The sequence below is a fragment of the Actinomycetota bacterium genome, from assembly GCA_030682655.1.
GTDB lineage: Bacteria > Actinomycetota > Coriobacteriia > Anaerosomatales > JAUXNU01 > JAUXNU01.
On the sequence record JAUXNU010000100.1, the window covers coordinates 1 to 47,955 of the forward strand.

41 protein-coding genes, 6 tRNA genes, 1 pseudogene and 1 riboswitch are annotated in these 47,955 nt (G+C 65.0%); of the genes and pseudogenes, 29 read left to right on the top strand and 19 right to left on the bottom strand.

Annotated features, from left to right (window positions below; all coding sequences use genetic code 11):
* Positions 1 to 116: hypothetical protein (locus tag Q8K99_05740; protein ID MDP2182058.1), on the top strand; the 116-nt coding region annotated here is incomplete at its 5' end.
* Positions 117 to 623: 507 nt separating this feature from the next.
* A complete protein-coding gene (locus Q8K99_05745) occupies positions 624 to 2,525 on the top strand; it encodes a hypothetical protein (protein ID MDP2182059.1) in 1,902 nt (633 codons plus the stop codon).
* Positions 2,526 to 2,618: 93 nt separating this feature from the next.
* Here the strand turns inward: Q8K99_05745 and Q8K99_05750 are convergent, their stop codons facing one another.
* Together Q8K99_05750 and Q8K99_05755 are read right to left on the bottom strand one after the other, a co-directional pair.
* Positions 2,619 to 4,214 carry a S8 family serine peptidase gene (locus tag Q8K99_05750; protein MDP2182060.1) on the bottom strand — a complete coding sequence of 532 codons (1,596 nt, stop codon included), beginning with the start codon at positions 4,212 to 4,214 and terminating at the stop codon, positions 2,619 to 2,621.
* Between the two features lie 113 nt (positions 4,215 to 4,327).
* Positions 4,328 to 4,402, bottom strand: a riboswitch (cyclic di-GMP riboswitch).
* 238 nt (positions 4,403 to 4,640) lie between these two features.
* Positions 4,641 to 4,733: transfer RNA gene (locus Q8K99_05755), tRNA-Ser, on the bottom strand.
* A 461-nt stretch (positions 4,734 to 5,194) separates the two neighbouring features.
* Here Q8K99_05755 and Q8K99_05760 point away from each other — a divergent pair.
* Together Q8K99_05760 and Q8K99_05765 are read left to right on the top strand one after the other, a co-directional pair.
* Positions 5,195 to 5,503, top strand: a complete 309-nt coding sequence (locus Q8K99_05760) for a hypothetical protein (GenBank protein MDP2182061.1) — start codon at positions 5,195 to 5,197, stop codon at positions 5,501 to 5,503.
* A gap of 78 nt (positions 5,504 to 5,581) precedes the next feature.
* Positions 5,582 to 6,145, top strand: a pseudogene (locus tag Q8K99_05765) (DNA polymerase ligase N-terminal domain-containing protein).
* Between the two features lie 74 nt (positions 6,146 to 6,219).
* Here the strand turns inward: Q8K99_05765 and Q8K99_05770 are convergent.
* The 4 genes from Q8K99_05770 to tadA all read right to left on the bottom strand — a co-directional run bounded on the left by Q8K99_05770 (position 6,220) and on the right by tadA (position 9,427).
* Positions 6,220 to 6,450 carry a hypothetical protein gene (locus Q8K99_05770; GenBank protein ID MDP2182062.1) on the bottom strand — a complete coding sequence of 77 codons (231 nt, stop codon included), beginning with the start codon at positions 6,448 to 6,450 and terminating at the stop codon, positions 6,220 to 6,222.
* The gene (locus Q8K99_05775; GenBank protein ID MDP2182063.1) at positions 6,443 to 6,904 is read right to left on the bottom strand and encodes a hypothetical protein; all 462 of its coding nucleotides are present in this window, start codon (positions 6,902 to 6,904) and stop codon (positions 6,443 to 6,445) included. Before Q8K99_05775 ends, Q8K99_05770 begins: the two co-directional genes overlap by 8 nt.
* Before the next feature lie 128 nt (positions 6,905 to 7,032).
* Entirely contained in the window at positions 7,033 to 8,934 is a 1,902-nt protein-coding gene (locus tag Q8K99_05780; GenBank protein MDP2182064.1) for a DUF2207 domain-containing protein, read from the bottom strand.
* Between the two features lie 4 nt (positions 8,935 to 8,938).
* The gene (gene tadA, locus Q8K99_05785) at positions 8,939 to 9,427 is read right to left on the bottom strand and encodes a tRNA adenosine(34) deaminase TadA (GenBank protein MDP2182065.1); all 489 of its coding nucleotides are present in this window, start codon (positions 9,425 to 9,427) and stop codon (positions 8,939 to 8,941) included.
* A 124-nt stretch (positions 9,428 to 9,551) separates the two neighbouring features.
* On the opposite strand from tadA, the gene Q8K99_05790 reads away from it, so the two are divergent.
* From Q8K99_05790 to Q8K99_05820, 7 genes are all read left to right on the top strand, one after another.
* Positions 9,552 to 9,641: transfer RNA gene (locus Q8K99_05790), tRNA-Ser, on the top strand.
* A 76-nt stretch (positions 9,642 to 9,717) separates the two neighbouring features.
* Positions 9,718 to 9,811: transfer RNA gene (locus tag Q8K99_05795), tRNA-Ser, on the top strand.
* A 54-nt stretch (positions 9,812 to 9,865) separates the two neighbouring features.
* A tRNA-Arg gene (locus Q8K99_05800) sits at positions 9,866 to 9,942 on the top strand.
* Between the two features lie 138 nt (positions 9,943 to 10,080).
* Positions 10,081 to 10,806: an SIMPL domain-containing protein gene (locus Q8K99_05805; protein ID MDP2182066.1), complete on the top strand. Its 726-nt coding sequence runs from the start codon at positions 10,081 to 10,083 to the stop codon at positions 10,804 to 10,806.
* 55 nt (positions 10,807 to 10,861) lie between these two features.
* The gene (locus Q8K99_05810; protein ID MDP2182067.1) at positions 10,862 to 11,356 is read left to right on the top strand and encodes a TIGR00725 family protein; all 495 of its coding nucleotides are present in this window, start codon (positions 10,862 to 10,864) and stop codon (positions 11,354 to 11,356) included.
* Positions 11,353 to 12,171 (top strand): SDR family oxidoreductase, encoded by an 819-nt coding sequence (locus Q8K99_05815; GenBank protein MDP2182068.1) that lies wholly within the window; start codon positions 11,353 to 11,355, stop codon positions 12,169 to 12,171. Before Q8K99_05810 ends, Q8K99_05815 begins: the two co-directional genes overlap by 4 nt.
* Before the next feature lie 4 nt (positions 12,172 to 12,175).
* Entirely contained in the window at positions 12,176 to 13,843 is a 1,668-nt protein-coding gene (locus tag Q8K99_05820; GenBank protein MDP2182069.1) for a YncE family protein, read from the top strand.
* A 28-nt stretch (positions 13,844 to 13,871) separates the two neighbouring features.
* On the opposite strand, the gene Q8K99_05825 is transcribed toward Q8K99_05820, so the two are convergent.
* Entirely contained in the window at positions 13,872 to 14,375 is a 504-nt protein-coding gene (locus Q8K99_05825) for a hypothetical protein (GenBank protein ID MDP2182070.1), read from the bottom strand.
* 71 nt (positions 14,376 to 14,446) lie between these two features.
* Here Q8K99_05825 and Q8K99_05830 point away from each other — a divergent pair, with 71 nt between their 5' ends.
* A complete protein-coding gene (locus tag Q8K99_05830; GenBank protein MDP2182071.1) occupies positions 14,447 to 14,815 on the top strand; it encodes a PAS domain S-box protein in 369 nt (122 codons plus the stop codon).
* Positions 14,816 to 14,830: 15 nt separating this feature from the next.
* On the opposite strand, the gene serS is transcribed toward Q8K99_05830, so the two are convergent.
* Both serS and Q8K99_05840 read right to left on the bottom strand, forming a co-directional pair.
* Positions 14,831 to 16,114, bottom strand: coding sequence for a serine--tRNA ligase (gene serS, locus Q8K99_05835; protein ID MDP2182072.1), 1,284 nt, complete (start codon positions 16,112 to 16,114; stop codon positions 14,831 to 14,833).
* Between the two features lie 84 nt (positions 16,115 to 16,198).
* Positions 16,199 to 17,902 carry a glycosyltransferase family 39 protein gene (locus Q8K99_05840; protein ID MDP2182073.1) on the bottom strand — a complete coding sequence of 568 codons (1,704 nt, stop codon included), beginning with the start codon at positions 17,900 to 17,902 and terminating at the stop codon, positions 16,199 to 16,201.
* Positions 17,903 to 18,059: 157 nt separating this feature from the next.
* Between Q8K99_05840 and Q8K99_05845 the strand changes: the two genes are divergently transcribed.
* Positions 18,060 to 18,836 (top strand): PAS domain S-box protein, encoded by a 777-nt coding sequence (locus Q8K99_05845; protein MDP2182074.1) that lies wholly within the window; start codon positions 18,060 to 18,062, stop codon positions 18,834 to 18,836.
* Positions 18,837 to 19,053: 217 nt separating this feature from the next.
* Positions 19,054 to 19,644, top strand: coding sequence for a macro domain-containing protein (locus Q8K99_05850; GenBank protein ID MDP2182075.1), 591 nt, complete (start codon positions 19,054 to 19,056; stop codon positions 19,642 to 19,644).
* A 33-nt stretch (positions 19,645 to 19,677) separates the two neighbouring features.
* Here the strand turns inward: Q8K99_05850 and Q8K99_05855 are convergent, their stop codons facing one another.
* Positions 19,678 to 20,427 carry an acyl-CoA dehydratase activase gene (locus Q8K99_05855; protein MDP2182076.1) on the bottom strand — a complete coding sequence of 250 codons (750 nt, stop codon included), beginning with the start codon at positions 20,425 to 20,427 and terminating at the stop codon, positions 19,678 to 19,680.
* 28 nt (positions 20,428 to 20,455) lie between these two features.
* A complete protein-coding gene (locus tag Q8K99_05860) occupies positions 20,456 to 21,736 on the bottom strand; it encodes a double-cubane-cluster-containing anaerobic reductase (protein MDP2182077.1) in 1,281 nt (426 codons plus the stop codon).
* 172 nt (positions 21,737 to 21,908) lie between these two features.
* Between Q8K99_05860 and Q8K99_05865 the strand changes: the two genes are divergently transcribed.
* Positions 21,909 to 22,334 (top strand): hypothetical protein, encoded by a 426-nt coding sequence (locus Q8K99_05865; GenBank protein ID MDP2182078.1) that lies wholly within the window; start codon positions 21,909 to 21,911, stop codon positions 22,332 to 22,334.
* A gap of 3 nt (positions 22,335 to 22,337) precedes the next feature.
* Here Q8K99_05865 and pheA read toward each other — a convergent pair whose 3' ends face one another.
* Together pheA and Q8K99_05875 are read right to left on the bottom strand one after the other, a co-directional pair.
* Positions 22,338 to 23,156: a prephenate dehydratase gene (gene pheA, locus Q8K99_05870; protein ID MDP2182079.1), complete on the bottom strand. Its 819-nt coding sequence runs from the start codon at positions 23,154 to 23,156 to the stop codon at positions 22,338 to 22,340.
* Complete coding sequence (locus Q8K99_05875; protein MDP2182080.1) at positions 23,153 to 24,739, bottom strand: GGDEF domain-containing protein; 1,587 nt, start codon at positions 24,737 to 24,739, stop codon at positions 23,153 to 23,155. The genes pheA and Q8K99_05875 overlap by 4 nt, the downstream gene beginning before the upstream one ends.
* A gap of 112 nt (positions 24,740 to 24,851) precedes the next feature.
* Here Q8K99_05875 and larB point away from each other — a divergent pair, with 112 nt between their 5' ends.
* Positions 24,852 to 25,643: a nickel pincer cofactor biosynthesis protein LarB gene (larB, locus tag Q8K99_05880; GenBank protein ID MDP2182081.1), complete on the top strand. Its 792-nt coding sequence runs from the start codon at positions 24,852 to 24,854 to the stop codon at positions 25,641 to 25,643.
* A complete protein-coding gene (gene larC, locus Q8K99_05885) occupies positions 25,640 to 26,803 on the top strand; it encodes a nickel pincer cofactor biosynthesis protein LarC (protein MDP2182082.1) in 1,164 nt (387 codons plus the stop codon). Before larB ends, larC begins: the two co-directional genes overlap by 4 nt.
* Before the next feature lie 250 nt (positions 26,804 to 27,053).
* Here larC and Q8K99_05890 read toward each other — a convergent pair whose 3' ends face one another.
* From Q8K99_05890 to Q8K99_05905, 4 genes are all read right to left on the bottom strand, one after another.
* Positions 27,054 to 28,280 carry a DEAD/DEAH box helicase gene (locus tag Q8K99_05890; GenBank protein MDP2182083.1) on the bottom strand — a complete coding sequence of 409 codons (1,227 nt, stop codon included), beginning with the start codon at positions 28,278 to 28,280 and terminating at the stop codon, positions 27,054 to 27,056.
* A gap of 193 nt (positions 28,281 to 28,473) precedes the next feature.
* Positions 28,474 to 28,689 carry a hypothetical protein gene (locus Q8K99_05895; GenBank protein ID MDP2182084.1) on the bottom strand — a complete coding sequence of 72 codons (216 nt, stop codon included), beginning with the start codon at positions 28,687 to 28,689 and terminating at the stop codon, positions 28,474 to 28,476.
* 210 nt (positions 28,690 to 28,899) lie between these two features.
* Positions 28,900 to 28,985 (bottom strand) — tRNA-Leu (locus tag Q8K99_05900).
* 76 nt (positions 28,986 to 29,061) lie between these two features.
* Positions 29,062 to 29,904 carry a hypothetical protein gene (locus Q8K99_05905; GenBank protein MDP2182085.1) on the bottom strand — a complete coding sequence of 281 codons (843 nt, stop codon included), beginning with the start codon at positions 29,902 to 29,904 and terminating at the stop codon, positions 29,062 to 29,064.
* 123 nt (positions 29,905 to 30,027) lie between these two features.
* Between Q8K99_05905 and Q8K99_05910 the strand changes: the two genes are divergently transcribed.
* The 9 genes from Q8K99_05910 to Q8K99_05950 all read left to right on the top strand — a co-directional run bounded on the left by Q8K99_05910 (position 30,028) and on the right by Q8K99_05950 (position 42,771).
* On the top strand, positions 30,028 to 31,755 hold the full coding sequence (locus Q8K99_05910; protein ID MDP2182086.1) for a serine/threonine-protein kinase: 1,728 nt from the start codon (positions 30,028 to 30,030) through the stop codon (positions 31,753 to 31,755).
* Between the two features lie 37 nt (positions 31,756 to 31,792).
* Entirely contained in the window at positions 31,793 to 32,545 is a 753-nt protein-coding gene (locus tag Q8K99_05915) for a DUF3662 and FHA domain-containing protein (protein MDP2182087.1), read from the top strand.
* A 2-nt stretch (positions 32,546 to 32,547) separates the two neighbouring features.
* Positions 32,548 to 32,967 (top strand): FHA domain-containing protein, encoded by a 420-nt coding sequence (locus Q8K99_05920; GenBank protein MDP2182088.1) that lies wholly within the window; start codon positions 32,548 to 32,550, stop codon positions 32,965 to 32,967.
* Entirely contained in the window at positions 32,964 to 34,043 is a 1,080-nt protein-coding gene (locus Q8K99_05925) for a Stp1/IreP family PP2C-type Ser/Thr phosphatase (GenBank protein ID MDP2182089.1), read from the top strand. Before Q8K99_05920 ends, Q8K99_05925 begins: the two co-directional genes overlap by 4 nt.
* An 8-nt stretch (positions 34,044 to 34,051) precedes the next feature.
* Positions 34,052 to 36,784 carry an FtsW/RodA/SpoVE family cell cycle protein gene (locus Q8K99_05930; protein MDP2182090.1) on the top strand — a complete coding sequence of 911 codons (2,733 nt, stop codon included), beginning with the start codon at positions 34,052 to 34,054 and terminating at the stop codon, positions 36,782 to 36,784.
* Positions 36,785 to 36,893: 109 nt separating this feature from the next.
* A complete protein-coding gene (gene pknB, locus Q8K99_05935) occupies positions 36,894 to 38,711 on the top strand; it encodes a Stk1 family PASTA domain-containing Ser/Thr kinase (GenBank protein ID MDP2182091.1) in 1,818 nt (605 codons plus the stop codon).
* Between the two features lie 46 nt (positions 38,712 to 38,757).
* Positions 38,758 to 39,546: a hypothetical protein gene (locus tag Q8K99_05940; protein ID MDP2182092.1), complete on the top strand. Its 789-nt coding sequence runs from the start codon at positions 38,758 to 38,760 to the stop codon at positions 39,544 to 39,546.
* Positions 39,546 to 40,274, top strand: coding sequence for a hypothetical protein (locus tag Q8K99_05945; protein ID MDP2182093.1), 729 nt, complete (start codon positions 39,546 to 39,548; stop codon positions 40,272 to 40,274). The genes Q8K99_05940 and Q8K99_05945 overlap by 1 nt, the downstream gene beginning before the upstream one ends.
* A gap of 121 nt (positions 40,275 to 40,395) precedes the next feature.
* On the top strand, positions 40,396 to 42,771 hold the full coding sequence (locus Q8K99_05950; GenBank protein MDP2182094.1) for an ATP-binding protein: 2,376 nt from the start codon (positions 40,396 to 40,398) through the stop codon (positions 42,769 to 42,771).
* 38 nt (positions 42,772 to 42,809) lie between these two features.
* Here Q8K99_05950 and Q8K99_05955 read toward each other — a convergent pair whose 3' ends face one another.
* Positions 42,810 to 43,967 (bottom strand): Fic family protein, encoded by a 1,158-nt coding sequence (locus Q8K99_05955; protein MDP2182095.1) that lies wholly within the window; start codon positions 43,965 to 43,967, stop codon positions 42,810 to 42,812.
* Between the two features lie 339 nt (positions 43,968 to 44,306).
* Between Q8K99_05955 and Q8K99_05960 the strand changes: the two genes are divergently transcribed.
* The 3 genes from Q8K99_05960 to Q8K99_05970 all read left to right on the top strand — a co-directional run bounded on the left by Q8K99_05960 (position 44,307) and on the right by Q8K99_05970 (position 46,064).
* Positions 44,307 to 44,585, top strand: a complete 279-nt coding sequence (locus Q8K99_05960) for a hypothetical protein (GenBank protein MDP2182096.1) — start codon at positions 44,307 to 44,309, stop codon at positions 44,583 to 44,585.
* Positions 44,586 to 44,639: 54 nt separating this feature from the next.
* Positions 44,640 to 45,881: a hypothetical protein gene (locus Q8K99_05965; protein ID MDP2182097.1), complete on the top strand. Its 1,242-nt coding sequence runs from the start codon at positions 44,640 to 44,642 to the stop codon at positions 45,879 to 45,881.
* A 107-nt stretch (positions 45,882 to 45,988) separates the two neighbouring features.
* Positions 45,989 to 46,064: transfer RNA gene (locus tag Q8K99_05970), tRNA-Arg, on the top strand.
* A gap of 349 nt (positions 46,065 to 46,413) precedes the next feature.
* On the opposite strand, the gene Q8K99_05975 is transcribed toward Q8K99_05970, so the two are convergent.
* Positions 46,414 to 47,769 (bottom strand): Fic family protein, encoded by a 1,356-nt coding sequence (locus tag Q8K99_05975; GenBank protein MDP2182098.1) that lies wholly within the window; start codon positions 47,767 to 47,769, stop codon positions 46,414 to 46,416.
* Between the last annotated feature and the right edge of the window lie 186 nt (positions 47,770 to 47,955).

Here is a 47,955-nt window from a genome sequence, read left to right on the forward strand (position 1 = left end):
TCCGGCTCATACAGCAACGAGCCTACGGCTTCCACGACCCCTTCGCACTGATAGCGCTCGCCCAGCTCACGCTCTCCGGACTCTGCCCCCCGCTACCCGGAAGAGGTCGGGCGTGACCCACACATGTGTCACAAGATCCGATTGAAACGTCTCCATGGTTCCCCCGAACCACGCGACGGACATCCGCCTCGCATCGTATCCCCCGCCACGCGCGACACACAAACGCAAGCGTGAATCGCTCGCCGAATGCGCGAGGGACGGGACCGCCTCTGCAGCCAGAAGACCCCCCTGGTCGAGGACAAAGCCGTCGACCACAGACCGTTCGTCGATGCCGTTCGTCGCGCCTCCTCGACCCTTCTGCGCAATCATACCGCCGTTCATCTGAATCACTCTTCCGGCGAATACCGAGGCGACCGCTTCCCGGGGTATACGGAGCGGGGAGGAGTATCCGCACCGTCAAAACCGCGGGGTTCGGCGTGTGAATTCGTCAACTCTCGTGGTCATTTCGATTCTCACGAAGACGATCGACTCAACCAGCAGAGAGAGGGGGGGCACTCTACCGTTTCGCATCTTGGTGCGTCGCCTCTGTGCGACGCTCGATACGCCAAAGGGGTGATGTATCTATGAAACGATTCCTCGTCTATCCATTGATACTCGCAATGCTTGCTAGCTCGATCGTGTTCGCGACCGGGACAGCGTTCGCCGGTACACCGATGTCGGGCGCCATCTGGACCACCGATTCGGATGGCTCCGTGAACATCAACCTCTACGATGCCAAGGACAAGGTCTGGCTGAACGGCGGTCCCATCGGCGGGCAGCAGAAGGGTCTGCCCGACGGGGAGTACTACGTGAAGGTGACCGAACCCGCCGGCGCGATGCTGGGCAAGAGCACCGGCACTGTAACCGTCGTTGACGGCCGATTCGCGACAGCGGTTCGGCTCGTGGACTTCGTCAAGACGACAAGCAGCGGCTACACTGCCTTCGGCTACGACGACACGACCAACAATGGTGGGGAGTACAAAGTCTGGCTGAGCAAGAATCCAGCGTTCCCCAACGATGAGTCCAAGACCGACAACTTCAAGGTCAAGGACGACGTCAAGCTCGTCACGAAGGTGTGGCGCGCCAGCGTCCCCGGCGTGCTGTTGAATCTGGTACCGGACGTCGAGTTCTGGGTCTTCTACTCGAGCACCGATCCGGCGACTCCTGACGTCGACATCGACTGGGTGCACGTCCAGCTCGCACGCGAGGACAACACGCTGGTCTTCTCGGCAACAACCGTGCACGAGCTCGGCGAGACGATCTGGTTCTGGTGGTTGGGAACCGGCACCGGATACGAACACAAGTCGGACGTCTCCTCAGAGGTGCTGATTCCGGCGACACCCGGCGCACCAATTGAGAACGCCTACACGTACGGGGTTGCCTTCAAGGACTGGGCTCTGTACGCTCCTCAGCTCGAGGGCGTCAACTACTACGCAGCCTACAGCATAGACCAGGAGACGTGGACTCCTGAAGAGGAACTCCGCTATAACCCAGACGGCTACTTCGAAGCAACCAACGTCATCCCAACCGGCTTGACCATCTACTGGAAGTGGATAGCCAAGAAGGGCGGCGAGGTCTGGTGGGAGAGCAACGTGCTGGGCCCCGAGACTCTCACCGGAGACGCCTCGAACTCCTACGAACTCGTCCTCAAGACCTGGATGTTGCACACCGGCGCGATGATGCCACCAGTTGATGCGACTGCCTGGGCCTCGTGGAGCGACGACAACGGCTCGACCTGGAACGACGTGCAGCTCCAGCAGTCCAACGGCACGTGGAGCGCCATGAGCCTGTTCCCGGTCGAGACATCGATCAAGTGGCGCTTCTTCCTCAAGATCGGCGACGCCGAGATGTGGTCATCCGGAGTCAACGGGCCGGAAACGCTCATGGACGACATGACGAACCATGGCTTCTACGGAGGCCCGCGCACCATCGGCTACTGGATGAACTGGCGCAACCACTTCAGCCAGACGTCCATGGACGCCATCGTTGCCCAGGTCAATTCCGATGCCGGCGGCTTCAGTTCCGTCTTCAAGAGCGGCGCCGCAGGCGACACCGGGTGGTACATGCTGCGCTCCGGCACCAACAAGAAGACCTCGGCCGTAGGCGACGTGGCCTACTGGCTCGGGGAGGCGCAGAACGCCAAGTCGATGTACCAGATGCTGCGCGCGCAGCTTCTCGGCCTGGAACTCAACGTAGCCATTGCGCAGGCCGGCCAGATGCCGAACAACGGTGACGTCGTAGGAATCTCGCCTTCGGCCAGCGTCTATCTCACGAAACTGCCGGGATACACGAGCGACCCAACGGTCAACCCATGGGCCACTGAGGTCGTGACGGTCGGACAAGTGATCGGCACCATCGAGGCCGCTTCCGCCAACAACTGGGTTGGCTGGAGCCGCGCGAAGCAGGAGTTCGCGAAGAACGTGTGCGACTCCATCAACAACTTCGGCCACGGCGGTCCGGCTGACGTCAGCATCCTCGAACCCTAGAGCACAGACACAGGAACACTCGCGGAACCACGGAAGGCCCGGTAATCCCGGGCCTTCCTCTTTGCGGGTGACCGCACAGGTTCCGCGGAGCTGCTACTTCTTCTTGACGACGCCGTTCGCAACCGTGACGGTGACCGCCGACGACTCGCCTCTGTTTCCCGCCGCGTCATATGCCCTCGCGACGATGGCGTGCGGGCCGTCGGTGACCGTCCGTGTGTTCCAGGCGACCGAGTACGTGGCACTCGAGTCCGCGCCGACGAGCTTCCCGTCCACATAGACGTCCACCCGCGCAACACCTACGTCGTCGGTCGCCTTGAGCGTCACGGTGACGGTTCGCTTCGCTACAGAACCGGCCGACGGGCTGGAAACGCTCACGATTGGCACGGTGCTGTCGGCCGGCGGCACGACCGGCACCGGCACCGGCTCGGGCACCGGAGCAGGAGCGGGTATCGGATCCGGAGCCGGAACGCCACCGAGAGAGTTCAGCGCGCGCGCCACGTTGATCAGGCCAGCGCCGGTCTGAGTGTCCCAGCCGACGGCGGCGACGTCGGTAGCCGTGGATGTGAGAACGCTCGCAACCTGCGCGGGAGACAGCGACGGGTTCACGCCTCTGACGAGGGCCGCAAGCCCTGAGACGAACGGCGCCGACGCGGACGTCCCGCTGAACAGGCCATAGCCGCCACCGAGCATGGTGGTGTACACGGTCACGCCCGGGGCGGCGACATCTACATGCGAGCCGTAGTTCGAGTAGATCGCCGGCCTGTCCGTGTCCCATGCACTGACAGCAATCGCTTCGGGATAGGCAGCCGGGTACAAGGGGAGCTCCATGCCGTCGTTGCCGGCCGCACCAACAACCACCACACCCTTCGCCACCGCCAGCTTCACTGCGTCGTGCAGTGTCGTGATATCGACACTCACTAGGCTGAGGTTGATGACTGAGGCTCCGTGATCGGCCGCCCAGAGGATTCCTTTCACGACTCCACTGGTCACGCCTGCGGCGTTCGAACCCAGCACCTTGACGGGCATGATCTTGGCACGCCAGTCCATGCCGGCTACGCCGATGCCGTTGTTGCCCGTGGCCGCGATGATCCCGGCGACAGCAGTTCCATGGTCGTGGTCATCCGTCGGGTCACTGTCGTTGTTCACGAAGTCGTAGCCCGCGACGATTCGACCCTGCAAGTCGGGATGGGAAGCGTCGACGCCCGTGTCGATCACGGCAACCACCACTGACTCGCTGCCCGTAGAGACGTCCCAGCCCTGCTCGACCGAGATGCTCCTGGCGTCGCTCTGCTGGCTCCAACACGTATCGTTCGGCGTCATAGTCGCGATCACGTACGCATCGGGCTCTGCATAGAGGACGTTCGGGTTGCGGTACAGCGCCCCGACCATCTGCTTCACCGTACGGCCCTTCGGCACCGTCAACACGCGCACGCCGAGCTTGTCGATGCGATCGATCTCGCGCACGCCGTGCTCAGCTTCGATGCGCGAGATATCCGCGGCCGGGGTGCCGGGCCGAAACTTCACCAGCACCCTGTCGGGCGCATACCCCTGCGAGCCGGTCGCGCCACCGCCTGAGCCGGCAATGGCGACATTGGGTATGACGAGCGCGATTGCAGCTACGATCGCTATCAGCAATCGCATGCCGCGCGACATGCGAAACGCCCCTGGAAATCCGATTCCCCTTGACACGAGCCATCACTCCCTTGATCCGGCCCCCCGGGGAATGGGGCGACGGAGCCGAAGCGCGAGATGCGCTTCGAGCGATGGCGGCGTGGCACTGGTGGCGGGGCAGCGTCTTTGCCGTCGGCAGCCCGGCTATCCTCGTGGGACCCGTGGCTTTGCGTCGCCCCCTCGCGGGGGGTTTGCCTTTTCTTGGCGTTACATAGCACTAAGCTCTTCATCGGTGCTCCGCCCGAGTCGCTTGAGAGCCCGTCGGTGAACGGTAGTCACGACCGCGATGCTCCCCTGTTCCCGCTTCTCGCGATACGAGAAGGGCTCGCCTCGTGGGCGGGCTCCTGGGTAGGTTCTGATGCCGTCGACCGACGCTGCTAGCCGCGTGGCACCTCGCCGAACGCGCGAGGGGCGCCCGCATGGGACGCCCCTCGGATTGTGCTCTGGCGGAGAGCCAGGGATTCGAACCCTGGGTACGGCTATAAACCGCACACACGATTTCCAATCGTGCACCTTCAGCCTCTCGGTCAGCTCTCCGTGCGTCTCCGCGAAGACGGGCAGCCCGGCTCCGCGAAGCGCAGACGCGAGTATACCGAGGAGAGCTGCTGCGGGGCAACGTGCGACCGCGCACGAGCGGGGGCAATCACCGCATGCGCGATCCGATTCCGAAGGAGCCCGGAAGCTGGATTGTGCTCACCTATGCACGCCCGTGTACCTTCTATGCATCCTATGACCGGGCTCAACATCTTCACTGCCCACAGATTCTGACGGAATCCACCCTTATTTGCGTGCGCATTTGCCCTCACTTGAACTCAGATGGATTCAACTTCGATAATTCTTATCTAGCGCTGTTTACTCAGCATGTGAAGCGAGGTACAAGCTAATTGCCTCGCATTACCCTGCCTGATTCAGCCCACGTCGGAATACACGACCCTCCCCATCCCCAGGGTGCGAAGCAAGTGGTCGCCGAAGCAACACGAGGAGAGGAGCGTGACCCGATGTCACTCACGTTCGAGATCGTGACCCCGCGAGGTCTCGTAATGCGCAGGACCGGGCTCGACCAGGTCGTGCTGCGCCGCAAAGAAGTGCAGTTCGACAACGGCGTCGAGGTGACCGTGCTTCCTCGCAGTGCCTCGATGCTTGTCAAGCTTCCCGCCCACGAGATGCGTCTCGTCGAGGGTCCCGAGACAACATACGTCAGGGTCGACGGCGGATTCGCGGAAATCAACAATGACGTCGTGAGCGTGCTGACGACGAGTGCAGCCGAGATCGCCCCGCTGGCTTCCCAGTGCGCCTCACCCTCATAGTCGGAGGAGTCTTCAAACACGCGCGGCGTGCCTGACCACGTGTCGGGCGCGCCGCGCGAGCGTCTGACGGAGGTTCCTATGCCCCTCGACCGCTACCGGGAGAAGCGCGACTTCGACCGCACTCCCGAACCCGAAGGCGGCGCTCCGGCGACCGACTCCCTGACCTTCGTGATCCAGAAGCACGCCGCTCGCCGACTCCACTACGACGTGCGACTCGAGCTGGACGGCGTGCTCATGTCCTGGGCGGTCCCAAAGGGTCCAAGCCTCGACCCGCATGACAAGCGACTCGCCGTGCATGTCGAGGACCACCCGCTCGACTACGCCTCCTTCGAAGGAACCATCCCCGAGGGTGAGTACGGCGGCGGGACTGTGATGGTGTGGGATCGCGGCACGTGGGAGCCTCTCGTCGACCCCGCTGAGGGTCTCGCGAAAGGCGACCTCAAGTTCGAGCTGCGCGGCGAGAAACTCCTTGGCAGGTGGGTTCTTGTTCGGATGAAGCCACGCCCGGGAGATCGCGCCGAGAACTGGCTCCTCATCAAGGAGCGCGACGACCACGTCCGCCCGGCCGAGGAGTACGACATCCTCGAAGCGCGCCCCGAAAGCGCGCTGTCCGGACGCAACCTCGATCAGATATCTGCCAAGGAGAGTGCACCCTAGGACCCTTTGGCGGCTGAGACCGGAGCCCGCGCTCCGGCAGGCAAGCCGGGTATCGCGGACTAGGCGAGTTCGCGGACCTTCTCGGCGGCTGCCTTCGCGAGATCCTGCCCGACCACCAGCCTGAGCGCCTCGACGAGGTTGTCGGCGATGGCCGACAGGTCGGCGCGCTCGAGCTCGTCCACGGTCTTGCCGATGCGCTTGGCCTCGACGTCCACCGACACGGTCGCTAGAACGGTCCCGATCACGGGCCGCAGGACTTCCTCGATGCGATCGGCAAGGAGGCTAGCCATCGTTCCCGCCCTCGCTCGGGACGGATCCGGCCGCCTTGGCCATGTCCTTTGCAGCCTTCAGGTACTGTGTCATCGCCGCACGTATCCGGTAGAAGTACACGCCAAGGAGAGCCAGCGCGGCGGTGACAAGCAGGTCGCCCGCCAAGGAGACCTGCACGGCAAGGTTGACGTCCGTCGTGAACACGCCGACCCACCGGGCGATCATCGAGGCCGCGAAGCACACGACCGCCAACATCATGTAGACGATGTTGTCCGCAACCATAGAGCCGTCGGCGACGCTGCGCAGTGCATAGGCGTTCAGGAGCAGGATGAGCGAAATGCCCAGACCGACCAAGCCAACGATAATCGAAAGCCAGTGAGGCACGATCTCGAAGGCTGGCTCGGCGGCGTAGGCAGGCGCCGGTATCGCCATCAGGATGGCAACGAGTACCGTCGTTGTGCGTGCCCGCTTCATCGAGCTGCATCCTCCTTGCAGGCTGCCCGCCGACGTGGAGTCGACGCAACCTTTCCCTACATGCCTCATGTTTTCGGCAAACACCCCCGGTAAGGATAGTGCATCGGTCACATGACCGCGACAGGCGACTAGCCTGCACCGCCCCCTCCGCCGCCCCCTCCGCCGCCCCCTCCGCCGGAGAAGCCGCCCCCTCCGCCAGAGGACGATGACATCTCGGAAGACGCGATGGACGCTGCGGAGGCGAAGCCGGTCTGCACCGCACTGACCGGCGAGTTGCCATATCCACTGGCCGAATACACCCACCAGTACGTTGTGGCGAACGCGGGATCCGCGACGATCTCGGGTATCTTGACCCGCATCTGCTCGATGACCTCCTGCGCGACGCCGAACACCACCGCGAGTACGAGGAAGTGGTTCCACAACTGCACGTGCATCGGCGGCGCCTCGTCGAGGCGACTGAAGTCGCGCAGGTAGTTGCGCAGGCCCAGGTACTTCGCGTGGAGATCGTTCGCCTCGCGTGACCGGCGGCCCATCTTGGCCGCCACCACGCCGACGGCGATCGCGCACGGGCCCGCAATCAGGCCGACCCACCAGCGCTCGGACGTGATCGACCCGAGGACCGTCGCGATCAGAACCACCACCGCAAGTGCGCCGAGCCCCACCTGGCCGAAGGTCCCGCTCTTCTCGAAGAATCCCCTGCTCTCGGCGTCCTTCTTCACGAGACTCTTCCACTCGGTCATCTTCTTGCTGAAGGACTCCGCGTGGTCCTTGGCGTACTTCTTGAGCTCCTCGATCGTGAAGCTGTCACCATTGCCGACCTTGTCGAACAGTATCTTCACAAGCTCCTTGTCCAGTGCCGACAGCTCGTTGTGCCTAGCCCTCACCAGCGTGAGCTCGTGTGTCGCGACATCCTTCGTGCCGATGCCAAGGAACTTGCCCTTCTGCTGCACGGTGACCGGCTGCATGGTGATCGTCCCTTTGTTCGCCATCGCCATGAGCGAGGCGGCGATGTCGGAGTCCTCCACGGTCCCCCAGCGCCACAGCGCACCCACGACGGCCGGGTGCAGGTCAGCGGGCTCCTCACGGAAGTAGTCTCCTTGGAAGGACGGCTCGTGCTCCTTGCCGTAGCGCAGGAAGAACCAGATTGACGCCGCAAGCGCACCGAGCGCGAACAGGAGCGTCCCCCATGTCGCGCCTTCCACGACGAGCCTGGCCGAGGTGCGTTTGAGATTCGCCTCCTCGGCCCAGCCAGCCTCCTGATCGAGCGCTTCCTGGCGCCGCGCGCCGGGCGTGGCCTGTGCCTGCGGCAGCCACGTGGTCGGGAAGAGCACGCGCGCTTCGACGAAAGTCAGCGACGGGATCTCGGGAACCGTGAGCTCGACGTCGCCGACCACCACGGGCTGCGGGCCAGCGGACGACAACGGGTCGACGATGCGCACGCCGCCGGTCAGCGGTCCGTGCGCCCACGCCCGTAGGTTCTCCCCCCGCTCGACCAGGTCACCGGGGTTCGGCAGCGTGATGCCGATCGCGATATCGCTCGCGCCGAGGTCCCACTGGTCGCCGATGAACTTCCAGTACAGCTCGCCCGTGTCGTCCCAACGCTTCGCGGCGCCGAGGACCTTGTAGCGCAATGTGAAGGGCGCGCTCGTGTCGCTCAGACGGAGGAATGCGCGTACTTCGACGGCGTCACCCATGTCGGTGATCTGATACATCTGGGGTGGGCGCTCATCGCGCGCCGTCGGGGAGTCGGTCCTGGTGTAGGGACCCTCCGGCCCATCCAGCCCAAGGACCTCGATCCCGGCCGAGTCGCCCTTGCCGAGTTGCCAGTACACGAACGTGAAGTCGCCAGAGAAGTTGAAGGTGCGCTCCTCAGTCACAGTCATCGAGCCGTCGGGTGCTACGGCGGCCTCGATGCGCACCGGCCCCATCGTGTAGTCCTTGGCCAGTGCCGGTGTGACTCCAAGGCCGGTGAAAGCGCAGGCCAGTGTGGCTACGATCGCGAGTCGCACCCAGCGATGTCGAGCGACCATAACGCTACCCCTTCCGCAAGCTTTCGAAGAAGCCCTTGAGCAGTGCCGAGGACTCCTCGGCGAGTATCCCTGAGGTCACGGCGAAACGGTGGTTGAGCCGCTCGTCGTTCGAGAGGTCGTAGAGAGTGCCGACGGCGCCGGCCTTCGGGTCGGTGGTCCCGTAGACGAGCCGGTCAATGCGCGCCTGATGCATGAGCCCCGCGCACATCGGACAGGGTTCGAGGGTGACGTAGACGGTGCAGTCCGAGAGACGCCAGCGCCCGAGCTTGGCTGCCGCCTCGCGGATCGCGAGGAACTCGGCGTGACCAGCTGGGTCATGGTCGATCTCGCGGCGGTTGTGGCCACGGGAGACGATTGCGCCCTCGCAGACAACCAGCGCTCCGATCGGGACTTCGCCGAGGTCGCCAGCGTGTCGCGCTTCATCAAGCGCGAGAGCCATGAATGTCTCATCGGCATGCACGCGTCTGACTCCTCCGGCCTCTGCTGCCTCTATGCAGATTCTACCATCGGTGCGTCTGAGGTGTGGCGCGCACGTGGTCGGACGCGCGGTGCGCGCGCGAGCGAGGGGTGCTAGACTACCTGCGCGCGGGCAGGAATCGCGCGTGGTGCCCCGGCGCGGAGGGGTGGCAGAGTCTGGCTTAATGCGGCGGTCTTGAAAACCGCTGACCCGCAAGGGTCCGGGGGTTCGAATCCCTCCCCCTCCGCCATGTGCTGCCCCCGCTTCCTCGGCAGGGGTCACCTTGCTACAATGGTTCGGCGCTGCGCCCCTCCCGGGGGACGTACGGAGAGTTGGCCGAGTCGGTTGAAGGCGCTCGCCTGCTAAGCGAGTAAGGGGCTAATCGCCCCTTCGAGGGTTCGAATCCCTCACTCTCCGCCATTTGACAACCACGCTGCCGATTGGCAGTATTGCTAGGCCCGTACGCGGGCACACGCGCCCTTAGCTCAGCTGGATAGAGCGTCCGGCTACGAACCGGGAGGTCGCAGGTTCGAATCCTGCAGGGCGCGCCACTCGCATCGCCCGGACCCCGTCGCAGCTGCGGCGGGGTCCTTTGCGTCCCGGCCTCGCGCGAACCGCACGCTCCGCCCGCACGTCCAAGCTTGTGACGCGTGCCCACCAACGGGTTCGCGCGCCCGGAGGGAGGACCCATGCGCATCACGCACGCAGGCGTCATCGCCGCGACACTCGCAGCCGCATTGCTGCTCACAGGCTGCCAGACGAAGGTCGTCACAGCCCCCGCCCAGTCGACCGCTCTGGAGACAGTGACCGCCCAGGGCATGGGCAAGACCTTGGCCGCACCAGACGCCGCCGAGATCAGCCTCGGCGTGTCGTTCACGGAGCCCAGCGCCAAGGACGCGCTCGACAAGGCGTCAAAGGCTGCGGACAAGCTCTCCGCGGCGGTTCAGAAGGCCGGAGTCGCCAAGGAGGACGTCCAAACGGCGAACATCAGCGTCTACCCGCAGTACCGTCAGAAGAGCGGCAAGCCCGAGATCACCGGGTACCAGGCGTCGATCGACGTGCGCGTGAAGGTCCGCGACATCGAGCGCGTGGGCGACGTGATAGCTGCGGGTTCGGACGCGGGAGCCACCAACATCGGCGGCCCCAGCTTCGTGCTGGACGATGACGCTGCCGCCAGCGCCGAGGCGATCGAGAACGCGATTGACAAGGCCCGCGCGCGCGGCGAGGCGATGGCCAAAGCCGCCGGCCGCACGCTCGGCGCGATTCGGGCGGTGAGCGACTCGGGTGTGTCCACGCCCGTCTACCACGGCACGTGGTCCGACGGTCTCAGGGGGTACGCGCCGGAAGCCATCGCCGTCGAGCCCGGACAACTCGACATCACCGCGAACGTGACGGTGATCTTCGACCTGGAGTAGACGCGCGCGACTGGTGCCTCCCCGTCGCGCTACACTGCTGCGGTAGGGAGGCACAATGCGCACGATCATCGGAGTCATGGGCGGTGGCGAGGCCGATCCCGCGACCACTGCAGCGGCCGGCCAGCTCGGCGCGCTCATCGCTGCGCAGGGTTGGGTGCTCCTCACCGGCGGCCGCGCATGCGGGGTCATGGACGCTTCCTCACGTGGCGCGCACGAGGCCGGGGGAACCGTCGTCGGCGTACTGCCGGATGACGACACGCGACGCACGTCGGGCCACGTGGACATCCCGATCCTCACGGGCATGGGCGACGCCCGCAACGTGATCAACGTGCTCTCGAGCCGGGTTGTCGTCGCCATGCGGGGCAGCGCCGGCACGATCTCCGAGGTCGCGCACGCCCTCAAGGCAGGTCGGCCCGTGGTCGCCCTTGACTTCCCGCTCGGCGAGCGGTTCATCGAGTACTACACGTCCGGACGCCTCGTCGACGTCTCCAACCCGATTGAGGCAATCGAGGCAGTCCGCACGTTCCTTGGCGAAAGGGACACGCCGTGAGCGTTGCCGGCAAGGTCGTGGTCATCACAGGCTCAACACGCGGCATCGGTCGCTCGATCGCCGAGGCCTGCGCGGGCGCGGGAGCGCATGTCGTGGTGAGCTCGCGCACGCCCGAGGCGGTCGAGGGCGCGGTCGCCGACATCGCGACAGCCGACGGCGGCTCGGTGTGCGGCATCGCCTGCGACGTCTCCGACCCTGCCCGGCTCCAGGCACTGTTCGACTTCGCGATCGCCCGCTACGGCCACATCGATGTCTGGCTCAACAACGCCGGCGTCTCCGAGGGCTACCGCCCCCTCGACGAGCTGTCCGGCGCAGAGATCCGCAGCCTCGTCGACATCAACCTCACGGGCACGATGCTCGCGTGCCGGCTCCTGGTCCCGTACTTCCGCGAGCACGGCGGACTCCTCATGAACGTGACCGGCCGCGGGTATCGCGGCGAGGCCACCCCCTACACGGCCGCCTACGCCGCCACCAAAGTCGCGATCGCGAGCCTCACCCGCTCAATCGCCAAGGAGAACGCCCGCTTCCCGATGTCTATCCACGCACTAGTCCCCGGCATGGTCGCTACCGACTTCTACCGCGACATCAAGGTGAGCCCACGACTGCAGACCACCAAGCACAATTGGCGCTACGCCCTCGACGCGTTCGGCGTGCCGCTCGACCGCGTGGGTGTCGAAACCGTGTCGCTGCTTGGCCAGGAGCCGGGCCGCGTCACCGGCAAGGTCTACTCACTCATCACACCGGCGCGCACCGTGCGCGGCATCCTGAAGATCATGGGCCACCGCGCGAGCGGCATGCTCAAGGCCGAGGACTAGCGCGATGGACCCGGAACGCCGACACGAGCCCATTCTCCGTGCACGGCAGCGCCGGTCCGGGTATGGCTCATCGCGTCGCGCGGCCCGCCCGTCGCGTCGCGACGCGATACTCATCTCCCCGGGCGGCACGCGATCGTCGGTGTCGGCCTACGGGCGGCCGCGCAGACGCGGGGGCGGGCGGGCACTCCTTGGCGTGCTCGCCCTCCTGTTGGTTGCCGGCGCGGTGGGCGTCTTCACGTACACGCGGCCGGTCGGCGCGGCGATAGCGGCCACACCTGCCGACGCAGCGATCGCGTCGTGCGAATGCACGGCCACCGGGTCGCTCGCGCTGGCCGACCTCGAGCCAGGCACATACGCCGTCCGTGTCGAGCGCGCGGGCTTCGAGCCGCTCGACACGAGCGTCGCGCTCAAGCGGTTCTCGGACAACGAGTTCAGCTTCGCGCTCAAACCGCTGCCACAGAAGACCGAGGTCGTGGTGCATCCCGAAGGTGCGACCGTCCGCATCCTGGCGGGCGAGCGCGAGGTCGCCGCCGACACCGGGAAGCTCGCGGCGGAAATCCCCTCCGGGTCCTACACCGTCGAAGCGACCCTCAAGGGCTGCAACGCATACCGGCGCGACCTCGTGATCGACCGGAAGACCTCGCTGGAGCTGTGGCTCGACCCGAAGGGCCAGCTCGTGCACAGCCTTGGCATGGTGACCACGTCCGGCGCACCCAAGGCCGTCGCGATCACGCCTGACGGCCGCGAGGTCTGGGCGACGATACTGAACGGCCCGCCGTCGATCGAGATCTTCGACCCCGTAACGCTTCGCCGCACCGGCACGGTCGACATCGGCGAGCACGGTGCGGTCGAGATCGAGTTCTCGGCCGACGGGACGCGCGCCTACGCGAGCCAGATGGAAACGGCCCGTGTCTTCGAGATCGACACGAAGACGCGCAAGGTCCTGCGCTCGATGGACACCGAGAGCGCGTGGACCAAGGTCGTCGAGCTGTCCCCGAACGGCAAGACCGCTTACGCGGCGAACTGGTCCGGCCACGACGTGTCCGAGATCGACATCTCCTCGGGCAAGCTGCGGCGGCGCATACGCACGGCGAACACCCCGCGCGGACTGTACGCGACCGAGGACGGCGCCGCCCTCTACGTGGCAGGCTTTGGCACCGGCGATCTCGACCGGATCGACCTGGCCTCCGGCGATTCCAAGACGGTTTTCGACGGCGGCGGGGCCCTGCGCCATATCGTCGCGGACGCCGACAAGAGCATCCTCTACATCTCCGACATGTCCAAGGACGTGGTCTGGAAGCACGACATGCTCACCGGCAAGACGACGAAGTTCCTCGAGACCGACGAGAAGCCCAACACGATCGACCTCTCCCCCGACGGGGCCGTGCTGTTCGTCTCCTGCCGAGGAGAGAACAACTCCAAGAGCTACTACATCCCCGGGCCAGAGTGGGGCACGATCCTGCTGTTCGATACCGAGACCGGCAAGCCGCTAGATGCGGTTGTAGGCGGCAACCAGTGCACCGCGCTCGACGTTTCGGGCGACGGCAAGCTGCTGGTGTTCTCCGATTTCCTGGACAACCGGCTGCGGTTCTATCAGGTTCCCGACATCGGAACGTTGCGGGCCGGCGACGGAGGCCGTTTCAAGCAGCACTTCGCCGATCTGCAGAAGTAGGCCCACCCCGCGATTCCCCGCCTCATCCTCAGAGGGCATGCCCCCCGAACTGGTTGCGCAATACCGAGAGCACCTGTCCCGCGTAGCTCGGGTCGCGCTCGGACTCCACACGAAACTGCAGGGCGCCTTCGATGATGCGCGCCGGCACCCCGATCTCCTTGGAAGCGTCGACCGTCCAGGCGCCTTCGCCGGTGTGTCTTACGGCACCGCCTACCCCACCAAGATCCTGGCCGAACTCCTCGAAGGCGGATTCCAGCCACCCGATCAGCCGTGACTCGATGACCGAACCGTTCTGGTAGACGTCGGCCACACGGGCGAGATCGAGACCGTACTCGGACGCGTGCATGATCTCGAACCCCTCGGCGATCGCCTGCATCATGCCGTACTCGATGCCGTTTCCCCGGTCGCCCCGAACACGACGAGCACCGTCGGGGTGTTGAATGCAGCGTCGAGCGCCATCTGCCCTGCCCTCCGCAGTCACGTGCCCGAAGCGTCGGCGTCCGCGACACCGGCCGAGGAGTACATTCCCCATGCGCGGGAGGCCGCGTTGGCACGGAGTTCGCAGCCGCGGAAGACCAGCGGACTCGGCTGGAGAGGTGAAGCATGCTCGCATACAAGGAAACGCTCACGTCGGACATCACGCGGGTGGCGCTGGAGTGGCTGCCGAGCCCGGTGTTCGTGCACGATGTGGACACCCTCTTCTACGCGAATCTCGCCGCACAGGAGCTCTTCGGGGCGTCGGATCGCTCGCACCTGGAGGGACTGGCAATTGAGTCTATCGTGCACCCCCATGATCGCGACGCTGGAGCACAACGAAGGACGCTTGTCCTCCAGCACGACCACGTCTATGAACGCGTGCCCCTCAAGCTGCTCACACTCCAGGGGGAGCCGCTGTATCTCGAGGTATCGGCGCGGCGCATCTTCGTGGGAGGCGTCCCGCTCATCCTCGCCGTCGGCCGCTGGGGCTCGTAACCCCGGCTCGCCGCTCTACCCCACCGGCTCGATGACCTCGACGCCGCCCATGTACGGGCGCAGCGCCTCGGGTACGACAACGCTGCCGTCTGCCTGCTGATAGTTCTCGAGCACGGCGACGAGCGTCCGCCCGACTGCAAGACCCGAGCCGTTCAGCGTGTGCACGAGACGACTTCCCTTGAACGCCGCCGGGTCCCGGTACTTGATCGCCGCGCGTCGCGCCTGGAAATCGGTGCAGTCGCTGCAACTCGAGATCTCCTTGTACGCGCCATAGCTCGGCAGCCAGACCTCGACGTCGTAGGTCTTGGCAGCGGAAAAGCCCATGTCCCCCGTGCACAGCGTGATGGTGCGATACGGCAGGCCAAGGAGCTGCAGGATGTTCTCTGCGTCGACGACCATGGTCTCGAGCTCGTCGAAGCTCGTCTCCGGTGTCGCGAACTTCACCATCTCGACCTTGTCGAACTGGTGCACGCGAATCATCCCGCGCGTGTCGCGACCGGCCGCCCCGGCCTCCTCGCGGAAGCACGGCGTGTACGCGCAGTAGCGCAAAGGCAGCTGGCTCGCATCAAGCACCTCATCGCGGTGCAGGTTCGTGAGCTGCACCTCGGCGGTGGGAATCAGGTAGAGCCCCTCGTCGGTCCGGAACAGGTCCTCCTCGAACTTCGGCAGCTGGCCGGTTCCGGTGAGCGTCTCGGCGTTCGCAAGCGCCGGAAGCGACCACTCCGCATACCCGCGCGATGAGTGCGTGTCGAGCATGAAGTTGATGAGTGCGCGGTTGAGCTTCGCCCCCATGCCGCCCAGGACGATGAAGCGCGACTTCGCGAGCTTCACGCCACGGTCGAAGTCGATCGCACCGAGTGCAGGGCCAAGGTCCCAGTGCGGGACCGGCTCGAAGTCGAACTCGCGAGGCGTGCCCCACCGGCGCACTTCGACGTTGGCAGTCTCGTCCGGACCGACCGGTACGGACGCGTCGGGAATGTTGGGAACCGTCATGAGAAGCTGACGGACGTCGGCCTCCACATGCTCGAGATGGGCGTCGTGTTGTGCGATCTCGTCGTTGACCTCGCGGACCGACTCCTTGGCAACTTCGGCCTCTTCACGCTTGCCGTCCTTCATGAGCGCGCCGATCTGCTTCGAAGCCTCGTTGCGGCGTGCCTGGAGGCCTTCGACGACCTGTATCAGCTCACGGCGCTCCTCGTCGAGCCGCGCAAACGCCTCGATGTCCCAGCTTGACCCGCGTGCGGCGAGCGCCTCGCGAACAGCGTCGAGATTCTCGCGAACGAACTTGGCATCGAGCATGGAGGGGCCTCCCGGATACTCCTGCCGAGGAGATGGCATCAACTCGTTTGCGAGTATACCGTACGGTTGTCGTGAGACGGCCCGTCAGCGCGCCTCGATGATCGAGTACCACGTGCCCGCGACCTCGTAGGTGACGAGCGCGTCCTCGGCGGCCCCTTCCTCGACCAGCCTCAGCCGCAGTTCGTCGAGGCCGGCGTCCGCCGAAGAGCGGAACATACTGCCGTCAGAAGGCTCGAAGCACCCGAGCTTCCAGTAGCTGGCGCTACGCGCAATCAACTTCGGGGTCACGAACTTGTGGCCGAGGACCTCGGGCGCGAACTCCACTCGCACCGGCGAGACTGGTGACGCGAGTTCGTCGGCGACCCACGCAATCTCCTTGCCATGCCGTGCATAGACCTGGTGCAACATGAGCCGGTTGTAGTAGGCCCCGACGCCGAAGAGGTAGAACACGACGAGCCCCGCCGTAAGCATGAGAGTCGCGTGCTTCGGCGCACGCCACAGCACGACACTCATTCCGGTCACCAAGATGAGCGCGACCCACAACAGCGGCCTTCCAAGCAGCCACATGCGGTAGACATCGATAGCCCCGCGATCGGTCATGAGACTCGCGAGGTCAGACTCGACCAAACCCCTCCAGGCACGCAGGACAAGCGCGACAGGGAGCGCCCACCCGACAATGACTGCAGTAGCGCCGAGTGGTTGGAACCACCGGCGCATCCTCGGCAGGGTCATGAACGCAAGAATGATGTAGAACGCCACCATGTAGATGGCGTAGCGGCCCATCACCTTCGACGGATCCGGGTAGTTGTAGTACGCGCGCCACGAATGACGGACCATCGCGACGGCGAACGCGGCGTTCAGCCCGAACACGAGCACGACCGCGCGCTCGTATACGCCCAGAGTGCGAGACCGGAGCGTTTCGGGCACGGACATGAGCACCAGACCGAGCACCGGCGCGGCGGCGAGCACGAAGTAGGCGCCGTACACGCGCACCCATAGGCCGAGACGCGCAAGCGTGAGCTGCGCGGGGTCGGGACGGGCCGCGATGCCGAAACCGAGGATGTCCTTGAGTGACGCCCCCTGCGGCGCCTGCATCGCGATCCAAACGCCGAATGTCACCGTGATCGCGGTGACCAGGACCGCGAACCGCCCGAGCTTCGCGGCCGAAGGCGAGAAGAGCCGTCGACCCTCGTCAGTCGCCGACGGCCGAAGCCACCACACCGCGACGAACACGGGGATGAGCGCGAAAGATATGTAGCGCGTGAGGTACAGCGCACCCAGGAGCACGCCCGTCCCGAGATCCCAAAGCACCGGTCTGCTCTTCGGCTGTCGAAGGACCATCCACGCGGCGAACAGAAACAGCGGGAAGTACAAGTTCTCGCTCAAGACGGAGCGTGGCAGCACGAGGTGGAACGGGATGAGAGCGAGCACGCCCGCGCACGCGAGGCTCTCCCGGCGCTCCAGCGTCAGACGTGCGATCAGGTAGGCCGGAACGACGATGGCCGACGAGTAGAGTACGTTCAGGAGCTTGATGACCTCGTGGAAGTTGTCGCCGCAGAAGAACGCGACCGAGATGGACAGCGGGTAGAGTAGTGGGTAGTGCGTGCCGTCGTAGGATAGCGACCCGGCGAGAGATCGCGCATAGTCGGTGTACTGGGCCTCGTCCATGAAGACGACGGGACCGCATGCGGTCTTCGTGACGAGAAGCAGCTTCACCGCCACGAGCGCCGCGAACAGGAGGATGACTCCCGTATACTCCTCGGCTATACCTCGGACATTCTCGCGCACATCCGTCTCCTCGCACATCAACTACGAGAACGCCGTATGAAGACTGGCTGCGATGCGGGAGAATCATAGCAGAGCGCAGCCCCGGCATCGGGCGGGACTGCGGGCGCGATCGCACGTCGAGGTAAGTGCTGGTCGTAGAAGCCGGGAAGGAACCCCCGTGACTCAGAACGATTCTCCTCGGCATCCCTTGCTGCCAACGCTGGAGCGCCTTCCAACCTCGGTGGTCATCTCGAGCACCGCCACAGGAATCATCCTGTGGACGAACGCATACAACCTCAGTGTCATCGGCACGACCGACCCGAACGACATCATCGGTCGTAACCTGCTCGACTTCCTGCCTCCCGAACAGCACGGCGTCGCCCTGCGCGACATCGAGGCGATGGCCCGGGGAGAGCGCAAAGTAGAGTCCGTGGTGTATCGCCTGCGCCGACTTGACGGCGGCACGTCGTACGTACACATCTCCTCGGTCCCCATCCGGTTCGAAGGTGTCCCGGCGATGCTCAGCCTCGTATTCGATGTCAGCGATCGCGAGAAGGCACTCCGCAGGCTCCAAGAGAGCGAAGAACGCTACCGCTCCCTCGTGGACAACTCACCCGACTGCGTCATGGTTTGCCAGGGGGACATCGTGAAATACGTGAACCCGACCACGGTGCGCGTCTTCAGGGCCGGCTCTGCCGAGGACATCTGTGGCCGATCGCTGTTCGACTTCGTCAAGCCGGACTTCCGCGCCATAGCCCGAACGCGCCAGAAGGCGATGTACCGGACTGGGAGGTCGTCGCCCCCGGTCGTCCTTGGCCTGGTGCGCCTGGACGGCACGTGCTTCCCCGGTGAAGCTCGCTCCTCGGTCATAACATGGGACGACGAACGCGCGACGCAGACGGTCATCCGGGACGTCGACGGCCTGATGGACGTCGACGTCGGCTGCAGCGAGTAGGCGCGGTGTCTACTCCGGCTTCCGGGCCAGCATCACGAGTTGCCGGTGTCGGAAGCGGATGATACCGCGGTCTGCCAACTCGGGCGCCAACCATTCGTGCACCGCATCGAGCGGCTTTCGTTCACGGCGGGCACAACTCTCGCACAGCGGATCTGTTCCGAACGTACTCTCGGAGCCGTCCTTCTGGGTACGATGAAACCGTATCGTCAACTGGGGGGTGGTCACCGTTCGCTACAACGTGACGTCCGACCGGTCCGTCAGCATCCGGCGCGGGGACATCACGCGCGTGGAGGCGGACGCTATCGTCAACGCCGCGAACTCGCATATGGCGCCGGGCGGTGGCGTGAGCGGCGCGATACACAGCGCCGCCGGACCGGAGCTTGCCGAGGAGTGTCTTGCGGTCGTCTCCGCCTGTGGCCCGCTCCAAACCGGCCAGGCCGCGATCACCGGTGCCGGAGCCCTCTGGTGGGCGAAGCACGTCGTGCACGCGCTCGGTCCCGTGTGGCACGGCGGCGGGCGAGGCGAGCCGGAAGCGCTCGCAAGCGCCTACCGCTCCGCGATTCGATGCGCCGATGAGGCCGAGGCGACGACAATCGCGTTTCCGAGCATCTCGACGGGGATCTTCGGCTATCCCGTGAAGGAAGCGGCCCCCGTCGCGCTGCATGCGATCGCGTCAGCGCTGCGCCAGACCCACAGCGTGCAGGTTGCCAAGATGGTGCTCTTCGACGAGACGACCTACAACGCCTACGAACGAGCGCTGAAGCAGCTGGCTGCCGAGGAATCCGCCGAGGACGCCCTCTCGGAGTAGAGCGCTTCCGATAGCTCAGCCGGGTGCCCCGCGCTAGGACGACCCGATGTGCGAGAGCGCAGCCCCGTACGCCCCAACGGTCTGCGCCTCCACCGGAACGACGACATCGTCGCCGAACCCGTCGGAGATCAGCCGGACCATCGCGGGGTTCTTCGCCACACCGCCCGCGAACACGAGCGGGCCGCTCGCGTCGAGGCGCTTGAGCGAGCCGAGAGTCCGCGTCGCGATGGATTCGTGCAGGCCTCTCGCAATACGGCCCCGGTCGACACCACGGTGAACGAGACATGTGACTTCGCTTTCCGCGAACACCGTGCACATCGAGGAGATGGCCACGCCGGTCGCGGCGTCGAGCGCCGCGGTGGCCATTTCCTCTAGGGTGTACCCAAGCGCATGCGCCATGACCTCGAGAAACCTGCCGGTCCCTGCGGCGCACTTGTCGTTCATCGTGAAATCGGCAACATGGCCCTGAGGGCTCAGAATGATGACCTTCGTGTCCTGACCGCCTATGTCGAGCACCGCCCCTGCCTCCGGGAACAGCCTCGATGCCCCCATGGCGTACGCCTTGATCTCCGTAACGGCATCGCAGCCAAGATTCTGCCGTGCGGCGTGTCGGCCATAGCCGGTCGCGACGACCACGTCGTGCTCGCCACGCGACAGAAACTCCGCATAGACAGCGGCGGGCTCGAACCCGGAGTCCGCGATCTCGTACGCGACAACCGCGCCGTCCTCAACCCACACCGCGTCGACGCTGCGTGAACCGATGTCGAGTCCGAGAATCCGCATGTCCGGGTCCGGCCCCTCCCCTGAGCCTTCAGAGCATCTCGAGAAACGCTTCGACGCGCGTCGATAGTTGCCCGATGTCCTCCATCGAGTAGTCGGTGTCGATCTTCAGCACCGGGATACCTGCATCCTTGGCTGCCTTCTCGACCGACGTCGCCTCGATCTGATACGGGCCGCAGAACTGCAGCGCATAGTGAAGGATGCCGTCAGCCTTGTACTCCTTGGCAAGGCGGAGCACGTCTTCGATACGTCCGGAGTTGGGCGTGAAGCACGCGCAGTTGATGTCGAGGTACTTCTCGGCGATGTCATCGAGCATGGAGTCGACGTCGGCGGAGCCTTCGGCGACGAGCTTCTCGTAGTAGCGGCTGCCGGTGCAGAGCTCCTCGGCCACCACGATGCCGCCGGCCTTCTCGATGACGTCGTGGACTTTCCAGTTCGGGATCGCCATGGGCGAGCCGGTCACGAGCACGCGCTTGGAGCCGTTCGACACGGCCACGCCGTCGGCGATGCGCTGCTCGAGCTCGTCAGCGATGGCATTGACCATCTGCGTGAAGCGCGGAACGTCGTCGTAGAAGGCGACCTGGACGGCGAGCAGAGCGTCCTTGCCGGAGATGGGCACGCCCGAGGCCGCGCGAGCGGCGTTGAGGCGCTGCAGGGCGCGGCGCTTGTCGTTGACCTCCTTGATGGCTCGGCTCAAGTTCTCCTCGATCAGCTTATTGCCGGTCAGCTCCTCGAGACGCACCACCAGGCGGTCGATCTCGGCGCGCCACAGCGTCTTGTCCTCGGGGCGCTTCATCTGCGGAAGCTCCATGACGTGGACCGGCGCCATCTCACCGAGGAGCTCGTAGGCCTTCTTCTTGCCGTCGCAGGTAGTCTCGCCGATGACGAGGTCGGCCGACTCAATGTAGGGGCAGACCCGGCCGATCTTGAAGCCCATGAAGGACTTGATGAGCGAGCACGTGTTGCGGGGCAGAATGCGCTCGACCTCGTCGTAAGCCCATTCGGCCCCTGCGCACAGACCGATGGACTGGCCGCCAAGTGCACGGATGATCTCCTCGGGAACGTAGAGGCAGAAGGTCCCAACGATGGTGCCGCCCGCCTCCTTGTGGTCGAGCAGCTCCTTGATACGCAACCCGTGGATCTCAGAAAGCACGAAGTCGAAGTACTTCATGCCTTCGGGACGGTTCTCCTGCGAGAGATAGGCGTCTGCGTAGAGCTTCGGGATAGCCTCCAGCAGTGCGCAGTGTGCTCGTATGTTGATTCCGAGCTGTTCCCACATCTCCGAGTAGTCGACGGTCTCCACGTCAGCCATGCGCACTCCCCTTTCGTCCGGCATAGTACGCCATAAGATAACCGTATCGCAGCCATCTGTCACGCTTATGCCGTTATTGCGTTCACGGACTCTTCTCCAGGGTGCGGGTGCCGCGGTGCACCGATGCCTTATACTCGTCGCGGAGAGAGCTCACGCCCCGACGGGAGGCACGATGACCGCCGCTCACGATCCACAACGCACGGATTCCGCGACTAGCGAGGACCGGCGCTCCTACGCCGCGCTCGGCACGGTTCTCATGGTCATCGTGGTGATCGTGGTGATCCTGCTGCTCTGGCGCTCCTGCGGCAAGCAGGACGTCGCTCCCGACGAAGGTTCCGGTGGCGGAATCATAACGTCGGTTCCCAGTCTCGAGACCGTCCCTGGCGGAGTTGCGCTGTGGTTGAAGCCCGGGGCCAACGTCAGCGAAGTCCTCGCGCGCAACGGTCTGTCGGGCACGTCCGTACTCGACATGGGCGACGGCACGTACGTGATCACCGTCGGCGAGGCTGAGGTATCGGCCACCGTCGAGAAGCTCAAGAAGGATCCCGGACTCCTGGACGCCGGGTTCCTCTATGCCGAAGACGGCACAAACGAGTAGCGGCTACCTCACACGCGGATAGCTGCCAAGGACCTTCACCGTGCGCAGCTTGAGCCGCAGGCAATCCAGCGCCAGCCGCACATTCTCATCGTCCATATGACCGGCGAGATCGATGAAGAACATGTATTCGCCAAGGGCCTTGCGCGTCGGACGCGACTGGATCTTCGTCAGGTTGATCTGTCCGAATGCAAACTCGGACAGGATCATGTGCAGCGTACCCGGGCGGTCGGCCTTCATGAACAACGCAAGCGATGTCTTGTCGTCCCCCGTGCGCTCCCGGATACCCCGACCGACAGTCACAAAGCGCGTCTGGTTCCCCGCGTAGTCCTCGATCGCGTCAACAAGCACCTCGGCACCGTACAACTGGACGGCCAGAAGATTCGTGATGGCAGCCGTCCGAGGCTGCTCGATGATAGTCTTCGCTGCTTCGGCGGTGGACGTCGCCGCATGTATCGGCCTGGCCGGAAGGTTCTCGGCAAGCCACCTGCGGCACTGACCGACCGCCTGGGGATGACTCACGATCGACTCGATATCCGTGAGAGCGGTCCCGGGGGCGGCGCACAGGACATGGTGGATGTCCCGTACGACCTCGCCCTGTATCTCAAGGTCGGTCTCGAACGCCAGGGCATCGAGGGTGGCGTTCACGGATCCCTCGAGTGAATTCTCTATGGGCACCAACCCCATGTCGGCCTTGCCGCGCTCAACCGATGTGAAGACCTCTTCGATGGTCGCGCATGGTAGACCGTCGATGCCCTCTCCGAGCGAGAGCAGGGCATCATGGGAGTGGGTCCCTTCAGGTCCAAGGTACGCATAGCAGATCACGTCGCGGCCTCTCCCTCATTCGGTGCCCCGACGCGCGCGCCGCCGACGGCTGTCCCGGGCCCGATGCGCGGTGAGCGCACCCGGTTCTTCCCGCTGTTCTTGGCGTGGTAGAGCGCATCGTCAGCGAGCCGCAGCAGCGACTCCTTGTCGCGCGCATGGTGCGGATAGGTCGCAAGTCCGAGGGACACGGTGATGTGGCAGGACCGATCTCCGTCCGAATCTGCGAACAAGTGGCTCGCAATGGCCTCGCGAATCTTCTCGGCCACGACGAAGACTCCAGCGCCGTCGGTCTCCGGCAGGATAACGGAGAACTCCTCACCGCCGTAGCGCGCCACCACATCGACCTCGCGCACCGAGTTCCTGAGCACGGTGCCGAGCTCCGCAAGGGCCAGATCGCCCGCGATGTGTCCCTGCGTATCGTTGAAGCGCTTGAACTCATCGACGTCGAGCATGACGAAGGAGACGTCCTTCGAGTAGCGGCGCGCGCGCTCGATCTCCTCGTCGAGACGCTGCTGGAGGTAGCGATAGTTGTTAAGGCCGGTCAGCTCATCTGTTATGGCAAGCCGCTTCGTGAGCTTGTAGAGCTGCGAGTTCTCAACCGCGACAACAAGCTCGCTCGCCACTGCTTGCAGCACGAGCCGGTCCTCCTCGGTCAGGTCGTCCACGGCACCCGACTCGGCGCAGAACACAACCATCATCTGATGGTGATCGAGTATCGACAGACACGTGTAGTGGTCGTCGGTGACCGGCATGCCCCCAGCCAGTTCGCGGAAACGCGGAGGCACAACGGCCCCATCGCCGCTCATGCCGACACTGGCGCTGAACAGCGTGCGTGACTTCTGGCGATCGATCACGAACAGGCAGCATGACGGTACGTCGATGACCTTCGTGACTATGTCGAGGACGAGCGGCCCCACCCGGTCGAAATCGAGGCTTGAGTGGATGATCTCGTTCATCTGGGACACGGCTTGCAGTTCCGCAAGGCGGCGGCGCAGCTGGGTGTTGAGCACGTCCTTCTCTTCCCGGCTAGCTTCGATCTCGCTTTCGCGCTCGCGATAGCGCCCGGCCATCGCCGTAGCGATGGCGGCAACGAATCCGATCGCAGCGGTCTTGACGAGGATGAACCCGAGCGCCGGAAGATCATTCGGCATCTCGGCTATGTTGTGCGCGATGAGATAGGTGAATGCTGCAGCGGCGGCAATGATCATCCCGTCCCGCCGACGCACCACGTAGCTGTAGAACACAGGAATGGAGATCAGCGCGGGGTAGACCGGGTCCTCGTATGCGTGCAAAGCAATCGTGAGCGCACCCAGTCCGACAAGGTCCAGCGGTGCCAGCCAGGTGAGAAGCTGCGTCAACTCGACGTCCTCGCGGCGCCTGAGTGCGAAATACGCCACTGTGACAACCGTGAAGACTCCGGCTGCGACAAGGACGATCGGCATGCGCATGTCGTTCTTGATGTACGTGCCAAGAATGGCGAGCGCCACTACCAGCACATACAGGACGACACGGACGCGCGCGTACGTGCGCTTGGCTTGCAGATCGAACTCTGTATCTGAGGGGTGCGCCACTGCGCTCCGCATCTGTCGTTTCCACATCTTCACACGTGGGCTACGTGTGGCACTATAGTGCCACGCCCCCACAAGCCCGTCGAACCTCAGGGTATGAGTGTCATCGCCAAGAGAGAGGCGCTTCATGGATCCCCAAGACCTTCGTTCCCTTCTTGAGTCAGTTGCAGCGGGAACCGTCGACACCGACGGCGCCTTCGAACAGCTGCGCACTCTCCCGTTCTCCGACATCGACGTGGCCAAGGTGGACCATCACAGAGCGCTGCGATGTGGGTTCCCGGAAGTAATCTTCTGCCAGGGCAAGACGCCCGGGCAGGTCCGAAGCGTCGCGCGCGAACTGCTCGACCACGGAGATGTCGTGTTGGCCACGCGGGCCAGTGCGTCGCAGTACCAGGCGCTCGCCCAGATAGCGCCTGACGCGCGCTACTTCGAGGCGTCGCGGCTCATTGTGGTCGACCGCCGCACCGACCCGCCCCGCACCGGTCACATCGTTGTTGCGTCCGGCGGCACCGCGGATTCTCCGGTAGCGGAGGAGGCCGCCATCTGCGCGGAGGTCATGGGCAACCGGGTGACCCGCGTGTTCGACGTCGGTGTCGCAGGCCTTCACCGCCTGCTCGCGCATCAGGAAACCCTGCACTCAGCCCGCGCAATCATCGCGGTGGCCGGTATGGAGGGCGCCTTGCCCTCGCTCGTCGCGGGCCTTGTGTCGGTCCCGGTCATCGCGGTTCCGACATCTGTCGGCTACGGTGTGAGCTTCGGCGGAGTCGCTCCTCTCCTCACGATGCTCAACTCATGTGCCTCGGGAATCGGGGTCGTCAACATCGACAACGGATTCGGGGGCGCGGCCCTGGCAAGCAGGATAAACCACACGCCCCCGGCCGAGGACTCTCCGGCCGATGCCACCCCTGAGCAGCCGTGATCGCGTATCTCGACTGCACGAGCGGTATCTCCGGCGACAAGTTCCTGGCCGCCCTCATCGATGCCGGCCTTGCCGAGGAGACCCTCGCGGCCGCGCTCGATTCCCTGGGTATCGGCGCGCGCGTAGCGACCGCGCGGGCGGTGCGGGGCGGGTTCGAGGGTCTGTCGCTACGCGTTGACTCCGGCGATGTCCAGCCCTCCCGGAACTGGTGTGACATACGGGCGCTCATCAGCTCCTCGGCCTTGGACGCGCCCGTCATCGAGGGCGCACTTGCCGCATTCGACCTGCTGGCCCGGGCCGAAGCACTGGTACATGGGGTTCCGGTCGACGAGGTCTACTTTCACGAGGTAGGGGCCGTCGACTCGATCGCGGACATCGTCGGGGTTGCCCTTGGGCTGCACGTTTTGGGCATCACCGGGCTGTACTGTTCGCCCGTATCGCTCGGCTGGGGCACCGTCGACACCGAGCACGGAACACTCCCCGTGCCTGCCCCTGCCACCGCCGAGCTGCTCCAGGGCATCCCGGTAGTCGGGGGACCAGCCGAAGGCGAGATGACGACGCCCACTGGCGCGGCTCTCTTGCGAGCGCATGTCGTCGCCTACGGCCCGATGCCCGCCATGCGCGTCGAGCGCATAGGCCGGGGGGCCGGCTCTCGCGAACTGTCCGTACCGAACGTCGCGCGCCTGTTCTTTGGCGAGGCGGAGCATGGCGAGGCTGAAACTGAACCGGTCGTGCTCCTTGAGTCCAACATCGATCACCTCTCGCCCGAGCATGCCGCATTCGCGGCCGAACAGCTGCTCGAAGACGGTGCGCTCGACGTGTGGCAGACCCCGATCGTCATGAAGAAGGGGCGCGCGGCGACCCTGATCAGCGTGCTCGTTCGCGCGGGTGACGAAGCGCGAACGGCTGCTTCGATCATGGAGCTCACGGGCACGCTGGGCGTCCGCATCGCACCAACAGCGAGGTATGCGGCAACGCGAACCATCGTGCATGCCGAAACGATCTGGGGACCGGTTGCCGTCAAGGTCGCCGACTTCTCCGGCGCACCGCGCTACCGGGCCGAATACGAGGATTGCGCCCGCATCGCGCGGGAACAGGGCGTCCCCATCCGCGAAGTATGTGAAGCTGCGGAGAGGGCTGCGCGCGACGACAGCGCGTAGCGACCCGCTACGCGGCAGCCCCGCCAGGCGGGGCTGCCAGGCAGGGCCGACGTCGGTGCTCGCTGATCTTGTCTAGCGCCCGCAAGCCCCGAACTAAGTTGGCGCTGGGACCCTCATGTGGAGATGCCGTTGGCAGGAGTCCCACTTCATGAATCGGCAGAAACAGTCCGCGGGATAACCCTCGCAGCAAAGGTTGCGGGCATGGTTCTCGCGCCTCGCCCGCAAGGTGGGCCACCGAATCGGCAGCCGACTAGAAGCGACGTGTGCTCGTGCGCCCCCCGCGCTTCCCGACGCCGCCCGAGAATACGCGCCGGGGAGCCGCCGACGCCGTTTCGCGGTCCACGTCAGGAATCACGCGATCGCGATACTCGAAACCCTCCACGTCGCGGGTGGGAACCACGGTGTCGATGGCGCTCTCGATCTCACGCCAGGCCGTCATCTCCTCGTATGAGAGGAGTGTGATCGCGATACCCGTCTCCCCCGCGCGGGCGGTGCGTCCGATGCGATGCACGTAGTCATCCGGACGCTCGGGCGCATCGTAGTTGATCACGTGTGTGATGCCATCGACATCGATACCTCGGGCCATTACGTCCGTGGATATGAGAAGCGCGTGCTTGCCATTCCGGAAGCCCTCGAGCGTTTGCGTGCGGGTAGACTGAGGGAGGTCGCTGTGAATGGTCGCCGCCTCGACACCGCTGGAGTTGAGCGCCGCCGCAAGCCGGTCAGCCCGCCGCTTTGTCCGTGTGAACACGATGGCCCGGTATTCGGTCGTCTGCTTGAGCAGGGCGACCATGAGTTCGGTCTTCTGCATCGAGCTCACCGGATACGCGTACTGCGCGACCTCGCTCACTGGGGTGGAGGACGGAGCGACGTCGACGCGAACCGGGTCGTGCAACGTGTCACCGATGACGCGGAGGACCGCGCTTGAGAGGGTCGCCGAGAAGAGCATGTTCTGCCGCTTGGGCATAAGTAGTCTCAGAATCTTGCGCACATCCGGCCAGAACCCCATGTCGAGCATGCGGTCCGCCTCATCAAGCACCAGCAGTTCCACGTGAGACAGGTCGACATCCCCGCGTTGCTGGAGATCGAGAAGCCGTCCCGGTGTGGCCACGAGCATATCCACGCCCGCGTGCAGCCCCTTGATCTGCGACTTATAGCCCACTCCCCCGTAGACGGCGAGCACGCTGTGGTGCGTGTGGTGCGCCACGGCTCGCGCGACCTTCTCGATCTGCACGGCGAGCTCGCGGGTCGGTGTGACGACCAACGCTATGGGTCGCTTGCGATGCGGTATGGACTGCAGCAGGGGAAGCACGAAAGCCGCCGTCTTCCCGGTGCCGGTCTGAGCGCAAGCTAGGACGTCTCGTCCTTCAAGCACATATGGTATCGCCTGCTCCTGAATCGGTGTCGGCTCATCGAAGCCGAGCTCCGCAATAGCCTCGAGCACAGCTCCGTCAAGTCCAAGGTCAGAAAACCCCATGCATCTCCTTTGTGTTCACCGCGTCGAGCGATCTCGCCGCTCATCGTCAGAGCATCGCCCCCAGGGCCATACGTTCCGATGATACCCCGTGTGGCCCGGCTTTACTTGCGTGGGTCGCGTCCGGCACGTTCAGGCAGGTAGGATGGAGGGGCCTGGCCGAAGACCGTGACCCCGGCAGGCGAACCCCAGATCCCTAGAGGTGCCGGATGTAGTAGCGGCAGTGACGATTCCGAGGGCAGTCGGACGGCAGCTCTTTGAGCGGGAACGTCCAGTAGTCGCCCTCGACGAAGCAGCTGCACGCCCAGCGCCTTTCATCCTCATTGATGCGCCTTTGGAACAGGTCGTCCTCGAGCGGGCGCTCCCGCCACCAAGTGCACTTCCCTTTGACGGGCGCGTAGCCCTCGCTCATGCGATCGCTCCCGGTAGCCCTCCTGCGTTACGTCCCATCATCGCACCTGCGTGCCCGGCGGAACTACCTGCCGAGGAACCTGTGGTGATTGTACCCTTCGGGCGGCCTCACTCGTCGGCGGCGGGCGGTCGGGTCGGATAGGTCCGGCTCGAGAAGACGCCCCCGTAGACGCAGAACGACCCCGGAGGCCGGGGCCGTTCGATGTCGCTTTGGTGCGGGTGAAAGGAGTTGAACCTTCACGGGGTTGCCCCCACATGGACCTGAACCATGCGCGTCTGCCATTCCGCCACACCCGCGTAGCGCGAGTAGTGATGGTAGCACTGCTGGTCACAGTGCGCAAAGAGGGTGGATGTCGCAAGTGCGAAGATGGTGCTACGGCGCGGTCTCCCACGGCTGCACCTCATGGATCGCGTAGCCGTGCTCGGTGCCCCACTTCGTCGCGGCCGCCTTGGCCTCTTCGCTTCCGCTTGCCAGAATCGCGTTCGCCATCTTCACGTCGCCGAACTCCTCGAGGGCGGCTAGGATGTCGGCGTCGGGCACGCTGCCCCAGCCCCGAACCACGCCCACATATATGCGAAACGTCTTCTTGCTCGCCAGCATCTTCGAGAGCTCGTCCGGAGAATCGGCGAGTATCTCTGCCAGTCCGATCGAGGCCGGTCCAAACACATCCGCGTCCTTGCTTCCGAGCCGCTTGCGCAGCTCGGGCACGGCGGCCTGTCCTTGGCCGGCAAGACCCTCGCCGAGGGCTTCGACCGAGAAGACGACCGCCCGCTTCGCGTCGACCTGTTCGAGCAACGCCGACAGGACGCGCGGGTCCTCGAGCCCGCCGAACGCCCGGGCGAGAGCCGCCAGCTCCATCTTGCGCAGCGTGTCGTAGGTGTCGGTCGCGGGGTCGAGCGTGGCCACGTAGGCAAGAAGCGGCTCCACGGCGCGGGCGTCACCGGCGACACCCAGAGGGCCGACGGCCATCGAGGCCGTGTCGGGCGATTCGAGCAGGCCGAGGAGTGCGTCGACGGCTTCGGGCGTACCGAGCTCCCCGAGCGCAGCCACGGCATCGGAGCGCTTCGTGTAGTCGAGGTTCCGGTCCTTGGCCATCTCGACGAGGCCGGCCACGTCCCCTTTGTCGCGCAGGCTTGACGCGGACGCGCCGCATCCAGCAAGGCCGAGCGAGCACACGAGCAGAGCAACGAGCAGTACGATGCGGCTCTTCTTCACGGCAATCGCCTCCCTGCGGGGATTCTACGCCGGAACGTACCTCCCGGTCTCGTACATTCTGCTCGGCACGCTGACGGGCTCGCACGCTAGAATAGGCATCGCACCGGCGCACCGGGAGACTCCTTGGACCAGCCGCTCATCCTCGACAGGTACCGCCCGCTGACCGAGCTTGCGACCGGCGGCTTTGGCGAGGTAACACTCGCCTACGACACGCGCATGCAGCGACGTGTCGCCATCAAGCGGCTGCCGTTCCCACACGACCGCTCCGGGCACCCCGTGACGCCTGCCGGCCTCGCCGAGGCAAGAACGGCCGCGCTACTCAACCATCCAAGCATCGTCACCGTCTACGAGTGGGACACCGACGATGATGAAGCGTTCATCATCATGGAGTACGTGGACGGCGCATCCCTGGCCGACCTGCTCGACGCATACCGGGGCCCGCTCGACGACGACGAGGCCGCAGCGGTGATCGAAGCGGTCGCCTCGGCACTCGAGTTCGCACACGACAACGGGGTGCTGCATCTCGACATCAAGCCGGAGAACGTTCTCATCACGCGCGACGGGCGCGTGAAGGTCACCGACTTCGGCGTGGCAACGCTCTCGGCGGCGAGCGGCCACGGTCCCGCCGTCGGAGGCACGCTGGGCTACATGCCGCTCGAACAGCTCCGCACCGAGCGGGTCGACGAACGCACCGACGTATGGGCCTTCGGCGCCTTGGCCTTCGAGATCCTCACCAACGCGAACCCGTTCGTTGCCGACAGTATCGAGGGCGCGATCTTCAAAGCCGAGATCGTCGAGCCTCCCGCCGCCGGGGAGTTCGAACCGTCGATCCCCCCGGCGATCGATCACATCCTCGCAGCCGCGCTGGAGACCCACCGCACCGACCGCTACTCCGGCGTGACGGAATTCGCGAATCGCCTGCTCGACCACCTCGGCGACGCGAGCGCTGGACGCGAGTCTCTTGCCGATGCGATAGCACTGCACTTCGCCGAGTCCGATGACTCTGCCGGCGGCGGCTTCGACACCCTCGGGCTGTGGGACCGCCTCGCGCCCCGCAGCGGCGCCGCCACGCGGGCGACCGCTGCCCTGCTGTCAGCCTGGCTCGCGTGGGCCGGCGCGCTGCCGCTCGGCTTCGGCACGGCAGCTGCCGCTGCCGTGGCCGGCCTGGTCGCGCTCGCGGCAGTCCTCGCGCCCGGCCTCGGCACCGGCCTCGCACTCCTCGTGCTGTGCGCCGGCATCGGCGCCGGTGCCTCGTGGCCGCTCGCAGCAGCCCTCGCCGCGATCGGGACCGCCGTCTGGCTCGCAGCCGGTCGCCGCGACAGCGGCGTCCTCGCGGCCCTCGTCGCGCCGCCGCTTGGCGTCGCGCATCTAGCGCCGACGGCCCCGCTGCTCGCCGGGTTCGCACTGTCGCCGCTGCGGGCGGCTCTCCTCGGCGGCTTCGGCGCGACGCTCACGATGCTCGCGTCGGCCGCATCCGGCGGCGAGGCCCCGTACCTCCTGGTCGCCTCGCGCTGGCTCACGGACCCCATCGGCCTCCGTGCTCCAGACGCCACCATAAGCGCACTCCTCACGTCCTCCGCCGCGCTCGCCCCCATCGTCGCCTGGGGCCTCGCCGCTGCCGCGATGTCGCTCGCCTGCCGCCGGGCATCCCGCCCCGCCGCGGTGCTCGGGGCGTTCCTTGGCACAGCTGCGCTGTACGGGGGCTACGCGCTCGCTGACGCAATCGCCCGGCTCGGCAACACCTCGGCAACGTGGTCGGGGCAATCGTTGCTCCCACACGTGACCGCCTCTCTTATACTGATAGTGCTCGTCATCGCGGCCGGCCCTCCGGTCCGCGGCGAGGAAGAGTGACCCGCAGGCGGGTCGCAACCGAAACCAAGGGGCGCACGTGAGTCTGCTGTCCGACTTCGAAGATCGCATCGGCGGAGCCGTCGAAGGCCTGTTCGCCGGCGCCTTCCGCTCACCGGTCCAGCCGGTTGAGGTCGCAAAGGCGCTCGCGAAGGCGATGGACGACCGCCGGGTCGTCGGCGTGGGCAAGATCTACGCCCCGACCTCGTTCACGGTGGCGCTCTCGTCGCAAGACACGGAGCAACTCGGCGCGTTCGCTCCGACGCTGGCCGGGGAACTCGCAACCTACCTCATCGGCCACGCCGACGAAGCGGGCTACACCCTCGCCGCCCGTCCGGCCGTACGTTTCACGGTGCACGACAACCTGAGGCTCGGGCGCTTCCGCGTGAGCGCCGAGATGGCCGAGGCGTCGCCGCCTGCGACGGCGAATCAGGCCGACAGCTCGATCGCAGCCTCGCCAGTCGCGACCGTCGGCGTCGGCTCGCCCTCACCACCGGCCGTCCACGCGCTCGCCACAGTCACAGTGTCCGGCGTGCAGCACGACGTCGCTCTCAAGGGCGACCGGGTGCTCATCGGCAGGCTCGCGACATGCGGAGTCTGCCTTCAGGACGCCAACGTCTCGCGCGAGCATGCCGCTTTCGTGCGCGAGGGTGCCGACTGGGCAATCGAGGATCTCGGGTCGACGAACGGCACGCTTCTCAACGGAATCCGCACCCCCCAAGCTCGACTCCGCGACGGCGACACGATCGTCGTCGGCGTCACCGAGCTCACGTACCACGAGCCGAAAGGGTAACGATGGTCGACATCGTCCTTCTCGTGGGCAAGTTCCTGCTTCTTGCGATGGTCTATCTGTTCCTGCTCGCGGCTGTACGGGCGGGGGTCGGGCTTGTCGCCGAAGGCGGACCGCGCGCACCCCGGGGGCTCGCGCTCGCGGTGGTCGCCGGGCCCAAGGAACTCAGGGGCACGAAGATCTCCTTGGCGGGGCCGGTCGTGATCGGCCGATCGCCGGGTGCCGACATCGTGATCGCCGACGACTTCGTGTCGTCGATGCACGCCCGGGTCAGTCCCTCGGGAGACGCTGCCGCCATCGTCGAGGACCTCGGGTCGACGAACGGCACGGTCGTCAACGGCCAGGAGATCCGCGGGGCGATCGAGGTCGTCGCAGGTGACGAGATCGACCTGGGCACAGTCCGCGTCAAGCTGGTGAAGACGTGAGCCCCCGGGCCGGACGCTCCGACTACGCAGGCCTGTCCGATGTGGGCCGGGTCCGCACGCACAACGAAGACGCGGTGCTGCTAAGCCCGCCCCTCTATGCTGTCGCCGATGGTCTGGGTGGACACCTGGCGGGCGAGGTGGCGAGCACGCTCGCCATCGAGACGCTGCTCCAGCACGCTCCGCTTCGTGCGGACGCGAAGGCGCTGGGGCGCGCGGCCCGTACCGCCAACAAGGCCGTGCTCGAGGCCGCGCGAGACGCTGATGCGCGCTCAGGCATGGGCACGACTCTCACCGCCGCTCTCGTCGAGGGAACACGCATCGCTGTGGCCCACGTCGGGGACAGCCGGGCATACGTCCTGCACAACGAGCGGCTCGAACGAATCACGGAGGACCACTCCATGGTGGCCGACATGATCCGCGCCGGCACACTCACCGAGGAGGAGTCTCGCACCCATCCCAACCGCAGCGTCATCACCCGTGCGCTCGGCTCAGACCCGAACATGTACGCCGACACCTTCGAGGTGGACGCCTCGCCCGGTGACCGGCTCATTCTGTGCTCGGACGGCTTGACATCGATGCTCACCGACCCTCAGATCGCAGAGATCGTGAACTCCTACCGCGACCCCGAGGTCGCCGTACGCTCGCTCATCGACGCTGCCAATGCGGCCGGAGGCACCGACAACATCTCGGTCATCGTCGTGGAGATCCGCAGCGAGCACTACGAACCGACGGCGGGGCGTCGGCGGGGCGCGCTCTGGGTTTCGGGTGTCGTGTGGGTCTTCGCCGCGATCGCGCTCGTGCTCGTCGCGGGGTTCGGCGCCATGCGCTACGCGCAATCCCGCGCCTACGTCATCTCCGAAAGCGGCTCCGTCGTGCTCTATCGCGGAGTCTCCGGCGATTTCGCCGGAGTATCGCTGCGCTGGCTCGAAGAGGAAACGACCATCACCGCGCGCGCGCTGGGTCCGGTGACCTCCGCCCGCCTTCTGCAGGGAGTGCCGGTCGACGGGGTCGCCGCAGGGATGGCGCTTCTCGACGAGTACCGCGCGCAGGTCGCCACCGAACCCCCGTCCTTCTAGGGGACTCGATGCGAAGCCGCCGCAACACAGAACTCCTGCTCCTCCTCGCGGCCGCGCCGGCCGTGGTCCTGGTGTTCGCCCTCGTGCACGGACACGCGCAGTCCACTCTCACCGCCCGCGACTTCGCGGTACCCGTCGGACTGATCGCAGCTTTCGCCGCCGCCCACCTCGCGATACGCCGCCTGGCGCCCGCCTCCGATCCGGTGCTCCTACCGATCGTTGCCGTGCTCTCGGGCATCGGCCTGGCAGTCGTCACCCGTCTCGACTCAACGCTCGCAGCAAGCCAGGTTGTTTGGGTGTTCGGCGGCGTTGCCGCAATGGTGGCCACACTCGTTGCGGTTCCCTCGCTCGAGCGAATCGCGCGTTACAAGTACACCGTCATGCTTTCGGGCCTGGTGCTTCTGCTTCTGCCCGCGTTCGTCGGCCGAGAGGTCAACGGCGCCAAGCTTTGGCTGCGCATCGGAAGCCTGTCCTTCCAGCCCGCCGAGATCGCCAAGGTGCTCATCGTGCTCTTCCTTGCCGCCTACCTCGCCGAGAACCGCGAGGTGCTGTCGGTCTCCACCCGACGCGTCCTTGGCATGTGGCTTCCGCCTGCGCGGCAGCTCGGACCCCTCGTGATGATGTGGGCGATCTCGCTCGTCGTGCTGGTATTTGAGAAGGACCTTGGCTCGAGCCTGCTGTTCTTCGGCCTGTTCCTTGTGATCGTATACGTCGCCACGGGTCGCGTGGCCTACGTGTTGGTCGGCATCGTGCTGTTCGCGATCGGCGCTACGGGCGCCTACTTCGCGTTCGGCCACGTACAGACGCGCGTCGCGATCTGGCTCGACCCCTTCGCCGATGCTGCAGGCCAAGGCTACCAACTCGTCCAGTCGCTGTTCGCTCTGGCGGCGGGACGTATGACGGGGGTCGGCATTGGCCGAGGATTCCCCGGGCGTATCCCCTTCGTCGAGACCGACTTCATCTTCGCCGTCATCGGGGAGGAACTCGGTCTGCTCGGCGGTGCCGCGCTCATCATCGCCTACCTGGTGTTCTGTATGCGTGGACTTGCCACCGCGGCAAGAGCTCGCTCCGACATGGCCGCTTTCGTGGCCGTCGGCCTCGTGGGCGTGTTCGCTCTGCAGACCTTCGTCATCATCGGCGGTGTGACCCGGCTCATCCCGCTCACCGGAATCACACTGCCGTTCGTCTCCTACGGCGGCTCCTCGGTGCTGTCGAACTTCATCCTGCTCGCGCTGCTGCTCCGCGCCGGCGACGCAGGTACCGGTCGCGAGACGGCGCTGACGACGGCCGATCCTCACGGCGTGCTCGGGCGCGTCGCGCTTTCGCGCAGGCTCTCGCACACGGCCGCAGCCATCTCGCTGCTCATGGTCGCGCTCGTCGCCAACCTCACCTGGGTGCAGGTCATCAGCGCCGACGCGCTCGCTGCCAACCCGGCCAACACCCGGGGACTGGCGGAGGAGCAGCGCTCACCACGCGGAACGATCACGACTTCCGACGGCGTCGTGCTTGCCGACGTGGCCAAGGAGGGCTCGCGCTACAGGCGCGTCTACCCTGAAGGTGACCTCGCGTCGCACGTCCTTGGCTATCACAGCCTGACGTACGGGCGGGCGGGCATCGAAGCCACGATGAACGAGGCTCTGACGGGCAAGCGGGAGTTCACGACCTTCCAGGACGCGATCGAGGCGGCGGCGGGGCTTCCGGTGCCCGGCAACGACGTGGTGCTCACCATCGACAGCGTGGTGCAGCGCGCGGCCGAGGAGGCTCTCGGGAAGACGCGGGGCGCATGTGTGGCGATCGATCCGCGCACGGGCGCGGTGCTCGCTATGGCGTCGAACCCGGGCTACTCTCCCGCCGAGGTCGACACGCGGTGGGAAGATCTCTCCTCGGCAGGGAGCGCACCACTGGTGAACCGCGCGACACAATCGCTGTACCCGCCGGGCTCGACCTTCAAGATCGTGACGCTGACCGGGGCGCTCGGCGCGGGCATCGCAACGCCCGAGAGCACGTTCTCCGGCAAGTCGCCGATGGAGATCGGGAACGCCCCGGTCACCAACTACGGCGGCACGAGCTACGGCACCGTGACTCTCTCGAGGGCCACCAACAGCTCGATCAACACCGTATACGCGCAGCTTGCGGTCGAGCTCGGAGCGCGTGAACTCGTTGCGCAGTCGGGCGCGTTCGGCTTTGGTGCCGTACCTCCACTCGAGATACCCGGCAAAGCCTCGCTGATGCCCGATCCGGGTGAGATGACGACGTGGGAGACGGCGTGGGCGGGCGACGGACAGCCGGTCGGCGAGCACGCGAGCCCGCCCGGGCCCCAGGCGACGATCACGCAGATGGCACTTATTGCCGCGGGAATCGCCAACAACGGCGTGGTCATGCGGCCGTACCTGATCGACCACATCGCCGATGAGGCCGGCCTCACGCTCTCGAGCACTTCACCGCAGCCATGGATGACCGCCACGGACCCATCGACCGCCGCAACCGTGCGCGCCATGATGATCGACGTGGTCAAACGCGGTTCCGGCGGCGGTGCGGCGATTCCTGGAGTGACCGTCGCGGGCAAGACCGGAACTGCCGAGGCAGGCAAGAGCCTCGAGACGCACGCGCTCTTCATCGCGTTCGCCCCTGCCGAAGATCCGCAGGTAGCGGTTGCGATCATCCTCGAGAATGCGGGCGTCGGCGGCAGGGTAGCGGCTCCAGCGGCTCGCAAGGTATTGGAGGCAGCGCTCAAGCGCTGAGAAAGGACCCGATGCAGGGAGCATCGGCACGGCGCTTTCGGTAGAATGTATCAGGCTGTAGTGGCGATTCGGCCTCTGGGTCCCACAAAGGGAGACGCACGTGGATGACATGGTGTTCGGCCGCAGGTACCGGGCGATCGAGAAGATCGGCTCCGGCGGCATGGCCGACGTCTACAAAGCCGTCGACGACGTCCTTGGCAGGACCGTCGCCGTCAAGGTGCTCCACGCGCGGTACGCCTCGGACCCCAACTTCGTGGCGAGGTTCCGCCAGGAAGCGCAGGCGGCGGCCAATCTCTCCAACCCCAGCATCGTCAACATCTACGACTGGGGCAACGACAACGAGACGTACTACATCGTCATGGAGTACGTGCGTGGAACCGATCTCAAGACGCTGGTGACCGACCGCGGACAGGTCGACCCCGTGAAGGCCGCCGAGTACGGCGCCCAGGTTTGCGCGGCGCTCTCCGTCGCTCACGGGTACGACATCATCCATCGCGACATCAAGCCGCACAACATCGTGCTCACCCCCGATGGCCAGGTCAAAGTCATGGACTTCGGCATCGCGCGGGCAGGCAATTCGAACATGACGCAGACCGGCTCGGTCCTTGGCACGGCGCACTACGTCAGCCCGGAGCAGGCCCAGGGCCGCAAGCTCGGCCCGGCGTCCGACCTCTACTCGCTCGGCGTCGTGCTCTACGAGCTCACAACCGGTCGCGTCCCCTTCGAGGCCGATTCGCCGGTCGCCGTAGCGCTCAAGCAGGTCAACGAGGACCCAACGCCGCCGCGCGAGATCAACCCGAACATCCCGCCGTCCATGGAGGCCGTCATCCTGCGCGCCATGGCAAAGTCGCCGTCGGAACGGTACGCCTCGGCCGAGGAGATGCGTCACGACCTCATGCGTGTCGCATCGGGTCGCATGGTCGAAGCCCCGGTGCGCGCAGGCGACGAGACCTCGGTGATGCCCGCCGTTGAGCGCGCCGAGCGACTCGGGGAGACCCGCGTGCGTCCGGTCCCTCGGCGTCGTCCCTGGTGGCCGTGGGCAGCTGCGGTCGCCGCGCTTGTGATCATCGGTCTCATCGCGGCGTACGTAGCGGGACTGATCGGCGGCCCCAGCGGCATCGTCGTGCCGGACCTGACCGGCATGACCGAGGAGCAAGCGGCCGAGGCGCTCACTGCGGTCGAGCTCACTCTGGGCGAGGTCACACCCAAGTTCAGCGAGGAACCGGCCGGGACGGTGATCTCGCAGTCACCGGAGCCCGAGACGAAGGTCGAGAAGGACTCCTCGGTCAACGTCGTCGTGTCGAAGGGTCGCGAGCTCTTCGAGATCCCCGACCTCACGGGCATGACCGAGAGCAACGCGATCAAGGAGCTCAAGAGCGCCGGCTTTGTGCTCGAGAACATCAAGCGTGAATTCAACACCGAGGAGCCCGCCGACACGGTGTTCGACCAGACCCCGGCGGCAGGCGAGATGCATCCGGCAGGGATGACCATCTTGCTCTTTGTGAGCAAGGGCACGGAGCTCAAGAAGGTCCCGACCGTCACCGGCATGAAGACTTCGGATGCCAAGGCGGCGCTCGAAGCCGAGGGCTTCAAGGTCAAGGTAAACGAGGAGTACAGCGAGACGATCGCCAAGGGGAGGGTCATCCGCCAGACGCCCGAGGGCGGCGTGTCGATCGACGCGGGAGAGACCGTCACGATCACCGTCTCCAAGGGCACCGATATGATTCCTGTGCCTGAGATCATCGGCAAGACCGAGCACGAGGCCAAGAAGATGCTGAAGGACGCGGGCTTCGACGCCCTCGTGAACTATCAGATAAGCCCGGACGATGGCCTCGTGCTGACCTCGGATCCCATACCGGGAGCAACCGCCAAGCGCGGCTCAACAGTCACGATCTGGGTCGGCCAGGCACCTGTACCGGGACCGTAGCCCAATCGATCCATCTGCCGCGCCCATCGGGGGAAGGATGGCGACCATGACCAGGCTTCAGCGTCTCTGCGTAGGGGCTCTCGCAGCCGCGCTCGTTCTCGCCGCGCTTCCCGCCTGCAAGAAGACACCTGCCGAGGAGCCCTCCCCGGCGAGAGAGTCGGCCAGCATAACCGCGTCGGGCTGGGCGGCTGCAACATCGACGCCGGAACCCGCCACGGCCACCGGCGAGATCACCACGCCCAAGACCGGCACCGCACTGCGCACCGCTCTCATGGATGCCGCCCGCGCCAAGCTCGGAACGAAATCGCAATTCTACGTCTACCAGCTCTTCGTCCAGGGCAACACCGCCCTCGGTGACATCGAAACGGTGGACGGTGGCGTGCGCTCCTTCGTCGCGTGGTCGGGCCCCGTGTGGGAAGCCGAATGGAGCGCGACCTACGGCTCGCACGGCGCAAGCACCGGCGACGCTCGCACGACACTCCCCTCTCTCTCCGACGAGCTGCTGCGCACGCTGAACTGGGATATGCCCAAACCGGCACCTGCCGCTGCAATGAAAGCCAGCCTGTCCGACGAGGTCGTGAAGTGGTCGAGCAAGCTGATGTCAGGTGCGGGTGCCCCCTACAAGATCGCGGTCGTCAAGGTGGCCCAGGCCAACGACGGCACGTGGTGGGGCCGCGCTATCGTCCAGCCGATGCCGGGTGGCGGCAACGCGTACGAACCCCTCAACTTCTGGTGCAGCTACGTCGGTGCCGAGTGGACCGGACAGGCGCAGGACCCTGAGCCCCCCGCGCCTATGACGTACTTCCCGTCAGACGTGATCGACGAGCTGTTCTGATGCCCGACGAGATACATCTGGTACCGGTGTGGCTCGCCGAACCATTCGTGCTGCTCCGCGAGTTCATCCAGGAGGCGCTTGATCTCACTCTCGTGACGATCGGCGGCATCGAGACGATGGCTGTCCTGCCCTTCCTCCTCGACGACGCCGAGGCCAGTGCAGGAATCGCCGAGGACGGCTTCGACCGAGCCTACCTGAGCGCGCTCAGCTCGGTGCTTCCACTGGCCCAGCGCGAGCGTGACAGCGACTACCGGCTCACGCGCGGACACGCGGTCATAACATTGTGGGCGGCGCTGGAGACCTGGCGCGACGATCTCGTCGTGACCTGGCTGCTGCGGGTGCAGCCCGAGCTCCTTGGCGAGGAGACGGACGTGGAGCCCGATGACCTCGAAACGGCGGCGCGTGTCCGGCTTCGCAACTGGAACCGGGAACTGCGGGCCAACGGCGTCGAGGTGTTCGAACACATCTTCGCCAAGGTCGGGCTCGACGGAAATGTGCCGGATGAGACGGCGGAGGCATTGCTTGAGATGCGGCAGATCCGGCACGTGTACGCTCACGGAGGCGGTCGCGCCGATGCCACCTTCCTGGAGCGATGTCCGTGCTTCGAGGTCGCGCCCGGCGAACTGGTGCCGGTGTCGGATTCGCAATTCACGCGCTATGTCCGCGCCAGCCGCGCCTACACCGACCTCGTGATGTGTCGCGCGATCGCTTCGCTTGGGATCCAGTAGCGAGCCGTTCTTCCGCGGCTCTCCAAGAGCGCGACGACGGCCTGCCACCTGCAGAGGGTATGATGCGGAGAAGGGAAGTCGGCGCGCCATGGACGGACGCGCGCTCAAAGGAGTCCTGCCCATGTCGCCTGCACGCAGCGAGATACCAAAGGTCCAGCGACCCAGACGAGCCCCCTACTTCCTGAGTTTCGTGTTCATCGCAGCCTGCGTTGTCGGCGCTGCAACGTGGTACTACGCTGCGCAACGAGGTGAGGTCCAGCGACGGGCCTTCAACGAGATGGAGACGATCGCCGAACTCAAGGCGCAGAGCGTGTCCAAGCTCATGGGGAGATACGGAAGCCAGCTGCGCAGAACCGCACGCAGTTCCTACTTCGACGAAGAAGCTCGACTCTACATCGCAGGAGAGCGTGCGCCTTCATCGACCCAGGCAATGCGCGCGCGGCTGGATCTCGACCTGGGCGAGGGCGGCTTCTACGACATGGCCCTACTTGACCGCGAAGGTGGCGTGCTCGTAAGCGCCACACGCGGAGGCGACATGGTTCTTGCCCCGCAGGACCATGCCCTCGTGGCCTCTGCCGCCACCCCAGATGAGATCAAGTCGAGCAGCCTCTATCTCGACGCTCAGGGTCGCCCCATGATTGACCTCATCGCTCCCATCCCCCCCGATCCGGATTCGGAAGACGGCGAGCCACCCGGATTCGTGCTCGCCCGCGTGGATCCAGCCGAGGAGCTCTATCCGACGCTTCTCACGTGGCCCGTACCCAGCGAGACCGGAGAGACGCTGCTGGTACGGCGCGACGGAGACCAGATCGCGTACCTGAGCGAGCTCAGGCACCGCAAGGGAACCGTCCTCAAGCTCGCGCTGCCTGTCACTGTCGAAGCACTGCCGGCAGCGCGCGCGGTCCTTGGCGACTTGGCCCCGGCGGAAGGGACAGACTACCGCGGCGAACACGTCATCGCTGCGTCAGGAGCAGTGTCCGACCTGCCATGGTGGGTGATCGCAAAGGTTGACGCGGCCGAAGTCTACGGGCCTTTGCGCACCCTCGGGATTACTACCGTGCTTATCGTGACCGGCCTGACGCTCACCGCCGGGGCAACCACGAGTTGGCTGTGGAACCGCCAAAACACGCGGTCCTACCAGTCTCTTCTCGAATCAGAGGGAGCCCGGGCCCACGCGGAGGATGCGCTTGCAGAGAGCGAGGAGCGGTACCGCCTCGCGGTGGAGTCGACCTCCGACGCTCTTTGGGACCTCGACGTCTCCACGGGCAACATGGTCGTCAGCTCCCGCTACTACACGATGCTCGGGTACGAGCCCGATGAGTGGCCGCCCACGATGGATGCGTGGCGTGGGCTCGTCCACTCCGAGGATCTGGCCTACGCGGAGAGCGCTCTCGAAACACTCTCCCGGGGAGCGTCGTTCGTCGCGGTCGAGTTCCGGCTGCGCGAGCAAGGTGGTGCTTGGCGGTGGGTTCTGTTGCGCGCCAGCGTGGTCGAGCGCCGCGAGGACGGGACACCCGTGCGAATCATCGGCACGCATGCCGATATCTCGGAACGCAAGGCGCAGGAAGATGAGCTGGCCCAGCATCGCACGCAACTCAAAGGCCTGGTGAGGCAGCGGACCGAGGAACTCGAAGCGGCAATGGAGCAACTGCAGGCTGCCAACGAAGAGCTGGCGGCGGTGAACGAGGAGCTCGATTCCTCAAACTCAGAGCTCGATTCGGCGAACGATGAGCTCCAGACATCCAACGCGGAACTCGAACGACTGAATGCCGAGCTGAAGCAGGCGAATCAGGCGAAGAGCTCGTCCCTTGCCAACATGAGTCACGAACTGCGCACTCCGCTCAACTCGATCCTCGGCTTCACGGGTATCATTCTCCAGGGCTTGGCCGGACCGCTCACCGACGAGCAGCACAAACAGCTTGAGATGGTCCAACATTCGGGCAGGCACCTTCTGGCGCTCATCAACGACATCCTCGACCTGCAGCGGGTCGAGGCAGGACTCACGATCGCCCATTCCCGGGATTGCATGGTCCACGACCTGGTCGTTTCCCTCGTCGACACGATTCGCCCTCTCGCCGAGGAGAAGGGGCTCGAGGTCCAGATCGACCTCTCCGACGCCCCCGAGCACATGGTTGTCGACAGCCGGGGCCTGGAGCAGATCCTGCTCAACCTCCTCGGAAACGCGGTCAAGTTCACCGAACGCGGCGAGATCGGCTTGAGGGTGTGGTCGATCGATTCCCTCGTTCGCTTCGCGGTGTGCGACACGGGCCCGGGCATACCCGTCGAGAAGCAGGACGCGGTCTTCGGCGAGTTCATCCAGCTGCCCTCCGACGATGAACTCAGCCCGACAGGCACCGGTTTGGGTCTGTCGGTTTCCCGGCATCTGGCAAGAGACCTCGGCGGTCGGGTCGAGCTGGAGAGCACGCCTGGCGAGGGCTCGACGTTCACGCTGGTGCTGCCGCTCCAAGCCGATGAGGGCCACAGAGTGCGCGCCTAGCGCTCCGCACGACCTCTCGAAAGTGCGGGACTCTCTCGCTACCGCTCATCCTCCGCGAAGATGTCGATGTAGGACGTGTATCGGAACCTTCGGTTCCTGGCCCGCCCTGTCGTCTCGTTGAGCAGATCATGCTCCACGAACTTCGACATCAGGCTGCTGGCTGCCGGATAGCTGACGTCCGTCATCCGCGCAATCTCGTTCACTGATACGTAAGGCCGAGTGTACAACCGCTCGAGCACCATGAGGGCGTTGCCCACAACCCGCCCGAACTGATCGACAATGAGTGAGCGATGCTCCTCGCGAAGGGCCACGATGCGGCGAGCGGTCTCGGTCGCCTCCCTCGATACCTCCGCCATGCCTCTCAGGAAGAATTTGAGCCAGCTCTCCCAGTCTCCCTCGTCTCGAATGCTCTGAAGGAGTTCGTAATACATCACACGGTGCCGTTTGAAGTAGTGGGAGATGTACAAGACGGGTTTGATCAACGTTCCTCTCTCACACAGCAGGAAGGTGATCAGTAGTCGACCCACCCTTCCGTTGCCATCAAGGAACGGGTGGATGGTCTCGAACTGCGCGTGCGCCAGCCCGATTCTGATGAGCGCCGGGATCGGGTCTCCCGAGTGCAGGAACCTCTCGAAATCCGCGAGCGCCGAGGATAGCTCGTGAACGGGCGGCGGAACGAACGATGCTTCTCGAAGAGTCGCACCGCCACCGCCAATCCAGTTCTGCGTCGAACGCAGTTCGCCGGGATGCTTCTCGGCCCCTCGGACATCCCGCAGTAGGCGCTGGTGTATCTCCCGTAGAAGCCGCGTGGACACGGGCAGGTCTGCCAGACGCGCAAGGCCATGGTTCATGGCATCTACGTAGTTCAGCACCTCGTCAACATCACGCGGACGTGTCGGGTCGGTTATGGCCGCCTCGGCCTCGAGCACATCGTTCAGGGAGCTCTGCGTCCCCTCAATCTGACTCGAAAGGACTGCTTCCTTTCGTACGTACATGAAGACGAAGATCTCCGGGTCCGGCAAGGTCTGTATCGAACCATCCAGGCGGCCCAGTGCGCGATCTGCATCCGACAACAAGGCGACCATCTCATCGTCCATCTTGATGGGCGGATGAGGTGGCAGAGGCGCCGGAATGAACGCGAGGTAGCCTTGCGGTTGGCGAACGTAGCGCCCGGCTCGGTATCTCGTCTCAGTCATCGACATCCCTCTTTGTCTTGCTAAATGCTAGATTGAATATAGACAGTATCGTGATTCTTGGCAAAGGCTAGGTTGAATAGCGGCCACTTCGTTGTCGACAAGTCAATAGTGCCTTGAACATACGCGTGAAGCCACGGTACCGTGAGAGCCGCTCAGATCCCGCCCGGTCGGCTGGTGACAGCTGCTATACGACTACTCGAACCGCTCGCGGAGCCCTCCGGCTTGTCGGGTCTGAGTGCACTTCCCTTGGGCGTCGTGGCAGGTGTAGCCTTCGCGTATGGGTCCACTGCCGATACGGCATTGCGGCGCTGTCGTGGTCTTTCGCCAAGGAGGCTAGTCGTGCTGAAGAGAAGCATAGAACTCATCCGTGACGGAGAACCCCAGGTGCTGCTTACCTGGCACAAGCCCGACGGGGAGGGTGGGACCATTCCTATTGCCATGGAGTTCTCGGATGCTGTCGACGAGGAAACGCGGCAGCGAATCATCCACGTCTGTGAACGCCCCATCAATGTGCTCGAGAACGGCAGGCCGACCAAGGCCCTCTCCGGAAGCTCCAGGCATTTCCTTAATCTGCCAAAGCTTCTGGCGCGGTTGGGTTTCCGGGTCCGGGTCTGCTGATCCGCCACCGCCCCGGGGACGCAAACACCAAGACAAGCCGAGGAGATGAAGTCGATGCCCGCGCGCTTCATGTACACGCCAGTGCTCCCCCCGTTTGCGGGAGCTGGCCAGGACGAGTCGGTCGTATCCGGATACGCGGAGAGGCTCGAGACGATGGGCGGCATCCGCCGGGGCGCGGAGGACTACGAGGACCGATTGCCGCTGCTTCTGCTGATCGCCACGGGCGGCACCGAGGGAGCGGCACTGGAGTTGCACGAACGGCGCGAGGCGAGCGTCCTCGGTGAGCCCGTGTTGCTCGTCGCCCATCCCGGCAACAACTCCCTGCCCGCAGCACTCGAGATACTCGCGCGCCTGCAGCAGGACGGGACAGCCGGGCGCATCGTCTACCTGCGCGGAGTCGGCGACGAGGGTGGCTGGGCGGCACTCGACCGCACGGTTCACGACGCGGTTGTCCGCGCCGCACTCCACGAAGCACGCCTCGGGATGGTGGGGACGCCCTCGGACTGGCTCGTGGCAAGCTCACCGGCACCCTCGGTCGTCACGAACATGTGGGGACCAGAGATCGTGGCAGTCGCAATGGAGGAGCTGACCGCGGCGATCGAGGCAGTCGGTGAGGAGGTGGCGGCGGCGGGTGCGACATCGCTCACGAGCGGCGCGACCGCCTGCGCGGAGCCCACCACCGCCGATCTGACAGAGGTCGCCCGCGTGCATGCTGGGCTGCGCAACATCGTCGAAGCGCGCCGACTCGACGCACTCACGGTGCGCTGCTTCGACCTCGTTCTGCAGCGCGGCACGAGCGGTTGCTTCGCGCTCTCCGAACTCACCGACACGGGCGTGATCGCCGGTTGCGAGGGCGACGTCGTGAGCACGGTCGGGATGCTGTGGGCGAGCCTGCTCACCGGCGAGGTGCCGTGGATGGCCAACCCCTCCGACCTCGACGAGGCGGCCAACGCACTGTGGCTGGCACATTGCACGGTCCCGCGGAAGCTGGTCGAGAGCTACTCCCTGCGCTCGCACTTCGAATCCGGCCTCGGTGTCGGCATCCAGGGCACGCTGCCGAAGGGTCCCGTCACGCTGCTGCGCATCGGCGGCGCGCTGATGGACGAACTCTGGCTTGCCGAGGGCGATCTCACCGACGTCGGCGCCAAACCGAACCTCTGTCGCACGCAGGCGCGCATCGCACTCTCCCGCGGCAACGTGCGAGACCTGCTCACCGCGCCGCTCGGAAACCATATCGTGATGGTGCGGGGTCATCACGCGGACCGGCTCGCCCAGTGGTGGGAGACGATGCTCTGAGCGTGGTCCGCAGGGGGTTCCGGGGACCGGTTGGGCTGATTGCCGGGCGATGATATCCTTACTCAGCCCTGCGAGTTCGATCGATCGGGATGGCTTGCAGGAAGAACGCCCTCGTAGCTCAGGGGATAGAGCACAGGTTTCCTAAACCTGGTGTCGCAGGTTCGAATCCTGCCGGGGGCACCAACGAAACACCGAGGTCGGCGGGGGAATCGCTCCCCGCCCCTCGTGCTTCATCGACGCGGTGTCTCGCGCTGCTGCGGAAATGCTGCGGAGCCAGTCACCCGCAAGAGCCTGGTTCACTGACTCCTCGTGCTCATCGTCGAGGCTATCAGTAGTTCGGTAAGATGATAGAACTCTGAGACTTGGAGTGTTTGCCCTGCTCAGGGGCCCAGACGAAGTGTCCGCCAATCTCAATCGTCTGACTGACTTGGCCACTATCAACTTGTACTTCAACTGATAGAACACTGATAGTTTAGACGTCTCCGCAGTTCACAGAACTTCTGGAAACCTCACTTGCCCGTGACCCTCTAGATCACTTAGGGACATGGCTGCCACGTATCAGTTCACGAAGGTTGGATGCGGGCGTGAATACGAACTGCCGCCCGCTCTTCTTCTTGGTCAGATAGACGCTATCAGCCAGTGCGTACAAGTCGGAACGAGAGGTCGCATAAGCGACATCATGTGATGACGCATGGGATTCGATTGTCACCTGCACACTGGGGTCCTTGAGTGCACGAATCAACACGGCCCGTTGACGATGATTGAGTGTGACATCTCTCTTCAAAGACCTCTGCAAGCGTTCGTCTTCTTCGCTCTTGCGACCGATATACTCGTGTAACTCAGTGATGGACTGCTCGATCGCGTGGAGGTTGAACGTCACGAAGTAGGTCACGTCGCAATCATCCTGCTCCGAGTAGAGATAGGCTCTATCGTACTGCCCTCGTCTCCCGAGAATCACCCGCGAAATCGCCAGGTACTCGAACAACCAGTACCCCTGCTTCAGCACGAATAGGTAGAACAGGGCACGTGCTGTTCGCCCGTTTCCGTCAACGAACGGATGCAGATAGGCTAACCAGAAGTGGAGAGCGATAGCCTTGAGTACTGGGTACTCGAAGTCCCCAGACTCGTTGTTTGCGTAGTCGCACAACGCCTGGAGTTGCGCGGGTATCTGGGAGGCTTCTGGGGGGGTGTGCAGAATCTCCAGTCTAATCTCGTCGGCCACCACGACATCGTCCTCACGAGTGCGGTAGCGGCCCGAGTCCTCGGGGTGCTCCAACGTTCCCTCGGTCATGAATGCTTGCAGTTCGCACAGCAATTGCGGAGTTATCGGCTTGTCGCGATAGCCCTTCATCTTCTGGATGGTCTTGTAGTTGTTCAGAATCATCCGCTCAGCGTGGTCGGCTGGCTCTCTGCCCGTTCGCAGCATGTCTTTCGCCACGCGAGTGGTCGTTGAAGCACCTTCGATTTGGCTAGAAGCAATTGCCTCCTCCATGAGCGAGTTCACGATGAAGCGCTTCTGGTTCTCGGCTGGAATACCCTCGCTCTCCATCGTGACAGTGCCGCCGGCCCTTTGGTCGATGACGTGCAAGCACCTCAGGACTTCAGGAGTAAGCGAGTAGGAGAACACGTGGCCATGCGCGTCGACAACAGGTGTGTCGCGCCTGTCTAGTGCTCGGCTCAGTTTCAGAAGGAACCACGCAAGGTTGTGGTCTAGACCCTTTGGTATGGGGAGATGCTTGAACTTGTCCCAGTACAGGTAGTCGCTGTTCGCCTTCCGTAATACGTCTCGCACCAAAGGATTCTGAGCTAGGCCCATGACCTCGCTCAGGTTGAGAGTGGTCTTCGCAAGGTCAACTCTGGGGGCGGGTTCAAGCGTCTTCTTCTTCACACGGACTCCTAAGTATCAATCGCACGCCTAACTGATAGTAACACTCTAAGGACGCTATGCATAACAACATGAACGAGTCAACGTGTTGGGATGCCGCGCGGCGAGAGGCTGTAGTTCCATTCTCCGTGGAAGTCGCTGCGCTCGATGGCCAGGGAGTCCATCTCCTTGTCGGTGACCTTCCTGCCG

What these genes read in the sequence shown, in the direction of transcription:
- Q8K99_05745 (MDP2182059.1), top strand. Translation starts at nt 624, where the DNA reads ATGAAACGATTCCTCGTCTATCCATTGATACTCGCAATGCTTGCTAGC.
- Q8K99_05760 (MDP2182061.1), top strand. Translation starts at nt 5,195, where the DNA reads ATGTCACTCACGTTCGAGATCGTGACCCCGCGAGGTCTCGTAATGCGC.
- Q8K99_05770 (MDP2182062.1), bottom strand. Translation starts at nt 6,450, where the DNA reads ATGGCTAGCCTCCTTGCCGATCGCATCGAGGAAGTCCTGCGGCCCGTG.
- Q8K99_05775 (MDP2182063.1), bottom strand. Translation starts at nt 6,904, where the DNA reads ATGAAGCGGGCACGCACAACGACGGTACTCGTTGCCATCCTGATGGCG.
- Q8K99_05780 (MDP2182064.1), bottom strand. Translation starts at nt 8,934, where the DNA reads ATGGTCGCTCGACATCGCTGGGTGCGACTCGCGATCGTAGCCACACTG.
- Q8K99_05805 (MDP2182066.1), top strand. Translation starts at nt 10,081, where the DNA reads ATGCGCATCACGCACGCAGGCGTCATCGCCGCGACACTCGCAGCCGCA.
- Q8K99_05810 (MDP2182067.1), top strand. Translation starts at nt 10,862, where the DNA reads ATGCGCACGATCATCGGAGTCATGGGCGGTGGCGAGGCCGATCCCGCG.
- Q8K99_05820 (MDP2182069.1), top strand. Translation starts at nt 12,176, where the DNA reads ATGGACCCGGAACGCCGACACGAGCCCATTCTCCGTGCACGGCAGCGC.
- Q8K99_05825 (MDP2182070.1), bottom strand. Translation starts at nt 14,375, where the DNA reads ATGGGGAATGTACTCCTCGGCCGGTGTCGCGGACGCCGACGCTTCGGG.
- Q8K99_05830 (MDP2182071.1), top strand. Translation starts at nt 14,447, where the DNA reads ATGCTCGCATACAAGGAAACGCTCACGTCGGACATCACGCGGGTGGCG.
- serS (MDP2182072.1), bottom strand. Translation starts at nt 16,114, where the DNA reads ATGCTCGATGCCAAGTTCGTTCGCGAGAATCTCGACGCTGTTCGCGAG.
- Q8K99_05855 (MDP2182076.1), bottom strand. Translation starts at nt 20,427, where the DNA reads ATGCGGATTCTCGGACTCGACATCGGTTCACGCAGCGTCGACGCGGTG.
- Q8K99_05860 (MDP2182077.1), bottom strand. Translation starts at nt 21,736, where the DNA reads ATGGCTGACGTGGAGACCGTCGACTACTCGGAGATGTGGGAACAGCTC.
- Q8K99_05865 (MDP2182078.1), top strand. Translation starts at nt 21,909, where the DNA reads ATGACCGCCGCTCACGATCCACAACGCACGGATTCCGCGACTAGCGAG.
- Q8K99_05875 (MDP2182080.1), bottom strand. Translation starts at nt 24,739, where the DNA reads ATGCGGAGCGCAGTGGCGCACCCCTCAGATACAGAGTTCGATCTGCAA.
- larB (MDP2182081.1), top strand. Translation starts at nt 24,852, where the DNA reads ATGGATCCCCAAGACCTTCGTTCCCTTCTTGAGTCAGTTGCAGCGGGA.
- Q8K99_05890 (MDP2182083.1), bottom strand. Translation starts at nt 28,280, where the DNA reads ATGGGGTTTTCTGACCTTGGACTTGACGGAGCTGTGCTCGAGGCTATT.
- Q8K99_05895 (MDP2182084.1), bottom strand. Translation starts at nt 28,689, where the DNA reads ATGAGCGAGGGCTACGCGCCCGTCAAAGGGAAGTGCACTTGGTGGCGG.
- Q8K99_05920 (MDP2182088.1), top strand. Translation starts at nt 32,548, where the DNA reads ATGGTCGACATCGTCCTTCTCGTGGGCAAGTTCCTGCTTCTTGCGATG.
- Q8K99_05930 (MDP2182090.1), top strand. Translation starts at nt 34,052, where the DNA reads ATGCGAAGCCGCCGCAACACAGAACTCCTGCTCCTCCTCGCGGCCGCG.
- pknB (MDP2182091.1), top strand. Translation starts at nt 36,894, where the DNA reads ATGGTGTTCGGCCGCAGGTACCGGGCGATCGAGAAGATCGGCTCCGGC.
- Q8K99_05940 (MDP2182092.1), top strand. Translation starts at nt 38,758, where the DNA reads ATGACCAGGCTTCAGCGTCTCTGCGTAGGGGCTCTCGCAGCCGCGCTC.
- Q8K99_05945 (MDP2182093.1), top strand. Translation starts at nt 39,546, where the DNA reads ATGCCCGACGAGATACATCTGGTACCGGTGTGGCTCGCCGAACCATTC.
- Q8K99_05950 (MDP2182094.1), top strand. Translation starts at nt 40,396, where the DNA reads ATGTCGCCTGCACGCAGCGAGATACCAAAGGTCCAGCGACCCAGACGA.
- Q8K99_05955 (MDP2182095.1), bottom strand. Translation starts at nt 43,967, where the DNA reads ATGACTGAGACGAGATACCGAGCCGGGCGCTACGTTCGCCAACCGCAA.
- Q8K99_05965 (MDP2182097.1), top strand. Translation starts at nt 44,640, where the DNA reads ATGCCCGCGCGCTTCATGTACACGCCAGTGCTCCCCCCGTTTGCGGGA.